At 37.9% G+C, this 57,671-nt stretch carries 37 protein-coding genes, 1 tRNA gene and 1 pseudogene (1 of these 39 running past the window's edge); 30 read left to right on the top strand and 9 right to left on the bottom strand.

The genetic code is table 11. From position 1 onward, the window contains the following. Positions 1-409: the start of an ABC transporter permease gene (locus F6K40_RS12395; protein WP_293136151.1), read on the bottom strand. 449 nt of this gene lie to the left of the window's left edge; only the first 409 of its 858 coding nucleotides appear in the window; its start codon is at positions 407-409; the stop codon falls past the left edge of the window. A gap of 610 nt (positions 410-1,019) precedes the next feature. Next, positions 1,020-1,247, bottom strand: a complete 228-nt coding sequence (locus F6K40_RS12390) for a hypothetical protein (protein ID WP_293136149.1) — start codon at positions 1,245-1,247, stop codon at positions 1,020-1,022. 788 nt (positions 1,248-2,035) lie between these two features. Here F6K40_RS12390 and F6K40_RS12385 point away from each other — a divergent pair. The 8 genes from F6K40_RS12385 (at position 2,036) to F6K40_RS40800 (ending at position 8,199) form a co-directional block, all read left to right on the top strand. Beyond that, complete coding sequence (locus F6K40_RS12385) at positions 2,036-3,259, top strand: HhoA/HhoB/HtrA family serine endopeptidase (protein ID WP_293136147.1); 1,224 nt, start codon at positions 2,036-2,038, stop codon at positions 3,257-3,259. An 812-nt stretch (positions 3,260-4,071) separates the two neighbouring features. Next, entirely contained in the window at positions 4,072-5,697 is a 1,626-nt protein-coding gene (locus F6K40_RS12380; protein WP_293136145.1) for a calcium-binding protein, read from the top strand. 189 nt (positions 5,698-5,886) lie between these two features. Then, a complete protein-coding gene (locus tag F6K40_RS12375) occupies positions 5,887-6,045 on the top strand; it encodes a DUF433 domain-containing protein (protein ID WP_293136143.1) in 159 nt (52 codons plus the stop codon). A 69-nt stretch (positions 6,046-6,114) separates the two neighbouring features. Next, the gene (locus F6K40_RS12370) at positions 6,115-6,471 is read left to right on the top strand and encodes a type II toxin-antitoxin system RelE/ParE family toxin (protein WP_293136141.1); all 357 of its coding nucleotides are present in this window, start codon (positions 6,115-6,117) and stop codon (positions 6,469-6,471) included. Continuing rightward, complete coding sequence (locus tag F6K40_RS12365) at positions 6,461-6,739, top strand: helix-turn-helix domain-containing protein (RefSeq protein ID WP_293136139.1); 279 nt, start codon at positions 6,461-6,463, stop codon at positions 6,737-6,739. The genes F6K40_RS12370 and F6K40_RS12365 overlap by 11 nt, the downstream gene beginning before the upstream one ends. A 96-nt stretch (positions 6,740-6,835) precedes the next feature. Then, positions 6,836-7,054, top strand: a complete 219-nt coding sequence (locus F6K40_RS12360; RefSeq protein ID WP_293136137.1) for a hypothetical protein — start codon at positions 6,836-6,838, stop codon at positions 7,052-7,054. Continuing rightward, positions 7,054-7,473 (top strand): type II toxin-antitoxin system VapC family toxin, encoded by a 420-nt coding sequence (locus tag F6K40_RS12355; RefSeq protein ID WP_293136135.1) that lies wholly within the window; start codon positions 7,054-7,056, stop codon positions 7,471-7,473. Before F6K40_RS12360 ends, F6K40_RS12355 begins: the two co-directional genes overlap by 1 nt. Positions 7,474-7,647: 174 nt before the next feature. After that, on the top strand, positions 7,648-8,199 hold the full coding sequence (locus F6K40_RS40800; protein WP_365671190.1) for a DUF6972 family protein: 552 nt from the start codon (positions 7,648-7,650) through the stop codon (positions 8,197-8,199). 162 nt (positions 8,200-8,361) lie between these two features. Here F6K40_RS40800 and F6K40_RS12345 read toward each other — a convergent pair whose 3' ends face one another. Beyond that, complete coding sequence (locus F6K40_RS12345) at positions 8,362-10,203, bottom strand: LysM peptidoglycan-binding domain-containing protein (RefSeq protein ID WP_293136133.1); 1,842 nt, start codon at positions 10,201-10,203, stop codon at positions 8,362-8,364. 406 nt (positions 10,204-10,609) lie between these two features. Here F6K40_RS12345 and F6K40_RS12340 point away from each other — a divergent pair, with 406 nt between their 5' ends. From F6K40_RS12340 to F6K40_RS12290, 11 genes are all read left to right on the top strand, one after another. Next, positions 10,610-11,974, top strand: a complete 1,365-nt coding sequence (locus tag F6K40_RS12340) for a helix-turn-helix domain-containing protein (protein WP_293136131.1) — start codon at positions 10,610-10,612, stop codon at positions 11,972-11,974. Positions 11,975-12,091: 117 nt separating this feature from the next. Continuing rightward, entirely contained in the window at positions 12,092-12,715 is a 624-nt protein-coding gene (locus F6K40_RS12335) for a ribonuclease D (protein ID WP_293136129.1), read from the top strand. Positions 12,716-13,196: 481 nt separating this feature from the next. Then, on the top strand, positions 13,197-13,976 hold the full coding sequence (locus tag F6K40_RS12330) for a hypothetical protein (protein WP_293136127.1): 780 nt from the start codon (positions 13,197-13,199) through the stop codon (positions 13,974-13,976). A 125-nt stretch (positions 13,977-14,101) separates the two neighbouring features. Continuing rightward, positions 14,102-15,409 carry a methylglyoxal synthase gene (locus tag F6K40_RS12325; RefSeq protein ID WP_293136125.1) on the top strand — a complete coding sequence of 436 codons (1,308 nt, stop codon included), beginning with the start codon at positions 14,102-14,104 and terminating at the stop codon, positions 15,407-15,409. A 119-nt stretch (positions 15,410-15,528) separates the two neighbouring features. Next, positions 15,529-15,669 (top strand): hypothetical protein, encoded by a 141-nt coding sequence (locus tag F6K40_RS12320; RefSeq protein WP_293136122.1) that lies wholly within the window; start codon positions 15,529-15,531, stop codon positions 15,667-15,669. A gap of 1,309 nt (positions 15,670-16,978) precedes the next feature. Then, complete coding sequence (locus tag F6K40_RS12315; protein WP_293136120.1) at positions 16,979-22,525, top strand: nSTAND1 domain-containing NTPase; 5,547 nt, start codon at positions 16,979-16,981, stop codon at positions 22,523-22,525. Next, on the top strand, positions 22,512-22,922 hold the full coding sequence (locus F6K40_RS12310; RefSeq protein WP_293136118.1) for a tetratricopeptide repeat protein: 411 nt from the start codon (positions 22,512-22,514) through the stop codon (positions 22,920-22,922). Before F6K40_RS12315 ends, F6K40_RS12310 begins: the two co-directional genes overlap by 14 nt. A gap of 245 nt (positions 22,923-23,167) precedes the next feature. After that, complete coding sequence (locus F6K40_RS12305) at positions 23,168-28,342, top strand: WD40 domain-containing protein (RefSeq protein ID WP_293136115.1); 5,175 nt, start codon at positions 23,168-23,170, stop codon at positions 28,340-28,342. Between the two features lie 301 nt (positions 28,343-28,643). Then, on the top strand, positions 28,644-29,423 hold the full coding sequence (locus tag F6K40_RS12300) for an RNA-guided endonuclease InsQ/TnpB family protein (protein ID WP_293136113.1): 780 nt from the start codon (positions 28,644-28,646) through the stop codon (positions 29,421-29,423). Next, positions 29,371-29,643, top strand: coding sequence for a hypothetical protein (locus F6K40_RS12295; protein WP_293136111.1), 273 nt, complete (start codon positions 29,371-29,373; stop codon positions 29,641-29,643). Before F6K40_RS12300 ends, F6K40_RS12295 begins: the two co-directional genes overlap by 53 nt. Continuing rightward, positions 29,603-30,040 carry a hypothetical protein gene (locus F6K40_RS12290; protein WP_293136108.1) on the top strand — a complete coding sequence of 146 codons (438 nt, stop codon included), beginning with the start codon at positions 29,603-29,605 and terminating at the stop codon, positions 30,038-30,040. Before F6K40_RS12295 ends, F6K40_RS12290 begins: the two co-directional genes overlap by 41 nt. A 590-nt stretch (positions 30,041-30,630) precedes the next feature. On the opposite strand, the gene F6K40_RS12285 is transcribed toward F6K40_RS12290, so the two are convergent. Further along, positions 30,631-30,864, bottom strand: coding sequence for a hypothetical protein (locus tag F6K40_RS12285; protein WP_293136106.1), 234 nt, complete (start codon positions 30,862-30,864; stop codon positions 30,631-30,633). A 426-nt stretch (positions 30,865-31,290) separates the two neighbouring features. On the opposite strand from F6K40_RS12285, the gene F6K40_RS12280 reads away from it, so the two are divergent. Further along, a complete protein-coding gene (locus F6K40_RS12280) occupies positions 31,291-33,063 on the top strand; it encodes a GspE/PulE family protein (RefSeq protein ID WP_293136103.1) in 1,773 nt (590 codons plus the stop codon). Positions 33,064-33,692: 629 nt separating this feature from the next. On the opposite strand, the gene F6K40_RS12275 is transcribed toward F6K40_RS12280, so the two are convergent. Further along, a complete protein-coding gene (locus F6K40_RS12275) occupies positions 33,693-33,824 on the bottom strand; it encodes a hypothetical protein (RefSeq protein WP_293136101.1) in 132 nt (43 codons plus the stop codon). A 319-nt stretch (positions 33,825-34,143) separates the two neighbouring features. On the opposite strand from F6K40_RS12275, the gene F6K40_RS12270 reads away from it, so the two are divergent. Then, complete coding sequence (locus tag F6K40_RS12270) at positions 34,144-34,350, top strand: hypothetical protein (RefSeq protein WP_293136100.1); 207 nt, start codon at positions 34,144-34,146, stop codon at positions 34,348-34,350. Between the two features lie 502 nt (positions 34,351-34,852). Here the strand turns inward: F6K40_RS12270 and F6K40_RS12265 are convergent. Together F6K40_RS12265 and F6K40_RS12260 are read right to left on the bottom strand one after the other, a co-directional pair. Continuing rightward, complete coding sequence (locus tag F6K40_RS12265; RefSeq protein ID WP_293136097.1) at positions 34,853-36,259, bottom strand: glycoside hydrolase family protein; 1,407 nt, start codon at positions 36,257-36,259, stop codon at positions 34,853-34,855. Positions 36,260-36,565: 306 nt separating this feature from the next. After that, entirely contained in the window at positions 36,566-39,247 is a 2,682-nt protein-coding gene (locus F6K40_RS12260; RefSeq protein WP_293136095.1) for a DUF3536 domain-containing protein, read from the bottom strand. A gap of 1,100 nt (positions 39,248-40,347) precedes the next feature. Here F6K40_RS12260 and F6K40_RS12255 point away from each other — a divergent pair. The 4 genes from F6K40_RS12255 to F6K40_RS12240 all read left to right on the top strand — a co-directional run bounded on the left by F6K40_RS12255 (position 40,348) and on the right by F6K40_RS12240 (position 47,916). Then, the gene (locus F6K40_RS12255) at positions 40,348-40,539 is read left to right on the top strand and encodes a hypothetical protein (RefSeq protein WP_293136093.1); all 192 of its coding nucleotides are present in this window, start codon (positions 40,348-40,350) and stop codon (positions 40,537-40,539) included. Positions 40,540-41,066: 527 nt separating this feature from the next. Then, the gene (locus tag F6K40_RS12250) at positions 41,067-43,583 is read left to right on the top strand and encodes an HAD-IC family P-type ATPase (RefSeq protein WP_293136090.1); all 2,517 of its coding nucleotides are present in this window, start codon (positions 41,067-41,069) and stop codon (positions 43,581-43,583) included. A 2,085-nt stretch (positions 43,584-45,668) separates the two neighbouring features. After that, complete coding sequence (gene cax / locus F6K40_RS12245; RefSeq protein WP_293136087.1) at positions 45,669-46,787, top strand: calcium/proton exchanger; 1,119 nt, start codon at positions 45,669-45,671, stop codon at positions 46,785-46,787. 913 nt (positions 46,788-47,700) lie between these two features. After that, positions 47,701-47,916, top strand: a complete 216-nt coding sequence (locus tag F6K40_RS12240; RefSeq protein ID WP_365671199.1) for a zinc ribbon domain-containing protein — start codon at positions 47,701-47,703, stop codon at positions 47,914-47,916. Positions 47,917-48,413: 497 nt separating this feature from the next. On the opposite strand, the gene F6K40_RS12235 is transcribed toward F6K40_RS12240, so the two are convergent. Then, a tRNA-Arg gene (locus F6K40_RS12235) sits at positions 48,414-48,487 on the bottom strand. A 1,000-nt stretch (positions 48,488-49,487) separates the two neighbouring features. Between F6K40_RS12235 and F6K40_RS12230 the strand changes: the two genes are divergently transcribed. The 4 genes and pseudogenes from F6K40_RS12230 to F6K40_RS12215 all read left to right on the top strand — a co-directional run bounded on the left by F6K40_RS12230 (position 49,488) and on the right by F6K40_RS12215 (position 54,462). After that, on the top strand, positions 49,488-49,988 hold the full coding sequence (locus tag F6K40_RS12230) for a hypothetical protein (RefSeq protein ID WP_293136085.1): 501 nt from the start codon (positions 49,488-49,490) through the stop codon (positions 49,986-49,988). 42 nt (positions 49,989-50,030) lie between these two features. Continuing rightward, positions 50,031-50,384 (top strand): annotated as a pseudogene (locus F6K40_RS12225) (transposase); the annotation flags it as partial. Between the two features lie 1,463 nt (positions 50,385-51,847). Continuing rightward, positions 51,848-52,519: an Npun_F0813 family protein gene (locus tag F6K40_RS12220; RefSeq protein WP_293136082.1), complete on the top strand. Its 672-nt coding sequence runs from the start codon at positions 51,848-51,850 to the stop codon at positions 52,517-52,519. Positions 52,520-53,502: 983 nt separating this feature from the next. Beyond that, positions 53,503-54,462 carry a hypothetical protein gene (locus F6K40_RS12215; protein ID WP_293136154.1) on the top strand — a complete coding sequence of 320 codons (960 nt, stop codon included), beginning with the start codon at positions 53,503-53,505 and terminating at the stop codon, positions 54,460-54,462. A gap of 200 nt (positions 54,463-54,662) precedes the next feature. Here F6K40_RS12215 and dapB read toward each other — a convergent pair whose 3' ends face one another. Further along, entirely contained in the window at positions 54,663-55,490 is an 828-nt protein-coding gene (gene dapB, locus F6K40_RS12210; RefSeq protein ID WP_293136079.1) for a 4-hydroxy-tetrahydrodipicolinate reductase, read from the bottom strand. A gap of 1,504 nt (positions 55,491-56,994) precedes the next feature. Between dapB and F6K40_RS12205 the strand changes: the two genes are divergently transcribed. Continuing rightward, positions 56,995-57,671 (top strand): RNA-guided endonuclease InsQ/TnpB family protein (locus F6K40_RS12205; protein ID WP_293136076.1); only part of this gene is annotated, 677 nt, incomplete at its 3' end.

Raw genomic sequence — 57,671 nt, 5'->3', positions numbered from 1 at the left:
AAATAATAATCAAAGGAGCGATCGCCACAATAGGAGTAGTCTGCAAAATTACCGCATAAGGAAATAAACTTCTTTCAATCAATTTATTCTGAGCAAATAACATCGAAATCAATACCCCAGAAACCACCGCTACTGCCAAAGCAACAACTGTAATTTTGATAGTAATTAGCAAAGAAGTAAATAATGGATTCCATTCTGCAATCATTGTCTTAACTACTAATATTGGTCCTGGCAATAAATAGGGAGGAATATTCATCACTCGCACCGAAAATTCCCATGTGAGCAATACAATAATTCCCAAAATTACAGGAGCAATTATCTCAACAGAAAATAGCTGATTCCAGATGGGATTTTGTGGTTGAGTTTGTGTTAATTGTTGTTTGTGATTTTTTGTAATAGCACTTGGCATAATCTAAAATTAACTCTACTTATTCTATTCAATATTAACTCAAATAATAACACTAGATAATATATAGCAATCAAGAATGATTTGTGATAAAAAACTGTAGGAGTTTGGTCTTCAAACCCAAGTACCAAAGTATTTGGAGACCAAACCCCGCATTTATAAAATCTTACAAGATAAGCGAGGATTTCTATATTATCTCATTTCTACTTCAATGCCTATAAATAAATCGGAATCTGGAAGAGGAAATAAAGAGGAGGAATAAAGTACAAGAAAGTAGTAAATCTAATTTTTTTTTGATTACAAATTACCCAGATACAATATTATTAGATTTTTAGAGATATAGCATTTCTCATAAAGATGAGGTACAGTTACGATCCCCCTAAATCCCCCTTTTCAAGGGGGACTTTGAAGACTCCCCCCTTTTTAAGCTATGCTTTATAAACATCTTTCTTAACATAAAAATTGACAAAATAGACAAGTTATGTTTAAGTCTTGATATCATGTCCGGTAGCATCGGTATTGTATAGCAAAGGTAGGGAACAGGGAACAGGGAACAGGGAGGAGGGAGGAGGGAGGAGGGAGGAGGGAGGAGGGAGGAGGGAGGAGGGAACATTTAACTGGCAGGAATACTTAAGAGCCAGAAAAAAAACTTAAATTTCCGGTAAAATTCACCCTTGAGCTTACACCAACAATACCAGCGGACATGATATGAATCGGCTTTTTCAGGAGAAAAGTGTATTGAAAAATACACTTTTTTATCAATGTAGACAGGATTTTTCCTCCTCATCCTCCCCATCCTCCCCATCCTCCCCATCCTCCCCACCCTCCCCACCCTCCCCATCCTCCCCACCCTCTCCACAAGGGTTTCAGGAGTTCCTTATAAGGGATAGCTTTTTAAGGGGGGCAGGGGGGATCTAAAACTGTATCTCACCAATTTGAGAAACGCTATATATCTTTCTCTTCCATATTTAGACAGGTTTATTGCCAATTTTTAGTATCAAATCAAAATTAATTTATCTTTGTTACTGATAATTACTCAGTATTAAAAAATCTTAAGTTCCTGAAAAGCAAATTTGTAAGCATTCAGCTATTAGCGGTTACATTCAGCAAAAACATCCTGCGCTTAAGAACGGGGTTTAAATGAATATAGACTTTAAAGTCAAGAGAGCTAGTTTTTTCAGCACTAAGCAATTAGTCAGATTATTTTTTTTACTTTTAGAAAGAGATTTAAACCCCTCCTAAATCATCCTGCTTATAGAAGTAGGGAATTAACCCAGAGCTGCAAAAAGCTGATAGCTAGGGCGTGTCATTATTTTTTTTAGCTAAAATACTAAATCTTGTTGATATTTGCCAGAAAGTGTGTATCTGATTATGTATAAATATAATGATATTAATATAAAAATCACGCTCAAACTTCCAGTTAACCTTAATAATGGTAGTTGAGCCAAACTTTATTTAACTTAAAATCTAAATTCAAATACGACTATTAAGAATTTTTTTATTGTTAGTCTTCATCCATAGTCCTCAACTAACTAAATAAATAAACAAGTACATGGGAATGTGGTGATATCCGCCCCCTTCCCTTCTATCCAAATATTTAAAAATAGGATTATCTAGCGGGAAAAACAAATGACTTTATCCTTCAAACAATTAACCCTGTATTGTTCTCTATTGTCCATTGGTAGTGCTACAGGATGGTTCGGTCATCGTTATGTCGAAGCTCAAAAATTGGCCATAAACCCCGATGCAATACCTGTAGTCGAGCAGCAAATAGACCAACCATCTACTCCAACTTCTGAAAATGGCCTATTTTTCTCCTCCAACTATAATTTTATTGCCCAAGCAGTGGAAAAAGTCGGTCCAGCAGTAGTCCGTATTGATGCAGCTAAAAAGTTAACAACTCAAGTTCCAGAAGCTTTAAAGAATCCTCTCTTAAAACGTTTCTTTGGGGAAAATTTGCCTGTTCCAGAAGAACGAATTAAGCGTGGTACGGGATCTGGGGTAATTATTAGTGCTGATGGTCGTTTAATTACAAATGCTCATGTGGTTGATGGAGCAGATACAGTGAAGGTGACGTTGAAAGATGGCCGGGTTTTTGAGGGTGTGGTTAAAGGGGTGGACTCACTAACTGATATAGCAATAATTAAAATTGAGGCCACAGATTTGCCAGAAGTGTCTATGGGCAAATCAGAAAAGTTAATTCCCGGACAATGGGCGATCGCTATTGGTAATCCTCTGGGTTTGGACAATACTGTAACGGTGGGAATTATTAGTGCTATTGGTCGTACCAGTTCTCAAGTAGGTATTCCAGACAAGAGAGTTCGCTTTATTCAGACAGATGCTGCAATTAATCCTGGTAACTCCGGTGGGCCACTTTTGAACGATCGAGGTGAAGTAATTGGGATTAATACAGCTATTAGAGCGGATGCTCAGGGATTAGGGTTTGCTATTCCGATAGAAACTGCAAAAAGAATTGCTGATGAATTATTTCTTTATGGGAAAGTAGAGCATCCATTTTTAGGTATTTCAATGGCTGATTTAACCCCGGAAGTAAAGGATGAAATTAATACAAAACTGGAGACGAAAATTAAGGATAATCAAGGTGTAGTAATTACGGGAGTTATAGAAGATTCTCCGGCAGAAAAAGCGGGTTTACGTCAAGGAGATGTGATTCAAAAAGTAGGGGGAGTAACAGTTAAAAGTCCGACAGAAGTTCAACAAGAAGTCGAAAAAAGTTTAGTAGGGAAAAATTTAGCAGTAGAGGTAATTCGTAATCGAAAAATTGCCAAAATTTTAGTTAAACCTGATGCTTTTCCTGAGTCATTTGAATTAGAAATAGGAGAGGATAATTAATAATTAATAATTAATAATTAATAATTCAGGATTTATTTTTGTAATGGGGATTTATGAAGTCAGAAGTTAGAAGTAAGAAGTCAGAAGTTGTTTTTGTAATGGGGATTTATGAAGTCAGAAGTCAGAATTCAGAAGTTAAATTATTACTTTGTTATTTTGAGAAAAGAAAAAATATTTAACTGATAACTGATATAGCAATCTGGGCTGATATTGTAATATTTTATCTCACAGGGTTGGGTTTTTTCATCCCTCATGCGCTTGGGGAAAGGAGACCAAACCCCTACAGTTTTTTTCACCAATCATTTCTTATGGCTAAAATTTAGAATTCAGAATTTAGAATTCAGAATTCAGAAGTTAAATTTTTACTTTGTTACTTTGAGAAAAGAAAAAATATTTAACTGATAACTGATATAGCAATCTGGGCTGATATTGTAATATTTTATCTAATAGGGTTTGGTTTTTTCATCCCTCATTCGCTTGGGGAAAGGAGACCAAACCCCTACAGTTTTTTTCACCAATCATTTCTTATGGCTAAAATTTAGAATTCAGAATTTAGAATTCAGAATTTGTTTTTGTAATGGGGATTTTTGAAGTCAGAAGTCAGAAATTTTAGCAGTAAATACATACCCTACAATAATGAACTATTATTTGATAGTTGATGAAACATTTGATTCTCGTTTTACGTCTACAAAAAGGTCAATAGCCTTCCTTTTCAAGAGGATAAAAAAGGAAACTTCGGATTTTCTTACCTCCGAGTTCAGTCTGAGTTACTGATAACTGAAAAAGCTGATAACTGATAACTGATAACTGAAATGACAACTATAAGAACTATCTCCCAGTTAGAATTAACATTAACAGAAATAGTAGGAACAATATTTTCTATTACTGGTAACGATACTTTTATTCTGACGGCAGATAATGGTCAAAACTTTTTTGTTGATCTGATCGATGAACTTAATACTTCAATCTTAGGTTTACAGGTTGGTCAGTCAGTTAGATTAACAGGTTTTGTCAATATAGAAGATAACCGACTTAACCTAATTAATACAATTATAATTAATCAAGATGGTACAAGACCACCACCACCAATTGTCGGTCTTCAAACTATCTCTGGAACTGTTGGTTTTGTCGTAGATGATAATCAATTTATTCTCAATTCTAACGGTCAAATATACTTTGTTAATTTATTAGATGAATTTAATGCCATAGCATTAGATTTACAGCCAAATCAACCTATTACAATTTCTGGTTCTGTCACCTTAGAAAATGGCAGAATTGATGTTAATAGTTCTAGCATTGTAGATGGTGTAAATATTCCCACTCAACCTCCTTTTCTCCCCGAAGGTGAATTTCCTCCCGGTTCAATTATTGGTAATAATACTCCTCAATTTATTCAAGGTACTTTTAATAGTGATACCATTTTTGGTCTGGGTGGTAATGATACTATTGATGGTCAAGCATCTAATGATAGTGTGTTTGGTAATTCGGGAAGTGATAGTATTGTTGGGGGGACAGATGATGACATTCTTTTTGGCAATGTCGGAATAGATACTATTGATGGGCAAGATGGTAATGATAGTATTTTAGGAAATGAAGATAACGATCTTCTAAATGGTGGTGAAGGCAATGATACTATCGAGGGTAATACAGGTAGCGATGAAATAGATGGGGGGGGTGGTGATGATAGTCTTCAGGGTAATACGGGTAGCGATCGTATTTTGGGCAATGTGGGTAATGACACTATTTTGGGTAATGAAGAGAGCGATCGCCTCGAAGGTGGAATAGGGAACGATAGTATTTTTGGGAATGAAGCTAATGACAGTGTTTTTGGCAATGAAGGGAATGATATTATTTTCGGCAACAGAGATAATGATCGTCTGGAGGGTAACTCAGGTAACGATACTATTCGTGGAGGAAGAGGTAACGATCTAGTTGATGGTGGTTTTGATTTTGATTTTCTCCTGGGAGAGTTGGGTAATGATGAGTTGAGTGGAGGAGAAGGTGAGGATTTAATATTTGGTGGTAAAGATGATGATTTTCTTGATGGTGGTGAGGGAAATGATACTCTCAGTGGAGACCTGAACGATGATACTATTATTGGGCAGTTGGGTAATGATTTGATTATTGGAGCAGGTCGTGAGTCAGGAGAAAATGAGATTGACTTTTTGATTGGTAGTGGGGGAGCTGATACCTTTGTTTTAGGTAATACCAATGTTGCTTTTTACAGTTTTGCTGGTAGTAGCGATTATGCAATTATTAGCGATCTGAATAATGTGGAAAACGATCGGATAGTTGCATTTGGTGGTGATGGAATTGTTCTAGGACCTGCTGCTGTTGGTACGGATCGAGGTACGGGAATTTTTGTAGATGGAGATTTAATTGCTATTGTGCTTGGGGTGACCGAGTTTGAGGTTCAAAATGGGTTAATTGTGATTTAGAAAAAGTTAGGGATAGCGATCGCCTGTTCGTAGTAACGACTTTAGTCGTATAAGGTTGGTAGTGGGTTATGGGAGTTGGGTTAGTAACAGATGGGTTGTTGGGGGGGCGATCGCTCTTTTTTTTTAGCATTTATTGACAAAGAGATGCTAATATTCTATTAGTTGTGGTTCAAAAGTGGAGGTCCAAAAATGAATAACTGGCAATACCAGATCGAAATCAATCCCAAGGTTTGCCACGGGAAACCTTGTATTAAGGGAACCCAGATTATGGTTTCGGTAATCTTAGATAATCTAGCAGAGGAATTGACAAGAGAAGAAATTATTGTAGAATATCCACCTTTGACTTGAGAAAATGTGCGGGGGAGTGATCACTTATGCTAAAAAAAATAATTTTTCTTTTAGTTCTAATCTATTTTTATGAGAGAAATTCTTTTCTATAAGACTGATTCGGGAAATTGCCCTGTGGAAAATTTTATTGATTCTCTTTCGGGAAAACAAGCTCAAAAAGTGCTTTGGGTTTTACGCTTAGTTGAGGAGCTTGATTCTGTCCCAAGTAACTATTTGAAAAAATTAGTGAATACTAATGATATTTGGGAAGTAAGAGTTGGATTTGGCAACGATATTTTTCGTTTTCTAGGTTTTTTTGAGAACGGAAACTTAATTATTTTAACTAATGGATTTGCTAAAAAAACACAAAAAACACCTGTTGGAGAAATAGAATTAGCTGAAAGGCGAAAACAGGATTATTTAAGTAGGAGGCAAAATGATGAGTGATATCAAGAAATATATTGAGAAAAGGAAGCAAATCGATCCTGAATTTGGTGAAGAATTTGAGTCGGGATATGCCAATTTTAAGATAGGAGTGATTCTAGCACAAGCAAGGGAAGAAACTGGCATGACAATAGAAGAATTAGCTAGTCGGTTGAATTGGAATAAGTCAACTATTTCCCAAATAGAAAATAATAGCTCTGATGTTAGCATTTCTATTTTGGAAAGATATGCGCGAGAGGTGGGTAAAAAACTTTATCTGGAAATTAGATAAGTTTTTGGAGCGATCGCTTTTTTGGAAAGTTCTGAAAAATCAACTGACGAGATTATGCTATGATGGTAATAGTGAGTTTATTAAGGAGGATATTTTATGCGCGTTCAGGGTATAAAACGAGGGAAAAATATCGAAATCTTTGAGGATATTGATATTGATGATGGTGAAGAAATTACGATCGCTATTGAGAGGAAGGGTAGTTTTTGGAAGAGTTTGGAACGCTTTCGTCAAGAACTCGATCGCGAGGGAATCTGGATCGAACCAGAAGTTTTTGAGGGAGTACGAGATTCGTCGCCAGGTGGGGAGGGCACCTGATGAGCTTGCGTTTTTTATTGGATACTAACGTTGTTTCGGAAGCTACTCGCCAACACCCGCATCCAAATGTTATAGGAAAGTTGCAACAACACGAAGGAGAAATTGCTATCTCAACTACTGTATGGCACGAGCTTCTTTTTGGTTGTGAACGTCTTCCAAATTCTAAGAGACGCACCTTTTTAGAAAGATACTTGAATGAGATAGTTCGTTTTACTATTCCGATTTTACCTTACGATGTTGAGGCAGCGACGTGGCACGCGATTGAAAGAGCGAGATTGACGAGTATGGGCAAGACACCTTCTTTCCAAGACGGTCAAATTGCGGCAGTTGCCAAAGTTAACGGCTTGATTTTAGTGACGAATAATGTCTCAGATTATGGGGATTTTTTTGCTCTCCAAGTAGAAAACTGGCTTGTATAGGTTCGGCGATCGCCTTCTGGGAGGTAAGAGAGCGATCGCCAGTTCGTACTAAATACTTTAGTCGTACAGGGTTGGTGGTCGGTTGTGGGAGTTAGGAGCGATCGCTTTTTGGGAAAATTAAAAGAGTCACTTATCTTGTATAATCGTTAAAAGAAAAACCAATTAACGAATTAAATGAGCGGAATTAATCGTCCAATTGTTCTTGACTCCACACAGGTTGCCAAGCACTTGCCAGATACTTCTCAAATGCAAAGACTTTTGAGAAAAGGGCGTGCAGCTCATGTATTTAACGATGAAGCTACTATGAACCGGGTTGCCAATGCTATAATTGAAAGTGGAGAGTTTACTGAGACCATTAGGGGATATGACCGCTATGGAATGCTGTTTGCAGAACCTATTGGTTATAGAATTAGTCCTGACGGTAGTCGCATTGCAATTATGGCGAAATTAAAATCAATGATAAAAACCAATACCATGTTATCCCCAGAACTCGACCCAGTGAAAGATAATTGGCAATTTAGCGAGGTATGGATAGAGCCTACTTTGTCTCCTCCTTATCTGCTTTTGTTGCTCGGTGCCTCAGATGGAAGGTGTCACGTTTACGATCCGGCTGAGGGTTATCGTCTGATCTTTGAGAGCGATAATTATGATGAGGCTCAGTTTTGGTTGCTGGAGGATGAGTACGAACCCTTGGAAGGAAGACTTAAAGCTTCGGAGTTAACTTAGGGAAATAAGACGATCGCCTTTTATCTACCAAAAAAGCGATCGCCCAGTTCGTAGTAACGACGTAGAACAGGCATCCTGCCTGTTGATTCCTATAGATTTAGTGGTGAGTTCCGAAAGTTAGGTTAGCAACGGATGGGTTGTTGGTGGGGCGATCGCCTAACGCTAGGGGAAGGGAATTATATTGCGTATTCCACCTCCATTAATAGCATTCTCCGTAATATCGTTCCCTAAATCATTTATTCCATTTGCAAACTCGGTAACGCCAGCGCGAGCCCCCAAAACTCCAAAACCTACTTTCATAATTGCAGTGCCACCTTCTGCTGGCAAGTTGTTGGCCAAATCCCAGTGCGCTTGTGAAACTCCTGGGTCCCAAATCTCCCCAAAGCCTTTGCCCGTTGCGTTCAAGTCTTCATCATGTTGATCGCAAGCTTCTTCAATTTGCTGCCTTACGGAATCGTCATATTGAGGCGTATTCTGAAATGCCCCATCCCTTAAATTACCAAGACCGCAGAGGGTAGATGTAAATGGTATGTTTCCTATGAGCACATCGGTTCCTCCGTTCACGACACCATTCAGACCTCTTTCTAGTAAGCCTGGTTCTGGCGAGCTGCTATTGCTAGGAATGGAATTATCATCAGAATTCAACACCGGACCTCCATTAACTTGTATAACTGCCGTTGGTCCATATTCACCGCCATTATCAACGTAAGGTGACTCTGGTAGAGTAATTGGAAGTTCTGAGCTAGTATTATAAGGGTAATTTCCTTTCGGAACCTCAATTATCTGATTTTCATAAATAAAATTAGGATCGACAATGCCATTGTGTTCAGCGATTATTGAAGTATTGCTAACATCACCAGTTGTCTTCCAAGCAATTTCTGAAAGAGTCTCATTCTCACTAACCCTGTAAAGAACCCAATCATCTTTTTCTGCCCAAGATAACTCAAAGTAAGCATTGCCAGTTTCTTCGTAGTAATGAAAATGTAGATCGTATTTACCACCTGGAGCGGAATCAGGCCAGCGATATGTAAATGTATTTCCGCCGTAGTCCTGTTCCCAGGTTTCTTGGGGAGTAATGTAAACCCACTGATTTGTGATGTGATGCTTTGCTAGTAGCTGATATCCATCATCTGCTCGAACTGTAAATTCATACTCCTTACCAGGTTCAAAATCAGCGTGGGTGTAACTGCGAATAGCAAAATTATCTGCTGGAACTTGTGGACGAGGAGAGTATAACCCCCAATCAGCAGAAAAACTGTTTCCACCAGGACCAAGGTTTAGCACAGCAAATTTATTAGCTTCGTTCTGATAAAAATCTGTAGGTGGTTGCAAGCCATCGAATAGGAAAAAGCTAGCGTTCCACTCCGAACCATCAACCGACTCTTCTACAACTAACCGACTATTTGTACTCTGCTCTTGATTGCTGGGAACAACTCCAATATATCCGCCAAGCCCCGCGCCTTGGGAATTGCTAAAATTAGGAGTTGTATCTTCAACTGGACGCGCTCCTATGTATCCGCCTAGCCCCGCCCCTTGAGTATCACTAAAATTAGGAGTTGTGTACTCTATTGAAGGGCTAGTCACAAGACCTTGAATGCCACTAGAATCTGCAGTTGTGTTATTAGAAGAGTTTTCGATATCAAAACTGATATCCAGAGTATAATTAGTGTCGCGCCGGAATACATTTGGGTCAAAGAAACTGTCGGAGTTAAAAACATTATTAACGTTTCTGACGCTAATCAAATAGTTGCCTGGTTCTAGATAGTGACGGATACTTTCCTCTTGATATGCACCATAAGAAATGGATGAGTCTAAAGTATCTCCCCCGATAAGGCTAAGAAGGTATAGATCGGCATCCGCTACTAGGTCTTTTAGTTGAATTTCTATGTAGCCCGGTGATTGTACAGACAAGTTGTAAACTTCGCTTACTTCATTATCAGCAAGATAACTTGATTTGCTTGTTTGGAAACCAGGGAATAAAACCCCTAAATCTTGATTAGACATAGTTTAAAAAAGGTATTAAGCAACTGTAAAAGGTCATTCTCCAGCTAATGCTTAGTTGCTAAAGCTGGTATAGACAGAGGAGCAGTTGGTAAGAGCCTCTGTCTTTCAAAGTAGAGTTGTCAGTTGGGAATGGTTGTGAGCTTTCCCCCTCGGCTTTGGGTTTGAACTGCATCAAAAAAGCTAGACATTACTATCAAGCCTATTTTTGATTAGTATGAAATTTGGTGTACTGTTATTGTTCCCAAGAATTTTATTAATGACAACTATACATAAAAGGATTTTGTGGGAAATAGGAAACTTTTTTTAACCTACTTTTAGTGACTAAAAAGAGGGTTTTGTGGGAAAAATGTAAAATTGTATGATATTTTAAAAAAGCCCTTGGTGAAACTCGGGCCTTCCTTGACCTATGAACCTCGAAGAAGCCTTAAAATGGACTGAAAATCTGGTATTTGCTAAAACGGGACAAAATCTTTACTCCCTTCAAAGGGCCATCCTTGAAGGAACCTGGCAGGGCCGAAGATACCCGGATATTGCTAAAACTTGCAATCGGAAATACGACCACGTCAGAAGGGTTGGTAAAGAATTATGGCAATTGATGTCGGAGGAATTGGGAGAAAAAATTAAGCAATCTAACTTTCGTGCTGCGATGGAACGACATCAATTTTCTAACTTTTCAAGTTTAGTTAATTTCGGACACAGTAATTTTGTGTCAGAGGGCAGCATCAATTTCTGTACCGAACACTGCTCCTATCCCAAACCCACAACAAACCAAACCACCACCAACGAACCGCAAAAACGCCACGACTTAACCGAAGCCCCGGAATGCGAAACCCTCCACAACCGCGCCCCGGAACTCAAAACCCTCAAACAGTGGATACTCGAAGACAACATCCGCATCGTCACCATTTTCGGCTTACCGGGTATCGGCAAAACCGCCCTCGCTAGAGAACTGGTAGAACAAATTAAAGACAACTTCCATTACATCCTTTGGCGGAACTGGAACGAAACCCTCACCCCCAAAACCCTACAAACAAACTTAATTCAGTTTTTCTCCCAAAATAGACAAACCCAACAACCCTCCCTAACAGACTATCTGCGATCGCATCCCGCCCTCATCATCCTCGACAACTTCCAAGAACTCTTTACCAGTGGAGAATTAGCCAGCACTTACCTCCCAGACTGCCAAAACTACCCCAAACTCTGGCAAGAAATAGGGCGATCGCCTCACAACAGTTGCCTCCTCCTCCTCAGTTGGGAGCAACCCACAGAAATTGCCAACCTCGAAGAAGAAAACCGCCCCTGTCGCAGCCTCCAACTTGGCAGCATCGGAGATTCCGCCACCGACATTCTCGCCGACAAAGGTTTAACTGACGAACATCGATGGCTCGAACTCATTCAACTATACGGCGGCAACCCTTCCTGGTTAAACATCATCGCCTCCACTATCCGAGACTTCTTTAACCGCAGCGTCGATCGCTTTTTATCCTATCCCACCCTTTTTCTGGGAGACTTGGAACCCAGACTGCAAGGATATTATCAAAGGTTATCGGCACCTGAGAAAACCGTCATCGAGTGGTTAGGAAACCAAAACGCCGCCGACGTCTCCTCCAAACCCCCCGAATTAGCACTATCGGACATCGACTTTTTAAAAGCGATCCAGTCTTTAAAAAAACGAAGTTTTATCGAAAATGTTACCGATGAGAGATTGTCCCTCTTTGCGGTGCAACCTTTAATTAAAGAATATGTTATAACAATCCTAAATCGGTTATGATCGGGACTTACGCATAACCACCATACCTAGTAGGGGCGAATGGCCATTCACCCCTACCGATAGCGTATTATTTAATAATTTATGTAAGTCCTGATATTAGTAATTATTAGGTGAACAATGAGTGATTTTCAAGTATACGATCGCGATTTAACTGAGGCCACATTATCTGATTATTTGCAAGCAGATAGTATTGCAGTGGATACAGAAACGATGGGGTTATTGCCTGGGCGCGATCGCTTATGTTTAGTCCAGTTATGCGATCCTCAAGGCAAGGTTACAGCTATTCGTATTGAAAAAGGGCAACAAGAAGCACCGAATTTGAAACAATTAATGGAGGCAACTGGAATAGTTAAAATATTTCATTTTGCTAGATTTGATGTAGCTATGTTGCAGCATCATTTAAACATTAAAGTTTACCCAATTTTCTGTACTAAAATTGCCAGTAAATTAGCACGAACTTATACAGGTAAACATGGTTTAAAAGATTTAGTAATGGAGTTAGAAAAGGTAGAGTTGGATAAATCAGCTCAAAGTTCTGACTGGGGAAATGCAGAGAATTTAACTGAGGAACAATTGAGTTATGCTGCTAATGATGTGCGGTATTTATTGAGTGTCAGAGAAAAGTTAATTAAGATGTTGAAACGTGAGGAAAGGTGGGAATTAGCACAGCAGTGTTTTGAATGTTTACCTGTGTTTGTAGGGTTAGATTTATTGCAATATAAAGATATTTTTGAGCATTAATTAGGGCTTGCTGAAAAAGTCTTATGAGCAAGGGTAGGAGTCAGGAGACAGGAGACAGGAGACAGGAGAAATGGGAATTGCAGAGGATGCAGTCGGATCTGAAAGTCCCTTAATTTTTCTTCTCTTGTCTGCTTAAAATCCTCACATTTTTAGCTATGGTTTGCAAAAAGCTTGCACTTTTTTCCGAAATGTACAGGCGAAAGCTTTTATATATCAATCCTTTTAGATTTAATCAGCAAGTCCTAATTAATTTGGGTTTTGTGGAACTAACTATATAATTAATAATTAATAATTAATAATTATATACTTTACCTTTAAAGCCTTCCTTTTCAATGGAAAAAAAATAAATCTTTTCCTTTGAGTCAATCCTCTCCATTTTAGGGAGAGGTAATTATCAATTATCCATTATCAATTATCAATTATCTTGTGGTTTCCTATGGCTTTGCTAAAATATTTATTTCTTAATTTATTACTAACTACAATGATACCTACAGTACGTCCTACTGTTATGAGGTACACCTGTCGCGGGCAAGATGACGACAGTACAAGGTTTTACTATTCACACCTTGTACATTATTTGTCTGAAATATGCTGTATTTTCAATACTAGCTTTAGTAATTGGAACTCTAATTCATCTAATTTTAGCCAGAGTACGGCTACTATACAAGCTCAAGGTTTTCGAGATAACCGTCCCGACTTTTTTGACAAAGGACGAATCCAAATGGAGCAAGAAGTAAAACAACTGGAACAAGAAAATCCCCAACCTATATTAACAATTGAATCAGGACAAATACAGTGGCAAAATATTATTTTTCAAGAAGGTGGTTTCTCAATCTGGATGCCTGCTGGAACCATGACTGAAGAGACAGAAATTATTGAGATTGAGAAGGGAAAAATTAAATTTAAAGTATTTGCAAGTCATCCAGGAGCAGCAAGATTTGTAGTTGCTTATTCTGAGATTTTAAACAGTCAACAATTAGCCAATCAAAAAAATATATTGCCCACTTTTCAAAAGCAAATTGTTGATGTAACAGGTTTTGAATTAAGTAGCGATCGCGACTACAATTTAGGAGAGATTCCCGGTAGAGAATTTGTCTTGAAAAATGATACTGAAATTATTACATTCAGAATTTATTTGGTAGGTCAACGCTTGCATCTTATTGGTGCGAGTGAAATAGAAAAAGACAATGAAATAACAGGGGCAGTAGTAACTTTTCTAGACTCATTTAAGGTAAATCAGGGAGTAGGGAGTAGGGAGTAGCATAAAGAACAAGTAAAAAAAAATATTTACTCCATTTAAGAAAAGGTAATTAATAATAGGAAAGGAACTAGGGAATATTTTGTTGATTTTCTAATAAATAGTCAATTAATTCTAGGACAAAAATTATGGCAAACACCATTGGTTTACTTGCTTATGATAGTAAAAAAGACGACTTAGTTGAATTTGTCAACAAACATAAAGTTGTACTATCTCGCTATCAATTAATAGCGACAGAAAACACCGCCCAATATATTGTACAACAAACAGGTATAGAAATAAATTCTCTCTTACCAGGTTCTTTGGGAGGAGATGCTCAAATAGCTGTAGAAGTAACTACGGGTAATGTAGTTGCTGTTATTTGTTTGGTAGACTACCTATTCTCTCAATCTTATGAACCTGATATCGAATTATTATTGCGTTTGTGTCAGGTACATAATGTTCCCATTGCTATCAATATTGCCACTGCTGAAACTATTATTAACAGTTTCATTCAAGCTACTGTTGCTCACCTCATATTTAATCCTGTATCTGGTCAAGGTAACGCTCAACAAGAATTATCATTAATTAGATCGCTTCTCGAACCTTATCTACATTTACATATACATGAAACAACCCCAGACAAAACAGCAGAAGAATTAACAGAATTAGCGATCGCTAAACAAGCAGATATAATTATTGCATCCGGAGGAGATGGTACAGTTTCTGCCGTTGCTGGAGCTTTAGTGAATACAAATATTCCTCTGGGTATAATTCCCAGGGGAACAGCTAACGCTTTTGGCATGGCATTAGGCATTCCTAGTATTACACCCATCAGAAGTGCTTGCGATGTTATCTTGGCAGGTCAAACTCGCGTTATAGATGTTTCTCGTTGCAACGAACGTACCATGATTTTATTAGCAGGGGTAGGATATGAAGCAGAAACCATAGAAAGAGCAGATCGGGAAGCAAAAAACCGTTGGGGAGTGCTAGCGTATATGATGGCAGGTTGGCAGCAGCTCAATGAACAGCAACTTTTTGATATTGAAATTGAGATTGACGGGGTGACTAAAAGCTTCCTAGCAGGTGCTATTACTATTGCTAATGCAGCTCCACCTACATCATTTTTAGCTCAAGGTTTGGGAGAAGTAATAATGGATGATGGTTTATTAGAAGTAATGATCATTACCTCCAATAGTAGATTGCAAGCAGTTAACGCTGGAGTCAGAATGTTTGGATCGGCGATCTTTAAAACTCCTGCTCAACATGAAGACACTATTGGTTTGCGGACAAAACGGGTAAAAGTTAGTACAGATCCACCACAAAAAGTTGTGCTTGACGGTGAAATTATTGGCACTACTCCTATTGAAGTAGAGTGTATTCCGAGTGGGTTAACCGTACTTGCTCCACCAACTAATGAAACTGAAGAAAAGTCCGCCTGGGGTTTTCTCTCCTGAGCAAAAAGACAGAGAAGTTAGCAAGGGAAAAGAAGGTTAAGGAGGCAGTTGCCAAATTTAAAAAAGCACTGAACTGGAACCCTGACCTCAACTTCAACCCAACAGTTATAGCAGAATCATTGGCAGATGTAGAAAAGCTGATAAAGGAAGAAACGAAATTAGCTAGGGAAGGAAAAATTGAGGCAGCACAAGAATGGAACAAAGCACTCCAGGCAGGGAAAAACCCCTTTACTGATGAGGAGTTGGAGAAGTTGAAATAGTAGGAGCGGGTTTAACCAAGAGTATTGAAATAAGCGCATTCAGTTCTCAAAACCCGCCCCGACATTCGGTATGAAAATTTCAGCACAGCTAATGAGTGTGCATTAGGGAGTAAGGGAGTAAGGTAGGGAAGTTGCATAAGCGCGTCCGTACGGGAGTAGGAAAGCTCCCCCGAGTCCCTCCCAGGAGGAGAAAGATTGTTGTTGGGTTGAGGGACGAAACCCAACAACAATCTATTGCAACATTTACAGCGGTTTTCATTTGGGTAGAACCCTGTAGGGGCGAGCAAGCGAATCGCCCCTACAATATTTTACTTGTGACGATGTGGTTCATTGATTTGAAAAGCGCTGTAAGATGAAACAGTTTACTACTAGACTGACACAGCTAAAACAGTGCATTAGGGTAGGGACATTGCATAAGGGCGTCCGTACGGGAGGAAGACTGTTGTTGGGTTTATCCTGCGGATAAGCTGCGCTTTTTCCTAACGGAATACTCCTATTCCATGTCGCGCTCGCCCGTAGGGGCGAATGGCATTCGCCCTTAGATGTCGGATCTTAGCCGTTAGCAGAGCTTTGCGCCAGCAAAAACGTCCCTGAACCCAACCTACATCTATTGATGAAACAGTCTACTACGCTTTGCCACATTTTAAGTTTATCACATCAGTAGCAGGGTTTAGCAAAAAACCTTACAATAAGTAATTATCAGAACTTGATATAAAATCTAGTTTTTGGATATATCTCATGACTTATGATTTCGTTAACAGGTGTATTTATCAAACAGGATTGGGTATAATATCATGTCCGGTTGAATAGTTATAAATAAGGAAGGAGGAGTCAGGAGTCAGGAGTCAGGAGAAATGAGGGAAGAGAAGAGAGTTTGAATGTATAAGCAGGAAAAAGTTTTTTGGTCCCGTAAGCGTCAGGTCGTTCTATCACGCTCTGATCCGGACATGATATAAAACCCCGCCTTGATCGGCGAAATATTTTTGGAGCGTTGCTTAAATCCCCTACTTCCCCTCCTGGGAGGGGTTATATAGAATCCGGTTATATAGTATATGTTCATTATTAAATCGGACAATCGGACCATCTCCCCCAACAATACACTCTTGTATTCAACTGGATTTGATATTACTCCTTACTCCTTACTCCTTACTCCTTACTCATTACTCATTACTCATTACTCATTACTCCTCAGTAATACGATAACTAATTACCCGGATTCTATATTAGGGGTGGGTTAACTTCTGTAGGAGCTTGCTGGCCAGCAATCCCCTACCGACTTCTGACTTCGTTAACAATGGAGAAATTTTCAATGCCAAATTTTCATCATAATCCAGAATTATTGTCCGAGCTAATATTTGCTCTGGAAATGTCTCAAGGAGACTTTCGGCTATTTTTAGCTCGTTGTAATAATCTAACTCAGCGCGATCGCCTCATAGAAAAACTCGAAGCATCTTTTTCTGGAGATTTAGCAACGTTGCAGTTAGATGAGTCGGTGAGAGAACTTAATACCACTATTGGCCAACAGTTAGGAGATCGAGAGCAACAACCAGATGCTTTGATGGTTTGGGGTTTGGAGTCAGTAACAGATGTAGATCAACTACTCGTCTCAATGGGGTTAGTCCGAGAGGAATTTAAAAATAATTTTCACTTCCCAATACTTTTATGGATAGACAAAGAAATTTCGATCAAGTTTATCCGCTTAATTCCTGATTTTGAAAGTTGGACAAGTCTAACTGTATTTGAAACTCCCACTCAAGAATTAATAGATTTTATTCAGCAAACGAGCGATCGTGTTTATCAGAAAGTTTTGGAGAATGGAGCAGGAATATTTTTAGATGATGCCACTCTAGGTTTGACAGAATCTACTTATCAAGAGTTGGTAGGCGCTCGGCAGGAATTGGCAAATAGAGGAACTACCTTAGAAGCAGAATTAGAGGCGGGTTTAGAGTTTGTTTTAGGAAGGGCAGCAGATAATTATACTGAAACAGCATTAGAGCATTATCAACGGAGTCTCGAACTTTGGCAACAACTTAACAACCTGTTGCGAGTGGCTCATACTAATTATTATCTGGGGTTATGGTGGCAGAGTTATGCCGTTAGAAATAGAGTAGAAAAAGATATAGCTTGTCAGAAAGCTTGCTCTTATTTTCAGAACTTAATAGAAGGGTTTGAGGCAATTAACCGTCCAGACTTAGTTGCTAAATTTATCAATGCTTGGGGAGAAGTTTTGCAGACTTTGGGGCGTTGGGATGAGTTGGAGAGTGTTGCGAATAGGGCAATAGAAGTTTTAGATCGTTCCCAACCTCCTAGCAGACATAACCCTCCAACTCTATCCCCCCTGCCCCCCTTTGAAAGGGGGGAGTTGGCTTTTGAGTCTTCCTCTCCCCTTTCTGAGGAGGGAATCAGGGGCGATCGCCAAACATCAATACAAGAGTCACCTTCTTCTTCCTCTCCCCTTTCTGAGGAGGGAATCAGGGGCGATCGCCAAACATCAATACAAGAGTCGTCTTCTGATTCCTCCCCCCTTTCCAAGGGGGGAATGAGGGGGGATTACCAAACATCTGTAGTCAATACAGAGTCTAATTCTTCTGAGTCTTCCTTGGTTAGTTTAGATCCCCCCCAGCCCCCCTTAGCAAGGGGGGGGTTAGATACTTCTGATTCCTCCCCCTTACCAAGGGGGGGGTTGGATACTTCTGATTCCTCCTCCTTAGCAAGGGTGGGGTTGGATATTTCTCTTTCCTCCCCCCTTACCAAGGGGGGAATGAGGGGGGATTATCAAACATCATTTAGACTAGCTTTTGCTTACGATTTGCTGGCTGAATTTCAACTAGCCAAAAGTCACTATAAACAAGCTAAAAAATTTGCTCAAACTGCTATAGAAATTTTCAACCAAACCCTGAATGCTGCATCTACTTCTGCCTCAGAAAAAGACCAAATAATTTTAGATTGGGAAAAATATTCTCGCCTGGGTAGATATTTGTTTTCTTTAGCCAAAGCTGAAAAATGTTTGGGTGAAATTAAATCAGCGATCGGCAATTTTGAACAAGCAAAAGATACGACTAATCCTCAATATAACGCTAAATTTTACATTGATATTCTCTCGGAATTACGAGAAATATATTACGAAGAAAAAGCATATTTAGAAGCTTTTGAAATTAAGCAAGAGAAACTAAAAGTAGAACAACAATTTGGGTTTCAAGCTTTTATCGGTGCCAATCGTTTGAGAGATATAAAACTGAATATTAATCCGGCTTTACCTCAGTCTAAACAAAGAGTTGAGCAACAAAAAATTACTCAAGAAATTGCTGCATCTGGACGACAGTCTGATGTAGAAACATTGGTAGAAAGAATTAGTCGCCCTGACTATAAACTGATAGTTATTCATGGGCAATCAGGAGTAGGTAAAAGTTCGATTTTGCAAGCTGGATTAGTTCCGACTTTGGAGGGAAAATCAATTGCTACTCGTGATGTGGTTGTTGTTTTGCAGCGAGTTTATGTGAATTGGATTTCTGAATTAGGTAAAATTCTCGCAGAAAAACTACAAGTAATTGCCAATTTAACAGTTAATTCAGAGAGTCTAAATTCTGCTGAGGAAATTTTTGCTCAGTTGCGAAATAATGGTAATGATGAATTAAATCTACTAACGGTTATTATTTTTGACCAATTTGAAGAATTTTTCTTTGCAAATAGCGAACCGAAGGATAAACGAGAATTTGCTCAGTTTCTTGAAGAATGTTTGAAAATACCTTTTGTGAAAGTTGTTTTATCTCTGCGGTCAGATTATATTCATTATTTGTTAGAGTTTAATCGCTTGGGTAATTTAGAGGCAATTAATAACAATATTTTAGACAAAAGTATCCTCTATTACTTAGGAAATTTTTCTCAGTCACAAGCCAAATTAGTCATTGAAGGATTAACAGCAAATTCTCAGTTTAAAATAGATGAAAATCTGACAGAAAAGTTAGTAGAAGACTTAGCTCAGGAGTTGGGAGAAATTCGTCCGATAGAATTGCAAGTAGTAGGGGCACAATTGCAGAGTGACAATATTACTACTGTGGAAAAATATCTGGAATTAGGAGAGAATCCTAAAGCAGTTTTGGTAGAGGAATATTTAGCATCAGTGGTGAGAGATTGTGGGGAAGAGAATGAAAAATTAGCTTGGTTGATGTTGCTATTGTTCACTGATGAAAATAATACTCGCCCTCTGAAAACTAAGGCAGAGTTATTGAAAGAAAGTAAGTTTAGTGCCGAAGAGTTAGAGTTAGTATTAAAGATTTTTGTAGATTCTGGTTTGGTATTTTTATTGCCAGAAAATCCAGCAGACCACTATCAGTTAGTACATGATTATTTGGTTGGGTTTATTCGGCAAAGGAAAGGAAATGAAACATTAAAGGAACTCAAACAGGAACGGGAAAAACGACGGCAGTTGGAACAGGTACTTAAAGAACTGAAACAGGAACAAGAAAAACGACGGCAAGCAGAAGAAAAACAACGGCAGGCAGAAGAAAAACGTCAGGAGTTGCAGAAGATGGTAGTTGGAGTTGTTGCTTCCTTGGTGATGGTAGTATTGGTAGGAGGGATGACAAGATTTGCCTTAGAGGCACAAAAGAGGGCAAAACAACAAACCATTATTGCTCAGGCAAATGAGTCGAGAACCTTGTCTCTGTCAGGTGAAAGATGGGATGGGTTGATGACTGCTATGAAAGCTAGGCAAAGACAAGTAGATGGTGAATTTGAAGCAACAGGTGAAGCTAACAAGATTACAGATGCTCTCAACATCGCAGTTTACAAACGCAACGATGATGAAGAGTTTAGAGAATTAAACCGTCTTCAGAGCCATGAGAGTGAGGTCTGGGGTGTAGCATTTAGTCCCGATGGAGAGACTATAGCAACTGCAAGTCGTGACAAAACAGTGAAGTTGTGGAACCGTCAGGGTCAATTATTGCAGACTCTCACCGGCCATAAGAGTGAGGTCAGAGGTGTAGCATTTAGTCCCGATGGAGAGACTATTGCTTCTGCGAGTTTAGACAGAACAGTGAAGTTGTGGAACCGTCAGGGTCAATTATTGCAGACTCTAAAAGGCCATGAGAGTTCGGTCTGGGGTGTAGCATTTAGTCCCGATGGAGAGACTATTGCTTCTGCGAGTTTAGACAAAACAGTGAAGTTGTGGAACCGTCAGGGGAAAGAGTTGCAGACTCTCAAAGACCATGAGGATTGGGTCTGGGGTGTAGCATTTAGTCCCGATGGAGAGACTATAGCAACTGCAAGTCGTGACAAAACAGTGAAGTTGTGGAACCGTCAGGGTCAATTATTGCAGACTCTCATTGGCCATGAGAGTGAGGTCATTGGTGTAGCATTTAGTCCCGATGGAGAGACTATTGCTTCTGCGAGTGGTGACAAAACAGTGAAGTTGTGGAACCGTCAGGGTCAATTATTGCAGACTCTCATTGGCCATGAGAGTGAGGTCATTGGTGTAGCATTTAGTCCCGATGGAGAGACTATAGCAACTGCTAGTGCTGACAAAACAGTGAAGTTGTGGAACCCTCAGGGGAAAGAGTTGCAGACTCTCATTGGCCATGAGAGTGAGGTCATTGGTGTAGCATTTAGTCCCGATGGAGAGACTATAGCAACTGCTAGTGCTGACAAAACAGTGAAGTTGTGGAACCCTCAGGGGAAAGAGTTGCAGACTCTCATTGGCCATGAGGATTGGGTCATTGGTGTAGCATTTAGTCCCGATGGAGAGACTATTGCAACTGCTAGTGCTGACAAAACAGTGAAGTTGTGGAACCCTCAGGGGAAAGAGTTGCAGACTCTAAAAGGCCATGAGAGTTCGGTCAGAGGTGTAGCATTTAGTCCCGATGGAGAGACTATTGCTTCTGCGAGTTTAGACAAAACAGTGAAGTTGTGGAACCGTCAGGGGAAAGAGTTGCAGACTTTCATTGGCCATGAGGATTGGGTCTATGGTGTAGCATTTAGTCCCGATGGAGAGACTGTTGCTTCTGCAAGTAGTGACAAAACAGTGAAGTTGTGGAACCGTCAGGGGAAAGAGTTGCAGGCTCTCATTGGCCATGAGGATTGGGTCTATGGTGTAGCATTTAGTCCTGATGGAGAGACTATTGCAACTGCTAGTGGTGACAAAACAGTGAAGTTGTGGAACCGTCAGGGGAAAGAGTTGCAGACTCTCAAAGACCATGAGGATAGGGTATTGAGTGTAGCATTTAGTCCCGATGGAGAGACTATTGCTTCTGCGAGTTTAGACAAAACAGTGAAGTTGTGGAACCGCCAGGGTCAATTATTGCAGACTCTCACCGGCCATGAGAGTGAGGTCTTTGGTGTAGCATTTAGTCCCGATGGAGAGACTATTGCTTTTGCTAGTGCTGACAATACAGTGAAATTCTGGACAAATTGGCGGATAGAAGATTTAACTAACCTTGGTTGCCAGTGGTTAAATGATTACCTAATTACCAATCCTCAAGAGTTAAAGGAACTTGAGATTTGCCACACCGATGAACGCAAGAAAGCAGCTTCTGATAGTTGGGTAATAGAAGGAGAGAAATTGGCAAGGGAAAGCAAGGGGGAAGCAGAAAAACTTGAGGAAGCAGTTACTGCGTTTGAGAAAGCACTGAAATGGAACCCTGACCTCAACCTCAACCCAAAAGTTAGAGCAGAATCATTAGTTGAGGTGGAAAAACTGATCGAGGAAGGAACGAAATTAGCAAAACAAGGAAAAATTGAGGAAGCAATAGAAAAATACCAACGAGCAAAAGAACTTGATGAAGTAGCACTTATCCCTACTTTACAAAATCTTGACCCAGAAGCTAAAGCTAAATCTGAGGCACCCGATGCAAGCAAATGAATTGTTGTGTAAACGAAGTGAACTTGTTGAGGAGGGAAAAGTTACGGAAGCGATCGCCTCCTACCAAGCAGCAGAAAAAATCGACCCCAATCAAATTTCTGCTGATTATTGGGCTTACCTTTGTTGGAATGGCAGTCTTTATAAAAAAGCTGCTGATGTGATGTTTGCCTGTGAAAAAGCAGTTGCCCTTAACCCAAAAGATAGCTATATTCTTGATAGTCGCGGACTTGCCAGAGCATTAACAGGGGATATTGAAGGAGCGATCGCTGATTTTCAGGTCTATGTAGAATGGGCGAGCAATGAGGAGGAGAAAGCAAAACGACAAGAATGGATAAAAGCACTCCAGGCAGGGGGAAACCCATTTACTGAGGAGGTTTTGGAAGAATTGAGAAATTAGCCTTATAATTAAATAATTAGTAACGCACCGAAATATTTGGGGCGGTGCGTTACATTTCATTAACGCACCCTACTGGACTGTTTCATCTTAAATGATGCAATAGGAAACTCTCTAGAGATTGCTTCACTGTCGTTCGCAATGACAAATCTAATTTAGTTGAAACAGTCCAGTCCACTACTACAGTGGTTTTCTGCTGTTCCCTGTTCCCTGTTCCCTGTTCCCTAGCGCTATAACTGATAACTGAAATGCCAAATTTTCATCATAATCCAGAATTATTGTCCGAGCTAATATTTGCTCTAGAAATGTCTCAAGGAGAGTTCCGGCTATTTTTAGCCCGTAGTAATACTCTAACTCAGCGCGATCGCCTAATAGAAAAACTCCAAGCATCTTTTTCTGGAGATTTAGCAAAGTTGCAGTTAGATAAGTCAACGGGAGAACTTAATGCTACTATTGGCCAACAGTTAGGAGATCGAGATCAACAACCAGATGCTTTGATGGTTTGGGGTTTGGAGTCAGTAACAGATGTAGATCAACTACTGGTTTCAATGGGGTTAGTCCGAGAGGAATTTAAAAATAATTTTCACTTCCCAATACTTTTATGGATAGACAAAGAAGTTTCCCGGAAGTTTATTCGCTTAATTCCTGATTTTGAAAGTTGGGCAAGTCTGACTGTATTTGAAACTCCCACTCAAGAATTAATAGATTTTATTCAGCAAACGAGCGATCGTGTTTATCAGAAAGTCTTAGAGAATGGAGCGGGAATATTTTTGGAACATACCGCTTTGGGTGTGGGAGAATTTGTGTATCAAGAACTCTTAGATGCACAGCAAGAGTTGTCAAATAGAGGAGTTAACTTAGAACCAAAATTAGAAGCAGGTTTAGAATTTGTCTTAGGTAGAACAGCAGATAATTTGGAGGAAACAGCATTAAAGCATTATCAACGGAGTCTCGAACTTTGGGAACAACTGAACAACCAGGTGCGAGTAGCTCACACTTATTATTATCTGGGGTTGTTGTGGCGTAGTTATGAACTTTGGCATCGGGTAGACAAAGATACAGGTTGTTCCCGGACTGCCTCATATTATCAGAAGTCAGTAGAAACCTTTGAAAAAGCTAACTACCCAGACTTAGCAGCAAAATTTATCAATGCTTGGGGAGAAGTTCTGCAAACCTTAGAACTTTGGGATAAGTTAGAGACTGTTGCCCATAGAGCAATAGAATTACACCAAACCTATTCCCATCCGTTTCGAGAAGCTTGTGCTTATAGTTTTCTAGCTGCCGTTGAACTGAATAAAAATAACTATAAACAAGCCAAAAAACTAGCTCAAAAAGCTATTAAAATTCTGAACGAGACCCTAGCTAAAGCATCTAATTCTACCTCAAAAAAGGAAGAAATTAATTTAGATTGGGAGTTTTCATATCATCAGGGTAAATATTTATTTTCTCTAGCCAAAGCTGAAAAATGCTTAGGTAAAATTCCAGCATCTCTAGCCTGTTTAGAAAAAGCCAAAAATACGACTAAACCTGAATATGATGCCGAATTTTACATTCATATTCTCACAGAATTACGAGAAATTTATTACCAACAAAAACAATATATAAAGGCTTTTAAAATTAAGCAAGAAAGACAAAAAATAGAACAACAATTTGGATTTCAGGCTTTTATCGGTGCCAATCGCTTGAGAGATATTAAACTCAATATGAATCCGGCATTGCCTCAGTCAAAACAAAAAATTAATCAACAAAAAGTTACTCAAGAAATAGCTTCATCTGGACGAGAATCTGATGTACAAATATTGCTAGAAAGAATTGGTCGTCCTGACTATAAACTAATAGTTATTCATGGGCAATCAGGAGTAGGTAAAAGTTCGATTTTACACGCAGGATTAATTCCGACTTTAGAGGGAAAATCAATTGATACTCGTGATTTAATAGTGGTTGTGCAGCGAGTTTATGTGAACTGGATTTCCGAATTAGGAAAATTTTTAGAGAAAAAACTACAAACAACTGCCAATTTAACAGTTAATTCAGAAAATCTAAATTCGGCTGAAGCAATTTTTGAACGGTTAAAAAATAATGCTGAATCAAATTTATTAACCGTAATAATTTTTGACCAATTTGAGGAATTTTTCTTTGCAAATATGGAAGCAAAACAGAAACAAGCATTTGCTTATTTTCTCCAAGAATGTTTAAAAATCTCCTTTGTAAAAATAGTTTTATCCCTACGGTCAGATTACATTCATTATTTATTAGAGTTTCAGGAGCTGAGTAATTTAGAACCAATTAATAATGATATTTTAGGTAAAAATATACTTTATTGCTTAGGGAATTTTTCCCAGTTACAAGCAAAATCAGTTATTCAAGGTTTAACAGCAAATTCTCTGTTTAAAATTGATGAAAAATTAACAGAACAATTGGTGGAAGACTTAGCTGAAGAATTAGGACAAATTCGTCCAATTGAGTTGCAAGTCATGGGAGCGCAATTGCAGAGAGAGAATATTACAACTTTGGAAAAATATTTAGAATTAGGAGATAATCCTAAAGCAGAATTGGTAGAACGATATTTAGAATCAGTAGTAAGCGACTGTGGTTCAGAGAATGAAAAATTAGCTTGGTTAGTCTTAGTATTATTCACCGATGAAAATAATACTCGCCCCCTCAAAACCAGAGCAGAGTTGGTGAAAGAAAGTAATTTTAGTGCCGAAGAGTTAGAGTTAGTATTAAATATTTTTGTAGATTCTGGTTTAGTATTTTTGTTGCCACAAAATCCAGCAGATCGCTATCAGTTAGTACATGATTATTTGGTGAAGTTTATTCGGCAGAAAAAAGAAGGAGAAATAATACAGGAACTCAAACAAGAGCGGGAAAAACGACAGCAGGCAGAAAAAAACCAATTACATTTGCAGAAGAAGTTGGTTAGAGGTTGGGTTACTGCTGCCTTAGTGATGGGAGTATTGGCAATGGGAATGACGGTGCTTGGTTTCGATGCCAAACATGAAAGAAGAATGGCAGAGAAGCAAACTATGTTAGCTAAGGCAAATGAAGCTAAAGCACATTCTCTTCTAGGTCAGCGTTTGGATGCACTAATTAGTGCAATGAACGCTAGGCAAAAACAAATAGATAATCGTTTTCCATTAACGAATGAAACTAGCATTATTACAAATGCTCTACAACAAGCAGTTTACAAAAATCACCCACATGATTTTAGAGAGTTTAATCGTCTCCCAAGGGATTATGATAAGGTTTCCGATATAGATTTTAGCTCCGATGGAAAGATTATTGCAACTGCCAGTGATGATGGTACGGTCAAATTATGGAACCAACAGGGGCAGTTACTACAAATTCTCAAAGGTCATAATAGTGGGGTCTTCGATATAGATTTTAGTTCCGATGGAAAGACTATTGCAACTGCCAGTGATGATGGTAGCGTCAAATTATGGAACTTTCAGATGGAGTTATTGCAAACTTTGACAGGTTATAATAGTGGGGTCTCCGATATAGATTTTAGCCCCAATGGAAAGACTATTGCAACTGCCAGTGATGACGGTACGGTGAAATTATGGAACCTTCAGGGACAAGTTTTGCAGACTATCAAAGCTCATAATGGTGGGGTCTCCGATATAGATTTTAGCCCCGATGGCAAGACTATTGCAACTGCCAGTGATGACGGTACGGTGAAATTATGGAACCTTCAGGGGCAAGTGTTGCAGACTATCAAAGGCCATAAAGACCACTCCTCGGATATAAATTTTAGTCCCGATGGCAAGACTATTGCAACTGCCAGTGATGATGGTAAGGTGAAACTGTGGAACCTTGACGGAGAGTTGCTGCAAACTCTCGAAGCATACGATGATAAACCATCAAGTGTAAATTTTAGTCCCGATGGCAAGACTATTGCAACTGCCAGCGATGATGGTGAGGTCAAATTGTGGAACCTAAAGGGGCAGTTGTTGCAAACTCTAAAAGCTCATAATAGCTTGGTCTCCAATGTAGAATTTAGCCCCAATGGAAAAATTATTGCAACTGCCAGTGATAATGGTACGGTCAAATTGTGGAACCAAGAAGGGGAGTTGTTGCCAATTCTGAAAGGTCAGAATAGCTTGGTTTCTGATTTAGCATTTAGTCCCGATGGAAAGACTATTGCAACCGCCAGTGATAATGGTACGGTCAAATTGTGGAACCAAGAAGGAGAGTTATTGCAAACTTTAGAAGGTCATAGTAACTTCGTTTCTGATTTAGCATTTAGTCCTGATGGAAAAACTATTACAACTGTTAGCGATGATGGTGAGATAAAATTGTGGAATCTTCAGGGGCAAGTATTGCAATCTCTAAAAGGATATGATGATTTTTTCAATGGTGTAGCATTGAGTCCTTATGGAAAGATGATTGCAACTACCACTGATCATGGTACAGTCAAATTGTGGAACCTAGAGGGGAAGTTGTTACAAACTCTGCAAGGTTATGATAGTTCAGTCTATGATGTAGTATTTAGCCCTGATGGAAAGACTATTGCAACCCTCACTGATGATGGTGAGGTGAAATTATGGAACCTTCAGGGACAAGTTTTGCAAACTCTAGAAGGGCATAACAAGAGGATATCTGATGTAGCATTTAGTCCTGATAGCAAGACTATTGCAACTGGTAGTGATGGCGGTACAGTGAAATTGTGGAACCTACAGGGACAAGTTTTGCAAACTCTAGAAGGGCATAAAAGTTCAGTCTCCGATGTAGATTTTAGTTCCGATGGCAAGATGATTGCAACTGCAAGTAATGATAAAACAGTGAAATTGTGGAACCTACAGGGGCAGTTGTTACAGACTCTAGAAGGGTATAAGAGTTTTGTATCCGATGTAGATTTTAGCCCTGATGGAGAGATCATTGCCACTGCAACTCGTGAAAAGACCGTAAAATTGTGGCGACATTTGGGGATAGAAGATTTAACCACTTATGGTTGCGAATTGTTAAATGATTATCTCATTGCCCATCCCCAAGAGCTAGAGAAACTCAAGATTTGCCAAACCAACAAAAGAATTAAAATATCAGCTCTCAGTTGGGTGATAGAGGGAGAAAAACTGGCAAGGGAAACTAGAGGGGAAGTAGAAAAACTGGAGGCAGCAGTTACTGCATTTAAAAAAGCACTGCGATGGAACCCAGAACTCGACCTCAACCGAAATTTCAAAGCTTGGGCAGCATCATTAGAGGAAGCAGAGAAGTTGATGGAGCAAGGTACAAAATTAGCTAGAGTTGGAAAAATTGAGGCTTCAGTAGAAAAGTACAAAAAAGCAAAAGAACTTGACAAAGTAGCATTCATTGTTACTCTACAAAATATTGATCCAGAAGCTAAAGCAAAATATGAGGCAGCAGATGTACCAACTGAATTGTTGAATAAAGGAAGGAAGTTTGTCAAAGAGGATGATTAACTGTTGAATGAAAATTGTAGAAAGTAGTTGCTAGAAGCAGAAAAGTGTGTTAATCTTAAAAAAGTAACTAAAGCTTAGGAAATAATTCAGGTGAATGCGACTTGTTGACAGACATATTATTAACCGAACACATAACTTTTGGCGGGTGTGTGATGAGTTAGCCTTTAAGTCAAAAAACTTGTACAACTTGGCTAACTATTATTGTCGTTAGCATTTTTTCAACTGCGGAAAAAGTCTAGATTTAACCAAGCTATATCACGCCACCAAAGATAGCGATGCCTATAGAGCATTACCAACTAAAGTGTCAAAACAAATAATAAAATGCCTAGTTGCAACTTGGCGTGGTTATTTTCAGGCAATCATTGAATGGTCAAAACATCCCTGTAAGTTTTTAGGTAAACCAAAAATACCAAAGTACAAGGACAAAACCAAAGGTCGAAATGTAGTTATATATTCAAAGGAATCAGTCTATAAAGCACCTTTAAAAAAGGGTATTTGTCACTTATCCATGAGTGATATCAAAATACCTGTAGTTGTGGATACTGTAATCGAAGTGAGGATAGTACCTGCTACTAGCTGCTATATAATTGAAGTAGTGTATGAAAAAACAAATCAGCCCCAAATACGCTCAAGATATGTAGCCGGAATAGACTTAGGAATTGACAGTATAGTCGCTCTAGCTACAAATAAGCTTGGTGTCAAACCACTGCTGATTAATGGGAAGCCACTAAAAAGCGTCAATCAACTATATAACAAACGTAAAGCCAAGTACCAAAGTGTTCTCAAGGGACAGAAAAAAACTAGCCGTAAGATTGAAGCATTAACCTATAACCGAAATCGTTTTGTGGAGAATTATCTGCATAACACCAGTAAATTAGTAGTTGAGTATTTAACCACAAATAATATTGGTACTGTAGTAATTGGCAAAAATGATAACTGGAAACAAGGTGCAAAGATAGGCAAAAAAAATAACCAAAACTTTACCCAAATACCTCACTCTAAGCTAATTCAACAGATAACTTATAAATGTGAACTTGCTGGCATCAAAGTCATGGAAACAGCAAGATTGTTACACCAGTAAAACATCTGCACTTGACCTAGAATTGCCATGTCAGCAGGAAAACTATGTGGGAAAACGAGTCAAACGTGGTTTGTTTAGAAGTGGAACAGGTAAAGTGATTAATGCGGATATCAATGGCTCTCTTCAGATAATCAGAAAGAAATTCCCAGGAGCATTTACTGTTGAGGGAATAGTGAGCTGTGCCGTACAGCCTGTATTGGTTAATCCAATATCAAGATAAAAGCTGTTACAATTTTCTACAGTTTTTTTCGTACGGTAAAGTCAAGGAAGCGATCGCTTTCTACCAAGAAGCAGAAAAAATCGACCCCTATCAAATTAGTCCTGGCAGTTGGGATATACTTTGTTGGTATGGCAGTCTTTATAAACAAGCTGCTGATGTGATGTTTGCCTGTGAAAAAGGAGTTGCTCTTGCCCCTAAAGATGGCTCTATTTTTGACAGTCGCGGACTTGCTAGGGCATTAACTGGGGATATTAAAGGGGCAATTCCAGATTTTCAGGTATTTGTAGAATGGACGAGCAATAAGCAGAATAAAGTGCAACGACAAGAATGGATCAAAGCGCTCCAGGCAGGGAAAAATCCCTTTACTGATGAGCTGTTAAAGGAGTTGAGGGATTAGATAAAGAGTGTTGGGAGGTGTGGGAGGTGTGGGGAGTGTGGGAGGTGTGGGAAGTGTTTGGTAACACAACCTTCCAGGTTGTTAAAGATAAGAATCCTGAACTGCAAAGATAGAGATTAATCTTCAACTGTACCTCACCATCCTCATGCATTGCTGTAATATTACAGTGCTTTTCAGTTGAGTAGACCACAGTAGGGATGTTCCATGGAACGTCCCTACTGGGTTTTGGTTGTGATGTTAGGTCATCAATTTGAAAAGCGCTGTAGGAGCGATCGCCAGTCACCTCTTTGTATCTAATCAGTATAAAAGTTGCGATGTTCTGTCTGAATAAATATAGGACTTACGCACGCGAAACCCGGTTTCTACGATAAATCGTTGTTTTGAGCAATAGATGTCTACGAGAAACCGGGTTTCTGGGTTCATATCGCTTTAGTCCTGAAATAGTTATAAATCCACTTTTATTAAAATAATTGGGTCGTGCAACCCCCCCTTGATCGGCGAAACGTTTTTGGAGCGTTGCTCTAATCCCCGTGACAAAAACAACTTCTGACTTCTGACTTCGTTAAACCCCCTTTTAAAACTAACAGGATTTACGCACAACCACCATCTCTTGGTGCGCGTTCCCTCTCTTGGCCAGCATTCCCTCTCTTGGTGCGCATTCCCTTGCGACTATCGTCGTCGCGGGGTCGCACCGCGAAACGTCGTCGCGGGGTCGCACCGCTATCTTGTAGTGGCGAGTCGCGACTCGCCACTACAGATAGTGTATGATTTGATATTTTGCATAAGTCCTGAGTAAGAACAATATTTGAAAATGCAAGGTACACAAGGCAACTTTAGAAGCTATTATTATACACCATTTATTCCGAGCTAAAACAACAAATAATTTGTATAGCTAAATACAGAAATTTAGTGCTGCATAATCTAACTAAAAATTATAAATATTCACTCCAAACACTAATTGTTCCCATTCCTATCGATCGCAACTACTCCCTGTTAAAAACAGAATTATTAAATTATTATGACAAATTTATAAAATTTTTTAGCTTCCTGGTTCCCTGTTTCTCTATTGCCTTTTTCCCAGATATTTTCTACAAAACCCTGCTGAAGACTGCTATACAAGACCAAAAATATAAATGGGTTTTAAGATAATCACAAAAGTGTTAATCTCATAAGTTAAAGAGGAACAAAAAATATTCTCTCCTCTATGCAATATTAATATTATTAAAAACCTTTTCTGATTAATTATCGCTATGAGTACATCAACTTCTGTTCTATCGGCTTGGCAACTATTAAGAAATAATGAAATTACTTGCCAAGAAGCATTAGAAAATTTAGTCGATCGACGGGGAATTTTAAACCTAAAATTACTTGATAAAGAAGTAGCATATCGCTTCTTTAGAGAATTTCCAGATCAAAAAGATTTGCCCCCAATTATTCCCCTACTGCTGTGGCAAAACTGCTACTATTTGGCCTCTCCTGTAGATATATGTGCTGACGACCTCAAAAAAATGCGCGATCGCACATTTTCTGAGATCAAAATTATTCCCATTGCCGAAAAAAGCTATAGTGCTTGGTATCATAGAGAAAAAATCGACCCCAAGTCTATCTGTAGCCAAAAATTAATTAACCCTTTAACCGGAGAATTAGAAGAAGAAGATGTCTGTGCCACCACAGAATTATATCTTTCCCAAGCAGCAGACCAAATTGGTCGGATTAAAACAATTATTTCCGGCGCTCTGCGTAACCGTGCTAGTGACATTCATCTGGAACCAACTGGGGATGGTTTGCGAGTCCGCTACCGTATTGATGGCATCCTCAGAAATATTACTACCCTACCAGCAGATATTGGTCGCCGAGTAGTAGTTGCCATTAAAGTGATGTGTGATATGGATATCGCCGAAAGTAGATGTCCTCAAGATGGACGGATGAGCGAGCAATATGCAGAAGATGATGATTCTAATGTCGGACTAGATCTACGGGTAAGCACCCTTCCCTGTGTTGGTGGGGAAAAAGTTGTGATTAGGTTACTGACTTCCAAAAATCCTTTTTCTAGTTTGAAGGATTTAGGATTTTCTGGGCGCAGTTTGAGTTTATACCAAAGCTGGTTGCGTCAACCACAGGGAATGATTATTTTTACAGGTCCAACTGGGTCTGGGAAAACAAGTACCCTATACACCAGTTTATTATCAGTTGCAACAGAAAACGTTAATGTAGTTACTGTTGAAGATCCGGTAGAATATGTATTGCCAGGAATTACTCAAACTCAGGTAAATGAACGCGCTGGAATGACTTTTGCTACAGGTTTACGAGCAATTTTGCGTCAAGACCCCGATATTATTATGATGGGTGAAATACGCGATCGCGAAACAGCAGATACAGCAGTCCGCGCTGCATTGACTGGTCACTTAGTATTGACGACTCTACATACTAATGATGCCATAGGTGCTATTCCTCGCTTAAAGGATATTGGTCCTGACCCAGCTTTGATGAGTGATGCGCTGTTGGGTATTGTGGCACAAAGGTTAGTGCGGAAAATCTGTCCCCATTGTGGAGAAGTTCATATTCCCACACAAGAAGAGTTGCAAATATTTGGTTTAGAACAGCCACAAATATTACCCACTATGAGTTTAGCCGTTAGCAATAGTCTATCTGCTTATGCTTCTGCCTTTAATAATGGTAATGGCGTGCAAACTATGACTGCTGTTACTCCGAGTATCAAACATGAAATTCAGGGGAAATGGCGTGTCGGTCGTGGTTGTTCTAATTGTTTCAATTCTGGTTATTCTGGTCGAGAAGCAATTGTAGAATTATTGGATGTAGACGATACTGTTCGAGAGTTGATTTATGAAGGTACTATGACTCAGTTGCAGCGTTATTTGAAGCAAAATGGTTTTGTCTCCTTCCGAAATGCTGCTATTGAAAAGGTGACTCAAGGGATAACTACAGTACAAGAAGTGCAGCGTGTTTTACCGCGAAGTGCTTTTTCTTCTCAGAATGTGGTTCGCTCTTCGTCCCTACTGTAGTCTACCGAAATGAAAACTGCTGTAAACCTCGCCCGATCGGGCGAGGTATTATTGGAGATGTCTAATAGTGGTACTTAGACATTTTTGGGTAGGAAAAATGCTTCAAAGTCAGTCTAGACAAGGGAATTACGTCGAAGCCTAAAAAATGGCTAGAACCCGTGATGACCTACGGATTTATGCATTTTTGACCTAAAAACCTCTGCCCATCTATATTTGAGCCTATTTTCTGCGTTTATTTTGTGTAAGTCCCAATAGGAGAAAAAGGTTAAAAAATACTCTCATATCAAATCCTTTTAATTGGACATAAAAAAAATCTCATATCTTCATAACTACGTTCATCTTTATGATTCTTTCTCCTCCTGACTCCTGTACGGACGTTGCTTGAGCATTAATGCGTTACATGTCGCTCCGCTAACGCGGAGCGAAAGCGTCAGCAATACGTCCCTACCTCCTGATTCCTAGAGACTTAAGCAATCTATAATACCATGTCCGGATAATTAGTGATAAAACCATTTCTTTCTCCTGGTACATTCTTTTCTCCTGTCTCCTGTCTCCTGTCTCCTGACTCCTCCATTTTTATTTATAAGTATTCAACCGGACATGATATAACTGTTTAAGCGGATTTGATATCATACACCTCGAATACCTCCAATACCACATCTCCCCACACCCCCCACATTCCCCACACTCCCGATCATAAATCCCAAATGGGTACTTATATTATCCAATACCCCCACACCCCCACACCCCCACACCCCCACTCCCCTACTCCCTACTCCCTTTTTTTGGGAGAGGCCTTGTATTTATTTTGATTGACAACAATTCAACAAAAAGTTATACTAGACAAGATAACAAAGTCCACCGTTCATCTTTCCCATAGCATAAAGGCTAATTAACCAAAAGCTTGAGAAAGACGGAAGTAGGGATAGAAACATTAGCTAAAAATAAAAACCTATCTAAATATCTCCATCCAACAAGGTTATAGAGAAACCTTAAGCCTTGTTAGATTTCGTTTGGGTAAGTTTCATTAAACCGTCTATCCCGAAGGAACGTACTACTGCATTATTTGAGGTAGTTGTAATGATTCCAACTTCATTGATGAGTCTCATCATCTCTTTCTTGGCTATTTATATGTATGCCAATACTACTGAAGAAATTGTCAAAGTAGTAACAGCAGGGATAGCATTAATATGTCTATTTTTGAGCTTTGTTTTTGCTCCTTGGAGCATTGTTCTACTTTTGGTAGTATCTTTGATGATCTTCCAATTTCCTTTGTTGAAGTATTAGAAAAGAATACTTGGTAGTATCTTAGTTTTCATCAAACCATAAATAAAAAAAATTATCCACCTCCGTTTTCAGGTGGATAATTTTTCTTTCAGACAGAACAAACAGTAATAGCTCAATAATTATTTTGGGTGGTAGTACATTATAATGCTGCTCTAAGGTTGAAAAATACTCCAATACACCGCATTACCTCATCTCCCATTACGCGAACAGCACTACCAATTATTTATTGCTTCAGTAGGCTAATATTATCAGGACTTACGCACCAAGCGCCATATCTCGTAGGCGCGAATGGCATTCGCCCTCTACAGATAGCGTATTGTCTAAGAATTTGGGTAAGTCCTGATTATATTATTTTTGGCGTTGCTGAATGATTGTATAATTTTTAGTAGGGGCGAAAAGCGAATCGCCAGTACAATAGTCAGTAGTCACGCATAGCTTTTTTCCTTACTATCAATCTTACTCTGATACGAATTTCATACCTTATTTCAGCAATCCCTTATTTTTAAAGGTTGTAAGGTAAACCAGTCTTTTTGTTATCTACAGAAACAGGAATTCTGCCCCATCCTGCTTCAGCACCCATATCAAGCCATATTTGCTCCAAAGTGCCAAAACTATAAGGATCGTATACACCATTAGCACCTATGTCATAATTATTAGAAGCACCATACCTAATACCATAAGGATCGTGCATAAAAATTTGCTCTTTATTCAAATCAAATCCTGTTGCTACAATCATGTGTCCGCTACTCTTATAAGCTACTCCTAAAACTACTGGATATCCAGCTTTTAGACAAAGCATTAAATCCGCATGAGAGAGTGTATAAGAAAAATAAGTTTCTACCCCGAAATCTTTTAACGCTTGAGTGTGTGCCTCATGGTCTGTGGTATCGCCATATTTTACTAATGTTTCTCCATAAAAACTTTCAAACTCTTTGTAGTTCTTAATCTTTGATTCTTCTTTTAACGATGGTTTTAAAGCTGCTAAGAACATAGCACAAGAAGTCAAATTGCACTGGCGACTTCCTGCACCAAAAAAATGCCTGTCGTTATCTAATTGAGAAAAATAAGGTACGTCTAGCTTTTTCACCCGCTCATTTTTTGGTTGTTTCAATTTTAGGTGAGGTGTATAAGCATAAACTTTTTCCAGATAGGTTTTGCCATCAACTGCTAATCTTGGATGTTCTAACGTCAGTAAAGTATGTTGTTGACCATCTGGCAATATTTGTGTTACTTTGATTTTGTCTTCTTGTTTGACAAATATTTTCTGATTATCCCATAATTCTGAAGATTGTATAGGTTTGGATTTTAACCACGTTGAACTGGTAAAACCTACAGTAGTAACTTCCATTTTTTCCTCCGTTGTATTTTGTGTATCTTGACGAAACTCAGCATTTTTTATGAGCTTACAGAATAGTTTAGCTTCAGCACGTCTGCGTCTGCGTAAACCCTCTTCAGCAGCAGAACCAGGGTTTCGATATTTTTCAAATTGCTTTGTTACCCAATTTTCATCGTCCCACCTTGAAACACTGTCGCAAACCTTCGTAATAGACTGAAAATTAGCTCCACCATAAAAATTTGCACCTAAGTTATAGGCAAAACTATAAAGTGCCCCCTGTTGATTTTTATTCATTTGAGACCAAGTAGGGATTCTTTCTAAGGCAGGTTTACAGACTTCTTCAACTTCCCACGCTAAATATTTCTCTGCTTCAGCATGAGTAATAATATCATTTTTTCTAATTTTACTACCATTAGGATATTTAGTAGTTCCATACCCAATTGTAGCAACTTCCCATCCATAAATTGGATCTGGATACGCTTTTGCTCGGCCATCAGAAAGTTTTTGGTGATACCCCTCAAATTTCTTAATTAAATTAAGACCACTTTGAGGAATTAAATTTTTTCCATTCATAATTTACACTCCACGACAAAACTGATACAAAGTGTCATAACGTGACAATATACATAGTCAGTCTGCTTAAAACAGGACATTATGCGGCTTTTTTTCCACCGCTAGCTTTGTAAGACAACCTCCATTTTTGATATTAATTGAAGCATTTCAAGAATATATTATCATAACCAATACTTAATTGCTGAAAATCATGGAGAATCTGTGTGCTGAATTACTTCAACACACAGATTAGTCATCACTTCACTGTTTCAATACTCACTATATATTTTCAATACTTCTAATGAGTACCGATCACTTAGTGCTGCTTTAATACAACTGATTCAACCACTGGTCAACATCAATTGCTAATTTCTTACCCAATTGTAATAATTTGCGAATTTGAGGTAGTTCCCAAGTAGTTTCTCCTGCAATTTCTTCTACATTTTCTTGCATCTGAGGATTATTTCGCTTTTGAATACAACCCAAACAAAGAGGTATAATTTGACTTTCTAGAGATTGGAAATAAACCTCCTGAGCACCAACTAATGACAAACCTAAATTTAATTTATTTCCTACTTCGGCAAGTCGTTCTAAACCCTGAATATCTAATTCCAAATTATCCGGTTCATTATCATACAAAATGTGCCTGACGCAGCTCACAATTAACCTTTCTAAAGATTCCTTAACTTCCATATTGTGGAATCGACATTGCTGCTGACTGACTTCACTAGCAAGAGCTTCTAACTCTGCTAAATGACTAATACTTAATTTTCCATCCGTACTTTCTGCCTCTAAAGTCCGCACACTTGTTAATAATCGATGACCCAATGCCACTTCAGCAGCTACCTGTAATTCCTGGGGTACAGCTAAATTATCTCGGCGGAAGGCCATCATTATGCTGTAATTATCTCGGTATACCTGAGTATACAATTGATCCAGGCGATTTAGAGTTTCTTGACTCAATAGAGCCATGATCCGTTGACGTTCTTCTGCAAACAGATCCCCTAGACCAAATGAAGATTTGCCGAATAATTCAGCCATACTCATAACTACATTAGCAATACTGCTCTCTTGTAAAGCATCAAATAGCTTTTCTTGAATTTCCGTATAAACCCGACGACCTGCAAATGGTTGAATACAGCAATGGAAATCCCATCCTCCTAAGTGCAGTACAGCAAAAACAAACTCCTTACATTCGAGTGTAATTTCTGAAGTTAATTGTAGCTGACCTACTGCCAAACTCAGATTACCCATGCGTCGCATTTGATAATCATGTTGTTTAGCGTTGTAGCAGTAAACTCGTTGTTCGCGAGTATAAGTAGTAAATAAAGAATTAATCGCATAGTGAGCTGCTACTTGTTCCATAGTAATTTGAGCTGTAGCAACTAACTGTCGATAAACTTCATCTCCTGTTTTGAACAAATCTACGTTACTGGGGGCAAAAGCTAGTTGAGAGACAAATTCTTTCTCTAATTGTACCCCGGCCACATCACCTGCTAATTCTATTGCTCTAGCAGCATAACGCAGAATTTGAGTACCTTCTGGTCGAGATATTTCATCAAAAAACCAGCCACAACTTGTAAACATTAATAGAGAATGTCTTTGCATTTCTAATAAACGCAAAGCATCTACTTTTTCTACTTCTGTAAGTTCGTGGTTTTGATGCCGAGAAAAGAAGTTTTTAATGTTCTCAATAGAGCGATCTAGAATTACTTGAACGTATTCATCTCTTGCTGCCCAAACATCTTTGAAGAAGTGACGACCAAAATCTTCGTAAATGTCAACAAATTGATCCCGTAGCCAATTAAGTGAATCCCTTAATGGTCTCCGCCATTTTTGATGCCAAGTGCCACCACCACCGCAACCACAATCATCTTGCCAACGGTCAACACCATGACAACAACTCCATGCTGTTACTGGTTTTAATGCAACTTCCCAAATCGGAGGATTAATACTGAGGTAATGAGCAAAGTTAGTTACTGTCCAATTGCGCTGAGGAAATTCTCCTGAGAAAGCATAAGCAAGGCATTTTTCTGTACCGCCTTTGTGATGACCAAATGTTTCACCATCAGTGGCAACAGCAATTAATTGGGAGGGTCTTTCGTCTCCCCGTATGGCCTGGCCAATTCGTCCGGCCAAGTTATGAGAACTATTGAGGACATCATTAAAGCCCATATCTCTTGATATCGGACCGTCATAGAAAAAGATGTCAATGTATGGAGTTTCTGTGGAGTTGTCGTCATTGTGACGCCGTAAGAAACAACGATAAGGTCGGGTGGGATCGATTTGATTGCCACCTACTTCGATCCATTCTGGATCTGGGTTATCTGGACTAGAGAATGGACGACAACGTTCGGCTTGGGAAGGGGCTAAAATGATGAAGCGAATTCCTTCTGCCACTAATGCTTCTAGGGTAGGATAGTCTACGGCTGTTTCTGCTAGCCACATTCCTTCAGGGTCCCGACCAAACCTGGAGCGGAAGTCTTCTTTACCCCAGCGAATTTGAGTATATTTATCTCGTTCGTTAGCAAGGGGCAAAATGATGTGGTTGTATGCCTGAGCGATTGCGTTCCCATGTCCATCAAGTCGTTGGCAACTTTTGCGGTCTGCCTCAATAATTTTTTGATAGACTTCCATATCATGGCGTTCCAACCAACTCATTAGGGTTGGACCGATATTGAAGCTCAGATATTCATAGTTATTAGCGATCCCCACCAATTCTCCTCGATCGTTGAGGACGCGGGCAAAAGCATTAGGGCGATAACACTCGTGTAAAATTCGCTCATTCCAGTCATGGCAGGGAGCTGCACTAGGTTGACGTTCGATAGCGTCTAGATAGGGGTTTTCCCTGGGGGGTTGATAGAAGTGACCATGGATGGTGACATAAACGCCAGTAGCAGTATGTACAGGTGCTACAGAAGTTGTCTGATTATTGATTGTTTCAGATAATGATACTTCTAGTTCGAGGTCATTCGTTTGATTAATTTTCGTCTCAGATGAGGAAACCATGCGATCGTATTCTCCATTTAAAACAACAGTTTATTCGCCTTAATATGGCGACACTCCAAGATTGAGAATTATTTTTAAACATTTAATTGAGATGTTTAATTCCACTTCTTGGTTAGTTTTTCTTGAGATTTCAATTACATTTATTCTTTTTGCCAATTTTTGCAGAGTAATAAAAAGAAAATTGTGTTTAGATGCCCTTAATTAGTTAGCCAAGCTTTCTGTTTCAACAAATACCTCAAAAGTATACTATTTCCTCCTGACTTGCTTTGACTATGGTAGGTAATAATTTTCTTTCGCTAATAGTAATGTTGAAAACTTGCTTGCAGAATTAAATAAAGATTTAATATTTACGTCTTACTTAACATCATAAACTTTATCCCTATCAAAAAGCAAGAGGTTGGTGATAAAACTTAACCTTACTTATAATTTCTCTGTAAATTAGTAACATTACTTTTTATCAAAAGATAAGGTTCGGAATTATAGAACTTCCTCTAGTAGCTTGTATTAGACATCTCCAGAAAAGAGGGAACAGGGAACACTTAACTGGGAACAGGGAAGAAAAATTGATAATTTATGGATAAGAATTGATTTTAATTTTTATTTTTGGATATGTCTATTGAGGAGGGTGAGATTTAGGGACTTTGCATGCAAAGTCCCTGGAGATATCTAATATTAACTTGGCTCAAATAAGTAAAAAGGTGATTTTGTCTGTCTTAATAACTTAATCAGGACTTACGCAAAGACACTATATATAGCGCATGGTAAATAGAGCGATGTAGCTGTCGCACTTGCTCCACCAACGCTTAAAAATTTATAGCAATCGCCCAACGAATGTTAATTATAAACAATCCATAAAAACTTAAATAACTGTCATTTTTATTGACAGATATTTGAGTTCAGATACGCTTATATTCAGATAATAATTGATGTTTCAGTTGATCAATAGTTTTTCCCGTATGAGTTGCTATTTTTTTCAAATGATTCCACTTGAGTTGACGCTATTAAGTATAGGACTATGCGCAATTCAAAAGTAATCTCGCTCGTGAGTTTTCGGTACTTAAATGCTCCACAAACAGGATTTACTAATGTCCACGTCGTAAATGCGTAATGTTATAATAGATACAGAAATAAAAGCGGATAATATTAAACTTTTGGCAACTATTGATTATAACAAGTTTTCATATATATCAGCAGTTACTGATATATATGAAAACAGGCAGTTAACTCAGCATCAATTAGGATTTATTTACTTACACAGAAACCAGATCGAGCAAGAAAATTTGATAACTTGAATAGACATCTCCAAAAATAAAAATTAAAATCAATTCTTAATCCATAAATTATCAATTTTTCTTCCCTGTTCCCTGCTCCCTCTTTTCTGGAGATATCTAATAATTAGCGCAATAAACCCAGTCTCTTCTTGAGGTGCGGTGCGTAAGTCCTGGTTTAGTTTATAGATCCCATTTGGGATCTACAGGACTTACGCAAATCGACCTTTTAAGGACCATCTGTAGGGGCGAATGGCATTCGCCCTCACTATATATAGAGTCTCTGCGTAAGTCCTGATCTATTTAGAAATAGAGGGGAAATAGGGGAGTAGGGATATGTTAGAGTATTTTTAAACCTTTTTCCCGTATTGTATTTCTCTGACTCCTGAATCCGTTGCCAAAAACCCGCACCGCGTGCAAAGATACCAAATGGTTTCTATAAAAAGTCTCTTACTAAAATCTATTTGGTATTAATGCCAGCGATTTAGTTTTTTGAACACAAAAAAAGTTAATCTAGCAATATTTTTTGAAGTTGGTATTACATAAATTTTTTGATCCTGAGTCCAAATGTTATGAGCGATCGCCAAAATATTAACAATACCTCAATTATTCACGGTCTCACAGAAGACCAAGTAGTAAATCTTCGTGCTGCGGGTCAAGGAAATCATGTAAAACTAGACACAAGTCGCTCCTACACACAAATATTAAAGGAAAACTTATTTACCTTTATTAATACCGTTTTCCTTAGCATTAGCCTAGTTTTAATTTCCCTTTCTCGTTATGGCGATGCTTTTCTCGTGATCGTAGTTATTTTAGGTGGGGTTATAGTCAGTGTTTGCCAAGAAATATGGGCTAAACAAAAATTAGATCGAATTGCCCTATTAACCAGACCATTAGCTACCGTTATTCGAGAAAGTAAACAACAAAACATTGATCCCAGTCAGCTCGTCGTCGGAGATATATTAGTAGCTAATGCTGGAGACCAAATAGTAGTCGATGGACAAGTAGTAGGATCAGGCCAAATAGAAGTAGATGAATCACTCCTAACAGGAGAATCCGATCTAATTCCTAAACAAGCAGGCCAACCAGTTTATTCTGGTAGTTTCTGTGTCAGTGGCAATGCTTATTATGAAGCGCAAAAAGTAGGAACCGAAAGTTTGGCTTACCAACTAACAGTTAGTGCTAGAGCATTTCGCCAAATTTATACCCCTCTACAACAAGAAATTAATTTAGTCATCAGAGTATTTTTGCTCTTGTCTTGTTTTCTCTGGATACTGGTTACTATTAACTGGTACTTTGGATTTTATACATTTGCTGACACTGTTCAATATGCTGCTGTAATTGCTGGGCTAGTGCCAAGTGGACTTTATTTAGCTATTACTCTTGCTTATGCTCTGGGTGCAGTTAAAATGGTGGGGCAAGAAGTCCTAATTCAGCAGGCCAATGCCGTTGAATCATTAAGTAATGTAGATATTTTATGCTTGGACAAAACTGGGACGTTAACGGCTAACCGGATTTGTTTACAAGGTATTTATCCTATTGGGATTGATGAAACTAAGTTGGGAGGTATATTAGGCGATTATGCAGCTAGTACCACTGCTAAAAATCAAACTATTGAAGCTCTAGAAGAGGTTTTTTCTGGAAGTCAACGTTCTCTAATTTTTGAAATTCCTTTTACTTCGGCTCGTAAATGGAGTGGTATGAGTTTTGCTAGTGAAAAGGAAAGTTCGTCATCTGGAGCATACATTTTAGGCGCTCCAGAAATACTAGCTGAAGTTACACCCCTCAGTACACAAGTTACTCAGCAGATTCAAGAATTAACAATGGCAGGATTCCGAGTGCTTTTATTTGCCCATAATCCCAATATAAATAGCTTAAACCAGGATTTAGAACAACCACAATTACCTACAGAACTTTTTCCTCTGGGAATTATTAGTTTTCAAGATGAACTTAGGCCAGAAGCTCGTGAGACTATAGAGGGTTTTTCGGAGGCAGGAATAGAAGTCAAGGTAATTTCTGGAGATAATCCTCAGACTGTGGCTGCTTTGGCTTTACAAGCGGGACTTGGTTCAGATACCCAAGTTATTTCTGGTTGGGAATTGGCTAAGTTAGATGATGCTCAGTTTATTCAGGCAGCAGTTTCTAAGAGGATTTTTGGCCGTGTTACTCCTAATCAAAAAGCGAAACTGATCCGTAGTTTTAAGGGGCAAGGTCATTATGTGGCAATGATTGGAGATGGAGTTAATGATGTTCTATCTCTGAAAGAGGCTAATTTGGCGATCGCTATGGAAGGTGGTAGTAAGGCGACTCGTAGTGTGGCGGATATTGTCTTGTTGAAAAATTCTTTTGCCTCTTTGCCTCATACTTTTTTGGAAGGACAACGAATTCGGAATGGTATACAAGATGTATTGAAATTATTTATGATTCGGGTGTTCTGTGTCAGTCTATTGATTTTTGCTACAGGATTTATTGGTGGATTTATCGGAGGAACTTTTCCACTATTGAATAAGCACAGTGCCGTGGTGACTCTGATATCTGTAGGATTTCCTACTTTTTGTATTCCGATTTGGTCTAAGCCAGGGCTGTTACCTCGACGTAGTATAGTGCGCTCCCTACTTCATTTTACTTTACCTGCTACTTTGACTCTTACTCTTGTAGCTTTAGGAGTGTATTTGACTTATTTAGCAATACCATTTTTGGGAAATGAGTTAGTTATTGACCTTGACCAAGTTAATGAATTTCTTGCAGTTCCTCGTAGTGCCTTAGTTACAATTATGATTTTATGTGGTCTTTTGTTAGTGCCTTTTCTGAAGCCCCCAACAAAAGCTTGGGTAGGTGGGGAAAATTATAGTGGTGACTGGCGATATACTTTTGTTGCTTTAGTTTTACTAGGAGTTTATATAGTTATTTTGGCGGTTCCCCCTCTACGTCAATTTTTTGAACTATCTTTACTGAGCATCCGTGATTATGTTGCGATTAGTTGGGTAGCTTTAGTTTGGTGTTTATTATTACGCTATGTCTGGCGAGCCAAACTTCTAGACAAATTTTTAGGTGTTGATCTTAGGTGATTTTTGAGTATTGAGCTATTAGCTGTCAGCTCTTCGTGCGGAATGTTACTCAAACAGCAAATACCTCATTCTTAAAAATATCCATGATAGAAGCTATTTGCTAAAAGCTTGACTCTGAATTTGGTCGGTCAAAATTCCGATTGCCATATCCGCAACAAAAGGGAACTGAGTCTAAATTCCTATTGCGTATGTAGCAATAGAGATGAATCAGATTTTTATTTCGGATTTTTTCAAAGCTAACCTCTAAATTTAGTCGGTCAAAATTCCTATTGCCATATCCGCAACAAAAGGCAACTGAGTTTAAATTCCTATTGCGTATGTAGCAATAGAGATGAATTAGATTTTTATTTCTAATTTACTAAAAGCTTGACTCTGAATTTGAGATGAATCAGATTTTTATTTCGGATTTGCTAAAAGTTTGGCTCTGAATTTGGTCGGTAAAAATTCCGATTGCTATATCCGCAACAAAAGGGAGCTAAGTCTAAATTCCTATTGCTACATACGCAATAGAGACGAATCAGATTTTTATTTCTGATTTACTAAAAGCTTGACTCTGAATTTAGTCGGTAAAAATTCCTATTGCTACATACGCAATAGAGATGAATCAAATTTTTATTTCTAATTTGCTAAAAGCTGACCTCTGAATTTGGTCGGTAAAAATTCCTATTGCTACATACGCAATAGAGATGAATCAAATTTTTATTTCTAATTTGCTAAAAGCTGACCTCTGAATTTGGTCGGTAAAAATTCCTATTGCTACATACGCAATAGAGATGAATCAAATTTTTATTTCTAATTTGCTAAAAGCTGACCTCTGAATTTAGTCAGTAAAAATTCCTATTGCTACATACGCAATAAAGATGAATCAGATTTTTATTTCTGATTTACTAAAAGCTTGACTCTGAATTTAGTCGGTAAAAATCTTTATTGCTATATCCGCAACAAAAAGCAACTGAGTCTAAATTCCTATTGCTACATACGCAATAGAGACGAATCAGATTTTTATTTCTGATTTACTAAAAGCTTGACTCTGAATTTAGTCGGTAAAAATTCCTATTGCTACATACGCAATAGAGACGAATCAGATTTTTATTTCTGATTTACTAAAAGCTTGACTCTGAATTTAGTCAGTAAAAATTCCTATTGCTACATACGCAATAAAGATGAATCAGATTTTTATTTCTGATTTACTAAAAGCTTGACTCTGAATTTAGTCAGTAAAAATCTTTATTGCTATATACGCAATAGAGACGAATCAGATTTTTATTTCTAATTTGCTAAAAGCTTGACTCTGAATTTAGTCAGTAAAAATCTTTATTGCTATATACGCAATAGAGACGAATCAGATTTTTATTTCTAATTTGCTAAAAGCTTGACTCTCTTTAATATGAGAAAATAGGATTTTGTCGATCTAAGTAATTAGATCATGTCCTAGAGACGCCCTTATGCAACGTCCCTAAATTGTGGTTAATTAATGTTACTCAATATTAGAGATTAATCAAAACTATAACGTTTGAGTAAAAAGTATTTATATCTCAAAAATATTTACTCAATTAAGGATTAAGCTTGAGTTTAAATAGTAGCTCGATCTTTACCACGTGTTAAACAATAATATTACAAACAGTTGGAATAATTTAATAATTTTATATAAAATGTTTATTTGAGTAAAATTTAGTTCTCACCACAATAAATGCTTATAAAAGGCAGTTTCCTCATACAACTGACTACTAGCAGCAGCTCAACTATTTATTGAAAATATTTATCATACCTGGTATTATATCTATTTAGTTAGGGCGAGCTGAATAATTCCGAAAACATTACCTGGAAAGTTGAGCTTTTTCTTTCTGAAAAAAGTGCAAGATTATCACATTTTTTTTTGTATGAATAACCTTGTACCTCTATCAGAAGTAGGATGAAAAAAAATCCGATATTTTTTCTACCTGTGACTTGCTTCGGTTTTTCATATTCCTGCTGATTTAGACTCCTGAATTCTTAATCCTGAATTATATTCACCTGCCAAATACCTTTTCAGAAAGACCTATTTTTTTACCGAATTATGATTTACTGAACCCCCAATTTACACTTATGCTAAATACACAAACAATCATTTCAATTTTATTAGTATTTGTTCCTATTTCAATAGCAGCTAATGTTATGGAATTAAGTTCATCAGTTATCTTCATTACATCTGCTATAGCAATTATTCCCTTAGCAGGTTGGATGGGTACAGCGACTGAAGAAATTGCAGTTGTTCTTGGTCCTAACTTAGGTGGTTTGTTAAATGCTACATTTGGCAATGCTACAGAATTAATTATCGGTCTTATTGCTTTAAATGCTGGTTTAGTAAGCGTAGTTAAAGCAAGTATCACTGGTTCTATAATTGGTAACTTATTGTTAGTAATGGGTTTATCAATGTTTTTAGGTGGGCTACGTTTCAAAGAACAAAAATTTCAGTCAGTAGTAGCCCGTTTAAATGCTTCAGCAATGAATTTAGCTGTAATTGCCATCTTAGTTCCAACAGCAGTAAATGCAACTTCCGATGGTATTAGTGAAAATACAATGCAAAATTTATCTGGTGCAGTAGCAATAGTATTAATTACTGTTTATATACTCACTTTATTATTTTCCATGAAAACTCACTCTTACTTATATGAAGTAGGTGTAGCAGGAAGCGAATCACAGGAGTTAGATTCTAATAGTGAATCAGAAGAAAATACCGAACATAAACCTAATTTGTTATTGTGGATTTCAGTTTTATTAATAGCAACTTTAGCAGTTGCATTTGAATCAGAATTACTGGTTGATTCTTTAGAAGAAGCTACTGCTACTTTAGGATTAACTGCTTTATTTACTGGTGTAATTGTAGTGCCAATTATTGGTAATGCTGCCGAACACGCTACGGCAGTAACTGTTGCTATGAAAAACAAGATGGATTTGTCTGTTTCAGTAGCAGTAGGTTCTAGTTTACAAATTGCTTTATTCGTCGCACCTGTATTAATTCTGGCTGGTTTATTACTAGATCAACCAATGGATTTGAATTTTAATCCTTTTGAATTAGTAGCAGTAGTAGTGGCAGTATTAATTGCTAATTCTGTAAGTTCTGATGGTCGTTCTGACTGGTTAGAAGGAGCTTTATTATTAGCAGCTTATGCAGTTTTAGGACTGGCCTTTTATTTCCACCCTGTGATTGAAGGATTGGCTTAGAGTTTTTGACATCCTCTCCGGCCTAAAGCCTACATTCCGCATGACAAAACGTAGTATAGAATCAGGAGTCAGGAGTCGTAGGGGCTTTCCAGCCCTTTGCTTCGCATAACTATCGTTAACGCCCGTACAGGAGACAGAATTTAGGAGAAAATCATAGCTGCCGTGATTGAGTAATCAATCAGATCAGTATTTATGCTTAATTTTTGACTCGTAATTTGATGAACGAAAAAAGTAATTGAGATAATTTGTCTAGTATTGTAAAGTTTTATTAATTTTATAGAAAAACATAGGAAAACAACTAAAAATATCTTAGACTGAGAAAGGATTGCAGAACAGCTCGTTAAATGTTTACAGGAGGGATAATACAGTTAGTAGAACATACTATTATTAAAAAAAATCATCTGGTGTCAAATACAAAGAGTCATGTCAATGTTCGTTTAAATACCGATCAGAAAAGTAGTCCCAAACGCTTTTAGCAATGGGATAGAGGGTGTTGTAGTTCACCCCGTTAAGGTAACACTTAATTAAAACTAAGTCGAATATTTTTCTATAGATTTAGTAACTATAAATACTTCAAGAAAGCTACGGATTTTATACTAATTTTTATGTTACAAATTGAAGTTAGGCATAAAGTCAAGTTTTCCAACAACTGGAAAAAAGCGCAACTCAGAATAGCTCAGTTACTTGGGCAGGATAGCTGACATCAGGAAAGATACATTGCATAAACTAACTACCTCAGCAGGCTAAAAACCACAGTCAAATAGTAATAGAAGACCTTAATGTCTCAGGAATGATGGCAAATCATAAGTAGGGGCAAATGGCCATTCGCCCCTACAGGCTATTGCTGATATGGGTTTTTATGAGTTTCGTAGGCAATTAAAGTACAAGTGTGAGTTATTAGGTTGCTGAGTTAATCATCTTTGATAGATGGTTTCCTAGTTCTAAAACTTGCTCTAGGTGTGGAACTGTTAAAGAATCTCTGTCTTTATCAGAGCCCGTTTTCAATTGCGAACACTGCAATTTTAGCTGCGAACGAGATTTGATAAGAGCGTTAAATTTAGCTATGGGGGGCAGTGAGAGCTATGCTCCGCCTTCGGCGAACGTCCGTGACAGCTTGTGGACTGGATAACGCCGACGTTACCATGTGGGAAGCAGGAATAGAACAGATAATCATAGATTTCTATAGATTATCGTAGGTTTCTAAGAACGGAGAAAGAGTATGCTAGCTAGGCAAAACTACTTAGGGTTTGCTAAAAAAGTCTTTTAGTAGGGGTAGGGGATTAGGGGAATAGGGGATTAGGGGAGAATTTTTTTGCCCAACAATGCCACACAATGTTAACTTTTTGAGCATGAAGAGCTGAAAATCAGGTACTTTTTCAAGAACTAAAAAGGCTAAAACCTTTATCTGTAAATACTTTTAGGTTTAATCAGCAAGCCCTACTTAAGTCCCAAAAAAAAATAATTATTCAATACACTTTTTCTCAGAAAAAAACCTCTCAAAGACTTGCCCATAACTTGTCTATTTTTTGATAGATGTTTATAAAGCATATAGCAACCAAAATAGGTTAGGACATTTATAAATGCTCAAACTCAGCCAGGAATAATTTTAAATTTTAAATTTTTGCACGGGTGCGGCAGGATTCGAACCTGCGACTCGCGACTTAGAAGGTCGCTACTCTATCCAACTGAGTTACGCACCCAATTATTATGTGTCAGAAATTGATGTTGTATATCAATTATTATAGTCGTTTAAGATAATATTGGGTTTAAAGAAACAAAAATTTTTCTCACTAACAAGATTGCTGGTTTAACCAGGCTCACTGCAATTAAACACCTTCCGATATCTAATTGTTCAAATATTTCTTTTCCAAAGCCTTTACCTATCATAAAAAACATTCCACTTACTTCATTTCATAAGTTTGTAGACTTATCAAGTCTGGTAAAGTTCACGCCCCCAAAAAACTTTCTTTCTGTGTTAAAGGCATACTTTAGATTATCTTATATGGACAAGCTAACTAGACAAAAATCCCGTAACTCTACTCTGAAAATTGCTAATACTATTCACAGCAATAGTTAGGTTTTTAGAGTAGTCTAATACTTTTAGTTATTTTCTAACTATAACATAAAGTCCTTATAATACCAAACTGTAAAAAAAAGAATATTATGAATATCTTGCCCTTAAAGGCATGGGTGTTTCAAAAAGCAATAAGTTATACCAATCGCAAAAAAAAGAATATTACAAATTGCCGAAGAAAAAAGGTAATACCAATTTACTCAAAGATCGCTACACATCATATCTCAAGAATGAAATCATCTTAATTTTTCGGTAAGTGTGAAACCATCTTGTTTTAAAGGCTGGTGGAAAACGACGGGCGCGGGTTTTACCCTCCGCTGCCTTGACATCTATGAAAGTTTTCGCAACAATATGTATTGTACAGCGAAAACCAAATCATGTTTATTTAACCCAAAAAAACAAAATTAGAAACTTGTCTCGCCAAGAATTTAAAGCCTTGAGAGACTGTTTGTAAAAGGAATATTAAATCCAGGCGTAGGGTGGGGAGGGTAAGGCGGCAGTAACGCGTGAATCGTAACCAAAATTTAACTTGACGCCGTAACCCACCGAACATTAAGCATTCTGGCAGTCTTAATCTTTAGTTGTGCATTCAGTCTATGAGGTAATTGTGCAGATTGTCCAAAAATATGTATAATGTAGGACTTTATTCTGTCAGGCAATTCTATTTTGCTGAGGGTAGATATCTCAGATACGAGTCAAATTACCATTACTGCAAAGATAATGAAAATTATCGGCTACTTCAAACTGATATTGCACAACAAACTTTAAAAGTTGTAGATAGGTCTTTTAAGTCGTTTTTTAACTTAGTCCAAAAATCTCAAGAAGGACTTTATCGGTTTGAGCAAATACGATTACCTAGATATCTAAAGAAGGAAGGTTATTTTCCTTTAATAATACCCAGAATTAGGGTGAAAGATGGATATTTTAATATCCCAATGTCTAGGAATTTTAAGGATAAATATGGTGTAGTAAAAATCCCTTTTCCTGAAAGATTAGCAGATAATAATCTCAAGGAAGTTAGAATAATTCCTAGATTTAATGCTAGATTTTTTGAAGTTGAATTTATTACAGAAGATGAACCACAGCCAGTAGTAAAATCTGATAATGCACGCTTCTATAGACCTTAGCTTAGAAAATCTAGCTGCGTTCCATGCAACGCAGCTTGTGTATTAAACAATGGGTCATCGTTTATTTTGGACGGTAGAAAACTTAAATCAATTAACCAGTGGTTCAACAAAGAAAATTATAGGTTGCAGTCTATAAAAGATAAGCAAGCCATTAAAGGTTTAACCAAAAAGCAAGTAAACATTATAGTAAATCGAAACAATAAAGTTAGAGATTACTTAAATAAAGCTGCTAGATATTTAATCAACTGGTGCAGTGAAAACAAAATATCTACTATTGTTGTAGGTGTTAATCCAGGGATGAAAAAAAATATCAACTTAGGCAAAAAAACTAATCAGAAGTTGGTACAAATACCACACAATATTTTTAGGTTCAAACTAAAAGCTATGTTTCATTAATGGATAATGGATAATGAATAATGAATAATGGATAATTACCTCTCCATAAAAGGTAGATGATTTACTAAAAGGGAAAAAATTATTTGTTTCTCCTTGAAAGGGGAGACCAATCCAACTGAATTATTTAATTATTAATTATTAATTATTAATTATTCAGAGGAATCTTATACGTCTAAAGCAAGTTTTCTAGACAAGGATTAAGATGCCTGTTTACAATGCTGATAATCCAACTGAATATAGTTTTAGTGGCAAACGAATACAGCGTGGTTTGTACAAAACTAAGTAAGGAAAATTGATAAATGTTGATGCTAACGGTGCTGCAAATATTGGAGCCAAAAGTAACCTGAATGGGTTTATCCCGGACAGACGCTTAGCCATCTTTGACTATGCCATTAAGGGTAAAATTTGACCGAGTGAAGTCACTTCAAATTGATGACCCTTAAGAATCCACGCGACTTTAGTCCGTGGAGTGTCAAATATAATCTTAATATCAGATAGAGAATGTAGCCTAAGTTTATGAAATTCGTAGAAAAAAAGAAGAAAGGAAAATGATAAATTTTGTCCCTCAGAAGGTATCTGTAAAATAAATCTAAAGAAACGCTTCAAATATCTCTACTTACTGGGTTACAGCGGTCAGAGAAATCTCCAGAGTGATTTTGTAAGATTATTGCCCCCTAACCCACCCTACATCAAGGCTTAATTTTTGATTTTTATAGATACCCTCTCAATCAAATCAAGAACTTTATACAAAAAATCAACAGTTATAATCAAGCTCCTTGATTTGTATCAAACATTTATCAAACTGCTATTAGAGATGGGTACCTGCTTAAAAAGTTTGGAAATGGAAAAATGAAAAAAAAAGGGATTGATATTCTCCCCCATTAACCTTATGGGTATAATAGTTGATTATAATTTGATCCACCCAACTTATCAGCCAACCTGTCAATCAACTGAGAGAGATTGATATGTCCATAAGCATTGCTCATTTCCAGACTATAAAGTTTAGGGTTGTCCCCTTTAGTTATATCAACTATATCAAGGTTGAGTCTCATTAATTAGGCATAATAAAAATGTTATTCTCTATTTCAAGATTGAATATTCCAAATTGCCGTCTATTCCCTAATATCCTTATATCTACCTTTGGTGGAGGATAGTCAATAGGAAGTAGAGGATGGAGTTTCAGTTGTGATATAGACTTGAATGCAGCCAAGAATCTACTAGCTATGGAGGGCCGTTAGATTTCTGATCCGAAACAGGTGCTTCGCGCCAGCGTTGCTAATCAAACACCCGTCACAAACTTTAGACTGGTGAGTGCTTACACTTCCAGAACGGAGCAGAAACAGAAATAGACAGTCACTCAGTCAGATCGTCATAGATTTTACTGATTTTTGTAGGTTTCTGATAACGGATTACAATTATACCAAAAGTACCCCAGATGATGATGGAAGTCTAATTAAAGTCTCATGTTTATTCTGAAAAGGCAAGATGTTGAAATTACAAGTATTACACACCCAAAACGGGATCAAAAGATCCCTATTCTTAATTATCAAGGACAAACTTTTCGCCTAATCAATGTCTTTAAGGCAGAGCAAGCTGAAGAAGCGAGAGCTTTCTGGCGGGATTTAACAGATAATCATGGTAAAGCTTGTGTTTTACTAGAGGAACCTGACCGATATAGTGTTTGGGGTAAAATTCGCTTGGATCAACTTGCCAGCGAAGACTCAAAAGAGGATGAAACTGTTACTTATGCTTGTATTCAGGGTTGTTTGTTGCTGGTACAAGCAGTTTACTTTGATGTAGAAGATTTACTGGGCAATAGACAGGCCAAGTCCTTTCAGAAGGATTTTAGCAAAGTCCTTAAGGGAAAAAACTTTCCTGATATAGATTCTGCCGATACAATTAAAGCTTTATTGACAGACGATCCTCTGACAAAATTACAACTACCTTCCTGGCGGGAAGTTCACCTTTATACTTTACTGCAAGAAGTCCATCGTTTAGGGGAAGAATATTTTGGTAATTCCAATTTTGCTGAAGGTATTGATGAAATCCTAGAACCTATGGCTAATCCTGAGAGAACTCAGTTTATGGCTTGGCTGAATCAATTTCCTGAAGGTAAAAAATGGGCAGTAAAGTAATTTTAACAGCTTATAAACAGAAGCATTAGTTTTTGATGAAAACTAAATATTGATATTAGTTAATCTAAATGTAACAAAGTTACATAATTAAGTTTTACTAAAAAGCCAGCTTGAGATAAATGTATGTTTTAGAGTAGGGATGAACACTAGAAATCCGTTTCAGCCAGTCGCCGACATGAATAACTTAGACTACTAAATTTGTCCTGTTATCTGGTATAATTAACAAGAATATTTTACTTTATAAAAGTGTATGCTTGTCAGCAAGTTTTAGTTGGTTGAAATGACAAATTAATTGCCATTTTAACATTCTTATGTGAACAGTAAAATAAAATAACTAACAATAGAATAGATTATTCTTATTCGAGAAAGTTATATTTTAAGGCTGGCTTTGCTAATGGAAAATTTGACTTTGAAAAAGTCTACAAAAACAATAATCACTATAGAGTTGTAAACTCACAAGCAACACAAAAAATACTGAAAACTATAACTGAATCATTTAGGTCTTAATTATGATAATATTGCCAATTAAATCAATCAAACCTTGGTAAAATCAAATAAATATCAACTATCAAAGAAAATCAACTTCAAGAAGATCGATCAAATAAGCTCAGTGGGATTACTGTAAAGGGCAACCATAAAATCCTTAATGGTATTAACAAAGCTGTTAAAATAGTAATTAATCATTAACTTAGAAAATTACATAAGATGATCTTTAAATAGCATTTTTAATTAATGTTGATTTTTTCTGATTTTTATTGATATATGTAAAATTAATCAATATTGACATCATTAATTTAAAAAAAAATGAAATGTCGATTTATTAACCCATAAATCCCTAAAGCTAGCACTATTTTTTCAATTTTATCAGTCTATTTTTCCCTTGTGAAAATAACCTTGATAAATCAATCTGAAAATACAAGTAAAAGTGTTGACAAATGGGGATAAAATATCTGTTAAAAGTAACGTTTGATGAAAATATTCCTATGAGCAGCACTTCAGAAAAATCATCTACCCTTACTAAGTCCTTATTTTCAGCCCAGACTATTGTAATTACAGGTCTTGTCTGGGGTGTACTAGCCCTATTATTTTTTCTACTATTTAGTGTACCTCTACCAGGGGAGGAATTACCATCCTGGTATTCTTATGGCACTTATATATTTGAACTAGGGGCTTACTTAGTAGCCAGTATAATTTGCTTGAGAAACTGGCAAAGTCCTCAAATGGTTAGTGGTCGTAATGTTTGGATGGGTATTGGTTTAGGATTGTTATTTTACTTTATTGCTGGTGTTGTGTTTGGTTGCTGGGAACTAATCTGGGAATTAGACCCAGATGTATCATTGGCAGATATATTTTACGTTTTTTCCTACATATTCTTAGGTTGGGGTATGACCTTAGCTGTAACTTCCAAAAGGCTAAATTTAGAAGTTTGGCAGTGGGTAGTTTTGTTGGTAGTGGCAGTTGGAGGAGTTGCTTTGGCTGTTTGGGTAGCCGATCCTTCACTTTTTGGCCTATTGCCTACGCCAGATGCTACAGCTTTGGAAGAGGTAGATATAATAGAAGAAGTATCGGCTAATTTAGCTCCATCTTGGGTTCTTGCTCTAGATGAGAAATTAGAACCTTTTTCTTATAGCTTGAATTTATTCTATATTATTGCCGATGTATTTCTACTAATTATTGCTACAGCCTTACTTCTAGCTTTTTGGGGAGGACGTTTTTCTCAGTCCTGGCGGATGATTGCTGCTGCTACTTTTTCACTATACATTGCTGATATGTATTTTAAGTGGGCAGATACTCAGGCGGCTGGAGAATATGAATCTGGAGGTCTATTGGAGGTATTTTTTGTGTTTACTGCGATTCTATTTGGAATAGGCGCAGTCCTAGAATATGATATCTCAACTCGTTCTCGCCAGAGTAGACGTAGTAGACGCAGTAGTTCTTCTTGACATACTCCCGATAATGTGCTTTGGTGACACCCCAGGATTCTTCAACTCTATATATATTTGTTATACAGAGGTGATGTCCTCCCCCCGTTTCTCTAAAAAAAGTACAAGAATGCAGGGTAAACTCAATAAATAATACTAGCTTTCATCCTAGCGTTGCTCATGGCGCGAACAAGGACGACTTCCCCCTAAGGAAGTCAAACCTAAAGTATCTTCTCTAAACCATAAATGAGTTTGGTTAAAGATTGGACTTTACGAATGGCTAACAAAACTCCGGGCATATAGCAAGACCTATCTGTTGTATCATGTCGTAAAGTGTAAATTTGACCAGGCCCACCAAATATTACTTCTTGATGAGCAATTAAACCTGGTAAGCGTACACTATGGATACGGATTCCTTCATCTGCTAAACCACCTCTAGCACCTTCTATTTTCTCTGTTTCTTCCACATTGGGCACATTGTAGCTTTTTCCTAATTCTGATAACATTTCTGCAGTTTTAATTGCAGTTCCACTAGGAGCATCAGCTTTTTGATTGTGGTGCAACTCAATAATTTCTACATGGTCGAAATGCTGGGAAGCGGCGATCGCTGCTTGTTGAAGCAAAACCATACCAATAGAGAAGTTGGGAATTATTAGGGCACCAATACTGGCTTTTTCGGCAAATTCGGCCAAATCTTGAATTTGTGCTTGACTCAGACCTGTAGTTCCGACGACAGGTCTGACTCCATAAGCAATAGCAGAACGGACATTTTGATAAACGCTATCTGGGTGAGTAAAGTCAACCATTACGGCAGGTTGTTTTTCCTGAGCTGCCATTACTAAAATCCCCTCTAAATCGTTAAGAATTGGTATTTCTAGAGGACCACAACCAGCTATCTCACCAATATCTTGACCTATATATTCTGGTTGACGCTCTATTGCACCAAACAGAGTCATGTCACTAGCATTTGCGACAGTTTTTATTACTTCACGACCCATCTTACCTGCTGCACCACTGACAATTATTGGAATAGAAGTTTGGCTGATCATAATTTTAATTGATTAATACATAAAAAGAAGATTGGCATTGAACTGCTCCTCGCTACTACGTTGAGCTAGGGGTTTCTGACGCTTTTTTGTCTATAGCGCTTCATGGTTCTGGAATTAGTAGATCCCTCCTATAGAGGTTTCCTGTTCCTTAATTTGGGCAAAGTCTATATTTTAATACTATTTTGAAAAAAGAATGTAAAAAAAAGTTCGCGATCGCCGATCAATCATGCAATTTTGAGTTGAACAAAAAGTCATGTGTGGAGGCGAGTTACCCCAGTTAATCTTTATGATATCACAAAAATTGTGTGGATGGAAGCCAAAATCTTTTGACGCGCCGATTTTTTAGGAGCTTCATAAAATGAAAATGTTGGTGGTTTTCTATTCAGGCAGTGATGGAAAGATTTGATGATCGAAAAACAACTTTTTGTTGGAAGCTTCAGAAGATGAAAATATTTTTGGCATTGATTGTTTGTAGGGAAAATTCGTGAATACTTGATTATGCCTGAACCAGAAAATTTAGTTGAAAAAAGAATGTAAACAAATTCGCGATCGCTGATAAATTATACAATTCTTGGTTGAATAAAAAGTCATATGCATGGGCGAATTACCCCAGTTAATATTTATGATATCACAAAAATTGTGTGGATGGAAGCCAAAATCTTTTGACGCGCCGTTTTTTCTACGTAGCTCTCAGAAAATGAAAATGTTGGTGGTTTTCTATTCAGGCATTGATGGAAAGATTTGATGATGGATAAACAAGTATTTGTTGCAAGCTCCAGAAGATGAAAATATTTTTGCCATTGATTGTTTGTAGGGAAAATTCCTAAATACCTGATTGTGCCTAAACCAGAAAACTTAGTTGAATAAAAAGTCATGTGTATGGGCGAATTACCCCAGTTAATATTTATGATATCACAAAAATTGTGGTGATGGAAGTAAAAATCTTTTGACGCGCCGATTTTTTAGGAGCTTAAGAAAATGACAATGTTGGTGGTTTTCTATTTAAGGATGGATGGAAAGATTTGATCGTGGGAAAAATCTGATTCTAATCTTAAAAGTAAGAGAGCATGAGAGGATTTTTCAATCTTTTTCTGCAAGTGCCTAATTTCCACTCCCGACTGTCTCTCAAAAATTTAATCCTAGACAAAGATACCATAAGGTTTCTATAACCGAGCTTTTTTGAGTTGCACTTTTTTCCATAAGGAGCGAAAACTTGACTTTATATCAGTTTAGTTATTGTAGTCTAGATAGTTTAGACTAGCTTTGTTGTAGATTAGGCATACACAACCCAATCTTCTACACAGAAAATTTTCTGGCTCAGAAGTTTGGTAAAATTTAACTGATGGAGAGTTTGAGGGGCTATAAGTCGCGCGCTCTATCTGAAAGATGAGCCTCGGGATACATGGACCCCTCAAGCAGATTTTTTCCGGGATTGAACGGAAAAAATCTGCAACAGTATAGATATAGAGCTATAGAGTAATCCCGACTGTGTTAGAATTTTTGTATGACTCTAACCATCAACTATCGTTATCGACTTCACCCCGACCCCATCCAAGAGCAAACTATGCTCCATTGGTTGGAAATATCTCGCAAAGTGTACAACTATGCCTTGCGGGAAATCAAGGATTGGGTGAATGCCCGTAAGTGTAGTTTGAACTATTGTTCCCTATCAAAAGAATACATCATCCCAGCTAACAAGTCTTTTCCAACCTACTACAACCAGCAAAACGCACTGCCCCTGGCCAAAAAAGCATTCCCAGAACTCAGAGAAGTTCCCTCTCAAGTTCTGCAAACTACAATTCGTAGATTGCACGATGGTTGGAATTATTTCCAGCAAAGAGGGTACGGCTTTCCTCGCTTTAAGAAGTTTGGCCAAATAAAGTCCATGCTGTTTCCTCAATTTAAAACTAACCCGATTACAGGTTGGCAGATTTCTCTCCCCAAGATAGGAAAAATACCCATCAACTTGCACCGACCTATTCCAGAAGGTGTTGTAGTCAAGCAAGCAAGGGTATTAAGGAAGGCAGATAGGTGGTTCGTAGTACTCACGCTCCAGTCTGAGGTATCGAGACCAGAAGCTCAACCTCACGGAGAAGCGATAGGTATAGATTTGGGTTTGGAGAAGTTTTTGACAACCTCAGATAGAGAGTTTATTGAGAGACCCCGATTTTTGACATCCTT

Origin of the sequence: Okeania sp. SIO3I5, assembly GCF_010672085.1 — a bacterium.
Taxonomy (GTDB): domain Bacteria; phylum Cyanobacteriota; class Cyanobacteriia; order Cyanobacteriales; family Microcoleaceae; genus Trichodesmium.
This window is presented reverse-complemented; position numbering and strand designations above follow the sequence as displayed.

Coding starts and splice junctions, on each gene's coding strand:
- F6K40_RS12390 (WP_293136149.1), bottom strand. CDS start 1,247: ATGGGGAGGGTGGGGAGGGTGGGGAGGATGGGGAGGATGGGGAGGATG.
- F6K40_RS12385 (WP_293136147.1), top strand. CDS start 2,036: ATGACTTTATCCTTCAAACAATTAACCCTGTATTGTTCTCTATTGTCC.
- F6K40_RS12380 (WP_293136145.1), top strand. CDS start 4,072: ATGACAACTATAAGAACTATCTCCCAGTTAGAATTAACATTAACAGAA.
- F6K40_RS12375 (WP_293136143.1), top strand. CDS start 5,887: ATGAATAACTGGCAATACCAGATCGAAATCAATCCCAAGGTTTGCCAC.
- F6K40_RS12370 (WP_293136141.1), top strand. CDS start 6,115: ATGAGAGAAATTCTTTTCTATAAGACTGATTCGGGAAATTGCCCTGTG.
- F6K40_RS12365 (WP_293136139.1), top strand. CDS start 6,461: ATGATGAGTGATATCAAGAAATATATTGAGAAAAGGAAGCAAATCGAT.
- F6K40_RS12360 (WP_293136137.1), top strand. CDS start 6,836: ATGCGCGTTCAGGGTATAAAACGAGGGAAAAATATCGAAATCTTTGAG.
- F6K40_RS12355 (WP_293136135.1), top strand. CDS start 7,054: ATGAGCTTGCGTTTTTTATTGGATACTAACGTTGTTTCGGAAGCTACT.
- F6K40_RS40800 (WP_365671190.1), top strand. CDS start 7,648: ATGAGCGGAATTAATCGTCCAATTGTTCTTGACTCCACACAGGTTGCC.
- F6K40_RS12345 (WP_293136133.1), bottom strand. CDS start 10,203: ATGTCTAATCAAGATTTAGGGGTTTTATTCCCTGGTTTCCAAACAAGC.
- F6K40_RS12340 (WP_293136131.1), top strand. CDS start 10,610: ATGAACCTCGAAGAAGCCTTAAAATGGACTGAAAATCTGGTATTTGCT.
- F6K40_RS12335 (WP_293136129.1), top strand. CDS start 12,092: ATGAGTGATTTTCAAGTATACGATCGCGATTTAACTGAGGCCACATTA.
- F6K40_RS12330 (WP_293136127.1), top strand. CDS start 13,197: ATGATACCTACAGTACGTCCTACTGTTATGAGGTACACCTGTCGCGGG.
- F6K40_RS12325 (WP_293136125.1), top strand. CDS start 14,102: ATGGCAAACACCATTGGTTTACTTGCTTATGATAGTAAAAAAGACGAC.
- F6K40_RS12315 (WP_293136120.1), top strand. CDS start 16,979: ATGCCAAATTTTCATCATAATCCAGAATTATTGTCCGAGCTAATATTT.
- F6K40_RS12310 (WP_293136118.1), top strand. CDS start 22,512: ATGCAAGCAAATGAATTGTTGTGTAAACGAAGTGAACTTGTTGAGGAG.
- F6K40_RS12305 (WP_293136115.1), top strand. CDS start 23,168: ATGCCAAATTTTCATCATAATCCAGAATTATTGTCCGAGCTAATATTT.
- F6K40_RS12280 (WP_293136103.1), top strand. CDS start 31,291: ATGAGTACATCAACTTCTGTTCTATCGGCTTGGCAACTATTAAGAAAT.
- F6K40_RS12270 (WP_293136100.1), top strand. CDS start 34,144: ATGATTCCAACTTCATTGATGAGTCTCATCATCTCTTTCTTGGCTATT.
- F6K40_RS12265 (WP_293136097.1), bottom strand. CDS start 36,259: ATGAATGGAAAAAATTTAATTCCTCAAAGTGGTCTTAATTTAATTAAG.
- F6K40_RS12260 (WP_293136095.1), bottom strand. CDS start 39,247: ATGGTTTCCTCATCTGAGACGAAAATTAATCAAACGAATGACCTCGAA.
- F6K40_RS12255 (WP_293136093.1), top strand. CDS start 40,348: ATGCGTAATGTTATAATAGATACAGAAATAAAAGCGGATAATATTAAA.
- cax (WP_293136087.1), top strand. CDS start 45,669: ATGCTAAATACACAAACAATCATTTCAATTTTATTAGTATTTGTTCCT.
- F6K40_RS12230 (WP_293136085.1), top strand. CDS start 49,488: ATGTATAATGTAGGACTTTATTCTGTCAGGCAATTCTATTTTGCTGAG.
- F6K40_RS12220 (WP_293136082.1), top strand. CDS start 51,848: ATGTTTATTCTGAAAAGGCAAGATGTTGAAATTACAAGTATTACACAC.
- F6K40_RS12215 (WP_293136154.1), top strand. CDS start 53,503: ATGAGCAGCACTTCAGAAAAATCATCTACCCTTACTAAGTCCTTATTT.
- dapB (WP_293136079.1), bottom strand. CDS start 55,490: ATGATCAGCCAAACTTCTATTCCAATAATTGTCAGTGGTGCAGCAGGT.